The 56,467-nt window shown below is 74.9% G+C and carries 53 protein-coding genes (2 of these 53 cut by a window edge); 28 read left to right on the top strand and 25 right to left on the bottom strand.

What is annotated here, in order from left to right:
* From ACI8AG_RS14490 to ACI8AG_RS14480, 3 genes are all read left to right on the top strand, one after another.
* Window positions 1-2,146, top strand: partial view of an NAD-glutamate dehydrogenase gene (locus ACI8AG_RS14490; protein WP_456597609.1) — the final stretch only. Its footprint begins 2,870 nt before the window's first position; only the last 2,146 of its 5,016 coding nucleotides appear in the window; its start codon lies beyond the left edge, outside the window; the stop codon is at window positions 2,144-2,146.
* A 71-nt stretch (window positions 2,147-2,217) separates the two neighbouring features.
* Window positions 2,218-4,077: a glycoside hydrolase family 15 protein gene (locus ACI8AG_RS14485; protein WP_456597608.1), complete on the top strand. Its 1,860-nt coding sequence runs from the start codon at window positions 2,218-2,220 to the stop codon at window positions 4,075-4,077.
* Window positions 4,074-5,432 (top strand): glucose-6-phosphate dehydrogenase, encoded by a 1,359-nt coding sequence (locus tag ACI8AG_RS14480; protein ID WP_456597607.1) that lies wholly within the window; start codon window positions 4,074-4,076, stop codon window positions 5,430-5,432. The genes ACI8AG_RS14485 and ACI8AG_RS14480 overlap by 4 nt, the downstream gene beginning before the upstream one ends.
* 110 nt (window positions 5,433-5,542) lie before the next feature.
* Here ACI8AG_RS14480 and ACI8AG_RS14475 read toward each other — a convergent pair whose 3' ends face one another.
* Window positions 5,543-6,961, bottom strand: a complete 1,419-nt coding sequence (locus ACI8AG_RS14475; RefSeq protein ID WP_456590171.1) for an amidase — start codon at window positions 6,959-6,961, stop codon at window positions 5,543-5,545.
* 63 nt (window positions 6,962-7,024) lie between these two features.
* Here ACI8AG_RS14475 and ACI8AG_RS14470 point away from each other — a divergent pair, with 63 nt between their 5' ends.
* Window positions 7,025-8,767, top strand: coding sequence for a DEAD/DEAH box helicase (locus tag ACI8AG_RS14470; protein ID WP_456590172.1), 1,743 nt, complete (start codon window positions 7,025-7,027; stop codon window positions 8,765-8,767).
* Window positions 8,768-8,779: 12 nt separating this feature from the next.
* Here ACI8AG_RS14470 and ACI8AG_RS14465 read toward each other — a convergent pair whose 3' ends face one another.
* The 3 genes from ACI8AG_RS14465 to ACI8AG_RS14455 form a co-directional block, all read right to left on the bottom strand.
* The gene (locus ACI8AG_RS14465) at window positions 8,780-11,380 is read right to left on the bottom strand and encodes a SpoIIE family protein phosphatase (RefSeq protein ID WP_456597606.1); all 2,601 of its coding nucleotides are present in this window, start codon (window positions 11,378-11,380) and stop codon (window positions 8,780-8,782) included.
* Between the two features lie 140 nt (window positions 11,381-11,520).
* Window positions 11,521-12,267, bottom strand: coding sequence for a peroxide stress protein YaaA (yaaA, locus tag ACI8AG_RS14460; protein ID WP_456597605.1), 747 nt, complete (start codon window positions 12,265-12,267; stop codon window positions 11,521-11,523).
* A gap of 22 nt (window positions 12,268-12,289) precedes the next feature.
* Window positions 12,290-13,078 (bottom strand): exodeoxyribonuclease III, encoded by a 789-nt coding sequence (locus ACI8AG_RS14455; protein WP_456597604.1) that lies wholly within the window; start codon window positions 13,076-13,078, stop codon window positions 12,290-12,292.
* Between the two features lie 164 nt (window positions 13,079-13,242).
* Between ACI8AG_RS14455 and ACI8AG_RS14450 the strand changes: the two genes are divergently transcribed.
* A complete protein-coding gene (locus ACI8AG_RS14450; RefSeq protein WP_456597603.1) occupies window positions 13,243-14,802 on the top strand; it encodes an LCP family protein in 1,560 nt (519 codons plus the stop codon).
* Window positions 14,803-14,841: 39 nt separating this feature from the next.
* Here the strand turns inward: ACI8AG_RS14450 and ACI8AG_RS14445 are convergent, their stop codons facing one another.
* Entirely contained in the window at window positions 14,842-16,446 is a 1,605-nt protein-coding gene (locus ACI8AG_RS14445; protein ID WP_456597602.1) for an ABC transporter permease, read from the bottom strand.
* Complete coding sequence (locus tag ACI8AG_RS14440) at window positions 16,443-17,372, bottom strand: ABC transporter ATP-binding protein (protein WP_456597601.1); 930 nt, start codon at window positions 17,370-17,372, stop codon at window positions 16,443-16,445. The genes ACI8AG_RS14445 and ACI8AG_RS14440 overlap by 4 nt, the downstream gene beginning before the upstream one ends.
* A 75-nt stretch (window positions 17,373-17,447) precedes the next feature.
* Here ACI8AG_RS14440 and ACI8AG_RS14435 point away from each other — a divergent pair, with 75 nt between their 5' ends.
* Both ACI8AG_RS14435 and ACI8AG_RS14430 read left to right on the top strand, forming a co-directional pair.
* On the top strand, window positions 17,448-17,957 hold the full coding sequence (locus ACI8AG_RS14435) for a GbsR/MarR family transcriptional regulator (RefSeq protein ID WP_456597600.1): 510 nt from the start codon (window positions 17,448-17,450) through the stop codon (window positions 17,955-17,957).
* Between the two features lie 77 nt (window positions 17,958-18,034).
* Complete coding sequence (locus tag ACI8AG_RS14430) at window positions 18,035-18,553, top strand: N-acetyltransferase family protein (protein ID WP_456597599.1); 519 nt, start codon at window positions 18,035-18,037, stop codon at window positions 18,551-18,553.
* Window positions 18,554-18,651: 98 nt separating this feature from the next.
* On the opposite strand, the gene ACI8AG_RS14425 is transcribed toward ACI8AG_RS14430, so the two are convergent.
* Window positions 18,652-19,602: an acyl-ACP desaturase gene (locus tag ACI8AG_RS14425; RefSeq protein WP_456590181.1), complete on the bottom strand. Its 951-nt coding sequence runs from the start codon at window positions 19,600-19,602 to the stop codon at window positions 18,652-18,654.
* Between the two features lie 208 nt (window positions 19,603-19,810).
* On the opposite strand from ACI8AG_RS14425, the gene ACI8AG_RS14420 reads away from it, so the two are divergent.
* Window positions 19,811-20,026: a hypothetical protein gene (locus ACI8AG_RS14420; RefSeq protein WP_456597598.1), complete on the top strand. Its 216-nt coding sequence runs from the start codon at window positions 19,811-19,813 to the stop codon at window positions 20,024-20,026.
* Between the two features lie 85 nt (window positions 20,027-20,111).
* On the opposite strand, the gene ACI8AG_RS14415 is transcribed toward ACI8AG_RS14420, so the two are convergent.
* The gene (locus ACI8AG_RS14415) at window positions 20,112-21,506 is read right to left on the bottom strand and encodes a hypothetical protein (protein ID WP_456597597.1); all 1,395 of its coding nucleotides are present in this window, start codon (window positions 21,504-21,506) and stop codon (window positions 20,112-20,114) included.
* Between the two features lies 1 nt (window position 21,507).
* A complete protein-coding gene (locus ACI8AG_RS14410; protein ID WP_456590184.1) occupies window positions 21,508-22,017 on the bottom strand; it encodes a SigE family RNA polymerase sigma factor in 510 nt (169 codons plus the stop codon).
* Window positions 22,018-22,129: 112 nt separating this feature from the next.
* On the opposite strand from ACI8AG_RS14410, the gene ACI8AG_RS14405 reads away from it, so the two are divergent.
* Window positions 22,130-22,384 carry a hypothetical protein gene (locus tag ACI8AG_RS14405; protein WP_456590185.1) on the top strand — a complete coding sequence of 85 codons (255 nt, stop codon included), beginning with the start codon at window positions 22,130-22,132 and terminating at the stop codon, window positions 22,382-22,384.
* Between the two features lie 63 nt (window positions 22,385-22,447).
* On the opposite strand, the gene ACI8AG_RS14400 is transcribed toward ACI8AG_RS14405, so the two are convergent.
* From ACI8AG_RS14400 to ACI8AG_RS14390, 3 genes are all read right to left on the bottom strand, one after another.
* Entirely contained in the window at window positions 22,448-23,659 is a 1,212-nt protein-coding gene (locus ACI8AG_RS14400) for an acyl-CoA dehydrogenase family protein (protein WP_456590186.1), read from the bottom strand.
* A gap of 120 nt (window positions 23,660-23,779) precedes the next feature.
* A complete protein-coding gene (locus ACI8AG_RS14395) occupies window positions 23,780-24,226 on the bottom strand; it encodes a DUF4383 domain-containing protein (RefSeq protein WP_456590187.1) in 447 nt (148 codons plus the stop codon).
* Window positions 24,227-24,441: 215 nt separating this feature from the next.
* The gene (locus tag ACI8AG_RS14390; RefSeq protein ID WP_456597596.1) at window positions 24,442-26,097 is read right to left on the bottom strand and encodes a carbamoyltransferase family protein; all 1,656 of its coding nucleotides are present in this window, start codon (window positions 26,095-26,097) and stop codon (window positions 24,442-24,444) included.
* Between the two features lie 139 nt (window positions 26,098-26,236).
* Here ACI8AG_RS14390 and ACI8AG_RS14385 point away from each other — a divergent pair, with 139 nt between their 5' ends.
* A complete protein-coding gene (locus tag ACI8AG_RS14385) occupies window positions 26,237-27,082 on the top strand; it encodes an alpha/beta fold hydrolase (protein ID WP_456597595.1) in 846 nt (281 codons plus the stop codon).
* Here ACI8AG_RS14385 and ACI8AG_RS14380 read toward each other — a convergent pair.
* Complete coding sequence (locus ACI8AG_RS14380) at window positions 27,060-28,778, bottom strand: RecQ family ATP-dependent DNA helicase (protein ID WP_456597594.1); 1,719 nt, start codon at window positions 28,776-28,778, stop codon at window positions 27,060-27,062. The two genes, ACI8AG_RS14385 and ACI8AG_RS14380, sit on opposite strands and share 23 nt — an antisense overlap.
* A gap of 420 nt (window positions 28,779-29,198) precedes the next feature.
* Between ACI8AG_RS14380 and ACI8AG_RS14375 the strand changes: the two genes are divergently transcribed.
* Complete coding sequence (locus ACI8AG_RS14375) at window positions 29,199-30,443, top strand: glycosyltransferase family 87 protein (protein WP_456597593.1); 1,245 nt, start codon at window positions 29,199-29,201, stop codon at window positions 30,441-30,443.
* Here the strand turns inward: ACI8AG_RS14375 and ACI8AG_RS14370 are convergent.
* Both ACI8AG_RS14370 and ACI8AG_RS14365 read right to left on the bottom strand, forming a co-directional pair.
* The gene (locus tag ACI8AG_RS14370) at window positions 30,381-31,805 is read right to left on the bottom strand and encodes a phospholipid carrier-dependent glycosyltransferase (protein ID WP_456597592.1); all 1,425 of its coding nucleotides are present in this window, start codon (window positions 31,803-31,805) and stop codon (window positions 30,381-30,383) included. The genes ACI8AG_RS14375 and ACI8AG_RS14370 overlap by 63 nt on opposite strands.
* 4 nt (window positions 31,806-31,809) lie before the next feature.
* Window positions 31,810-32,067 (bottom strand): hypothetical protein, encoded by a 258-nt coding sequence (locus tag ACI8AG_RS14365; protein WP_456597591.1) that lies wholly within the window; start codon window positions 32,065-32,067, stop codon window positions 31,810-31,812.
* Window positions 32,068-32,232: 165 nt separating this feature from the next.
* Here ACI8AG_RS14365 and ACI8AG_RS14360 point away from each other — a divergent pair, with 165 nt between their 5' ends.
* The gene (locus ACI8AG_RS14360) at window positions 32,233-33,009 is read left to right on the top strand and encodes a polyprenol monophosphomannose synthase (protein ID WP_456597590.1); all 777 of its coding nucleotides are present in this window, start codon (window positions 32,233-32,235) and stop codon (window positions 33,007-33,009) included.
* Between the two features lie 38 nt (window positions 33,010-33,047).
* Here ACI8AG_RS14360 and ACI8AG_RS14355 read toward each other — a convergent pair whose 3' ends face one another.
* On the bottom strand, window positions 33,048-34,268 hold the full coding sequence (locus tag ACI8AG_RS14355; protein WP_456597589.1) for a DUF2786 domain-containing protein: 1,221 nt from the start codon (window positions 34,266-34,268) through the stop codon (window positions 33,048-33,050).
* Between the two features lie 88 nt (window positions 34,269-34,356).
* Between ACI8AG_RS14355 and ACI8AG_RS14350 the strand changes: the two genes are divergently transcribed.
* The 6 genes from ACI8AG_RS14350 to ACI8AG_RS14325 all read left to right on the top strand — a co-directional run bounded on the left by ACI8AG_RS14350 (window position 34,357) and on the right by ACI8AG_RS14325 (window position 38,457).
* Window positions 34,357-34,749: a TOBE domain-containing protein gene (locus ACI8AG_RS14350; protein ID WP_456597588.1), complete on the top strand. Its 393-nt coding sequence runs from the start codon at window positions 34,357-34,359 to the stop codon at window positions 34,747-34,749.
* A gap of 105 nt (window positions 34,750-34,854) precedes the next feature.
* A complete protein-coding gene (gene modA / locus ACI8AG_RS14345; protein ID WP_456597587.1) occupies window positions 34,855-35,613 on the top strand; it encodes a molybdate ABC transporter substrate-binding protein in 759 nt (252 codons plus the stop codon).
* Window positions 35,610-36,407: an ABC transporter permease gene (locus tag ACI8AG_RS14340; RefSeq protein ID WP_456590198.1), complete on the top strand. Its 798-nt coding sequence runs from the start codon at window positions 35,610-35,612 to the stop codon at window positions 36,405-36,407. Before modA ends, ACI8AG_RS14340 begins: the two co-directional genes overlap by 4 nt.
* The gene (locus ACI8AG_RS14335; protein WP_456590199.1) at window positions 36,404-37,450 is read left to right on the top strand and encodes an ABC transporter ATP-binding protein; all 1,047 of its coding nucleotides are present in this window, start codon (window positions 36,404-36,406) and stop codon (window positions 37,448-37,450) included. Before ACI8AG_RS14340 ends, ACI8AG_RS14335 begins: the two co-directional genes overlap by 4 nt.
* A gap of 21 nt (window positions 37,451-37,471) precedes the next feature.
* Window positions 37,472-38,050, top strand: a complete 579-nt coding sequence (locus ACI8AG_RS14330; protein WP_456597586.1) for a nucleotidyltransferase family protein — start codon at window positions 37,472-37,474, stop codon at window positions 38,048-38,050.
* Complete coding sequence (locus tag ACI8AG_RS14325; RefSeq protein WP_456590201.1) at window positions 38,047-38,457, top strand: molybdenum cofactor biosynthesis protein MoaE; 411 nt, start codon at window positions 38,047-38,049, stop codon at window positions 38,455-38,457. The genes ACI8AG_RS14330 and ACI8AG_RS14325 overlap by 4 nt, the downstream gene beginning before the upstream one ends.
* Here the strand turns inward: ACI8AG_RS14325 and ACI8AG_RS14320 are convergent.
* The 5 genes from ACI8AG_RS14320 to moaA are packed head-to-tail and all read right to left on the bottom strand — an operon-like array spanning window position 38,420 to window position 41,529.
* Window positions 38,420-39,163, bottom strand: coding sequence for a CPBP family intramembrane glutamic endopeptidase (locus ACI8AG_RS14320; RefSeq protein ID WP_456597585.1), 744 nt, complete (start codon window positions 39,161-39,163; stop codon window positions 38,420-38,422). The genes ACI8AG_RS14325 and ACI8AG_RS14320 overlap by 38 nt on opposite strands.
* Window positions 39,160-39,999 (bottom strand): SMP-30/gluconolactonase/LRE family protein, encoded by an 840-nt coding sequence (locus ACI8AG_RS14315; protein WP_456597584.1) that lies wholly within the window; start codon window positions 39,997-39,999, stop codon window positions 39,160-39,162. Before ACI8AG_RS14315 ends, ACI8AG_RS14320 begins: the two co-directional genes overlap by 4 nt.
* Window positions 40,000-40,001: 2 nt before the next feature.
* Window positions 40,002-40,196, bottom strand: a complete 195-nt coding sequence (locus ACI8AG_RS14310; protein WP_456590204.1) for a hypothetical protein — start codon at window positions 40,194-40,196, stop codon at window positions 40,002-40,004.
* Window positions 40,197-40,217: 21 nt separating this feature from the next.
* Window positions 40,218-40,472: a MoaD/ThiS family protein gene (locus tag ACI8AG_RS14305; RefSeq protein ID WP_456597583.1), complete on the bottom strand. Its 255-nt coding sequence runs from the start codon at window positions 40,470-40,472 to the stop codon at window positions 40,218-40,220.
* A gap of 1 nt (window position 40,473) precedes the next feature.
* Window positions 40,474-41,529, bottom strand: a complete 1,056-nt coding sequence (gene moaA, locus ACI8AG_RS14300) for a GTP 3',8-cyclase MoaA (protein WP_456590206.1) — start codon at window positions 41,527-41,529, stop codon at window positions 40,474-40,476.
* Window positions 41,530-41,678: 149 nt separating this feature from the next.
* Between moaA and ACI8AG_RS14295 the strand changes: the two genes are divergently transcribed.
* On the top strand, window positions 41,679-42,917 hold the full coding sequence (locus ACI8AG_RS14295) for an MFS transporter (protein WP_456597582.1): 1,239 nt from the start codon (window positions 41,679-41,681) through the stop codon (window positions 42,915-42,917).
* 73 nt (window positions 42,918-42,990) lie between these two features.
* A complete protein-coding gene (locus ACI8AG_RS14290; protein ID WP_456597581.1) occupies window positions 42,991-43,830 on the top strand; it encodes an aldo/keto reductase in 840 nt (279 codons plus the stop codon).
* Window positions 43,831-43,926: 96 nt separating this feature from the next.
* On the opposite strand, the gene ACI8AG_RS14285 is transcribed toward ACI8AG_RS14290, so the two are convergent.
* A complete protein-coding gene (locus ACI8AG_RS14285; protein ID WP_456597580.1) occupies window positions 43,927-44,316 on the bottom strand; it encodes a GntR family transcriptional regulator in 390 nt (129 codons plus the stop codon).
* A complete protein-coding gene (locus ACI8AG_RS14280; protein ID WP_456597579.1) occupies window positions 44,313-45,194 on the bottom strand; it encodes a hypothetical protein in 882 nt (293 codons plus the stop codon). Before ACI8AG_RS14280 ends, ACI8AG_RS14285 begins: the two co-directional genes overlap by 4 nt.
* Window positions 45,195-45,314: 120 nt before the next feature.
* Between ACI8AG_RS14280 and ACI8AG_RS14275 the strand changes: the two genes are divergently transcribed.
* The 3 genes from ACI8AG_RS14275 to ACI8AG_RS14265 are packed head-to-tail and all read left to right on the top strand — an operon-like array spanning window position 45,315 to window position 49,188.
* On the top strand, window positions 45,315-45,911 hold the full coding sequence (locus tag ACI8AG_RS14275; RefSeq protein WP_456597578.1) for a PadR family transcriptional regulator: 597 nt from the start codon (window positions 45,315-45,317) through the stop codon (window positions 45,909-45,911).
* The gene (locus tag ACI8AG_RS14270) at window positions 45,908-46,636 is read left to right on the top strand and encodes an ABC transporter ATP-binding protein (protein ID WP_456597577.1); all 729 of its coding nucleotides are present in this window, start codon (window positions 45,908-45,910) and stop codon (window positions 46,634-46,636) included. Before ACI8AG_RS14275 ends, ACI8AG_RS14270 begins: the two co-directional genes overlap by 4 nt.
* Window positions 46,633-49,188: an FtsX-like permease family protein gene (locus tag ACI8AG_RS14265; RefSeq protein ID WP_456597576.1), complete on the top strand. Its 2,556-nt coding sequence runs from the start codon at window positions 46,633-46,635 to the stop codon at window positions 49,186-49,188. The genes ACI8AG_RS14270 and ACI8AG_RS14265 overlap by 4 nt, the downstream gene beginning before the upstream one ends.
* A gap of 88 nt (window positions 49,189-49,276) precedes the next feature.
* Here the strand turns inward: ACI8AG_RS14265 and ACI8AG_RS14260 are convergent, their stop codons facing one another.
* A complete protein-coding gene (locus ACI8AG_RS14260; RefSeq protein ID WP_456597575.1) occupies window positions 49,277-50,086 on the bottom strand; it encodes a DUF3097 domain-containing protein in 810 nt (269 codons plus the stop codon).
* 349 nt (window positions 50,087-50,435) lie between these two features.
* On the opposite strand from ACI8AG_RS14260, the gene ACI8AG_RS14255 reads away from it, so the two are divergent.
* The 5 genes from ACI8AG_RS14255 to ACI8AG_RS14235 all read left to right on the top strand — a co-directional run bounded on the left by ACI8AG_RS14255 (window position 50,436) and on the right by ACI8AG_RS14235 (window position 55,757).
* Entirely contained in the window at window positions 50,436-51,260 is an 825-nt protein-coding gene (locus ACI8AG_RS14255) for a DUF2382 domain-containing protein (RefSeq protein ID WP_456597574.1), read from the top strand.
* 180 nt (window positions 51,261-51,440) lie between these two features.
* Window positions 51,441-52,070 (top strand): TetR/AcrR family transcriptional regulator, encoded by a 630-nt coding sequence (locus ACI8AG_RS14250; protein WP_456597573.1) that lies wholly within the window; start codon window positions 51,441-51,443, stop codon window positions 52,068-52,070.
* Complete coding sequence (locus ACI8AG_RS14245; protein WP_456597572.1) at window positions 52,067-53,692, top strand: acyl-CoA dehydrogenase family protein; 1,626 nt, start codon at window positions 52,067-52,069, stop codon at window positions 53,690-53,692. Before ACI8AG_RS14250 ends, ACI8AG_RS14245 begins: the two co-directional genes overlap by 4 nt.
* Window positions 53,685-54,194 (top strand): PaaI family thioesterase, encoded by a 510-nt coding sequence (locus tag ACI8AG_RS14240; protein WP_456597571.1) that lies wholly within the window; start codon window positions 53,685-53,687, stop codon window positions 54,192-54,194. Before ACI8AG_RS14245 ends, ACI8AG_RS14240 begins: the two co-directional genes overlap by 8 nt.
* 21 nt (window positions 54,195-54,215) lie before the next feature.
* Window positions 54,216-55,757 (top strand): class I adenylate-forming enzyme family protein, encoded by a 1,542-nt coding sequence (locus ACI8AG_RS14235; RefSeq protein WP_456597570.1) that lies wholly within the window; start codon window positions 54,216-54,218, stop codon window positions 55,755-55,757.
* Between the two features lie 38 nt (window positions 55,758-55,795).
* Here the strand turns inward: ACI8AG_RS14235 and ACI8AG_RS14230 are convergent, their stop codons facing one another.
* Window positions 55,796-56,467, bottom strand: partial view of a M18 family aminopeptidase gene (locus ACI8AG_RS14230; protein WP_456597569.1) — the 3' portion only. 624 nt of this gene lie beyond the right edge of the window; 672 of the gene's 1,296 nt are visible here — the last part of the coding sequence; its start codon lies beyond the right edge, outside the window — the gene reads right to left on this strand; it ends in the stop codon at window positions 55,796-55,798.

Below are 56,467 nucleotides of genomic sequence, written 5' to 3'. Positions count from 1 at the left end.
GGGGACGGCGACCTTCTCCGACCTGGCCAACGAGGTGGCGCTGGAGCGCGGCTACTGGCTGGGCGACGCCTTCGCCTCGGGCGGCTCGGTCGGCTACGACCACAAGGCCATGGGCATCACCGCCCGCGGGGCCTGGGAGTCGGTCACCCGCTACTTCCGCGAGCTCCACCTCGACGTCCAGCGCGACGACTTCACCGTCGTCGGCATCGGCGACATGTCCGGGGACGTGTTCGGCAACGGCATGCTGCTCTCCGAGCACATCCGGCTGGTGGCGGCGTTCGACCACCGGCACGTGTTCGTCGACCCCACGCCCGACGCCGCGACGTCGTTCGCCGAGCGCCGGCGGCTGTTCGCGCTGCCCCGGTCGTCGTGGGCGGACTACGACACCTCGCTGATCAGCGAGGGCGGTGGCGTCTGGCCGCGCACGGCCAAGACCGTGCCGGTGTCCGAGCAGATGCGGGTCGCCCTCGGGCTGCCCGGGAACGTGACGGCGCTGAGCCCCGTCGAGCTGATCCGCGCGGTGCTGCTCGCGCCGGTGGACCTGCTGTTCAACGGCGGGATCGGCACGTACGTGAAGGCCGCGACCGAGAGCCACCTCGAGGTGGGGGACAAGGCCAACGACGCGGTGCGCGTGGACGGCGGGCAGCTGCGGGTGCGGGTGGTGGGGGAGGGCGGCAACCTCGGCCTCACCCAGCGGGGCCGGGTCGAGTACGCGCTGGCCGGTGGCCGGGTGAACACCGATGCCATCGACAACTCGGCCGGCGTCGACACCTCCGACCACGAGGTGAACATCAAGATCGCGCTGAACCGGGTGGTCGACGAGGGGCGGATCGACGCCGAGGGCCGGGCGGCGCTGCTCGGCGAGATGGCCGACGACGTCGCCGCCGCCGTCCTCACCGACAACCACGCGCAGAACGCGACCCTCGCCGGGGAGGCCGCGGCGGCGCGCAGCCTGCTGGACTCCCACGAGCGGTTCATCCGGTCGCTGGAGCGGTCGGGGCGGCTCAACCGCTCGGTGGAGGCGCTGCCCGACGCCCGCGGTCTGGCCGAGCGCCGTCGCGACGGGCAGGGGCTGACCAGCCCGGAGCTGTCGGTGCTGCTGGCCTACGCCAAGCTGCAGACCGGTGACGCCGTACTGGCCTCCCCGCTGCCGGACGACCCGGCCCTGGAGGAGCTGCTGATCGGCTACTTCCCCGCCCCGCTGCGCAACCGGTTCCCCGCCGCGGTCACCAGCCACCCGCTCCGCCGCGAGATCATCGCCACCGCGCTGACCAACCGGGCGGTCAACATCGCCGGCGTCACCGGCCTGTTCCGGCTGGGGGAGGAGACCGGCGTGCCGCTGCCGGCGGTCGTCCGGGCGCATGCGGTGGCGCGGGCGGTGTTCGGCATCGATGGCCTGTGGGACGCCGTCCGCCCCCTCGACAACCAGGTCTCCGCCGCCACCCAGGTCGAGGTGCGCACCGAGGCCACCCGGCTGGCCGAGCGGGCGACCCGCTGGCTGCTCCGCCAGCCCGACCTCACCGCGGAGACCGCGGCTCCCCTGGCGGAGGTCACCGCCCGGTTCGGCCCCGCGGTGGCGCAGGTGGCCGGCGGGCTGCCCGGTTGGCTGCTGGGCAGGGAGGCGGAGGCGTACGCGTCCCGGGCCGCCCGGCTGCAGGAGGCCGGCCTGCCCGCGGAGCTCGCGGCCCGCGTCGCGGCCGCACCGCTGATGCCCGCCGCGCTCGACCTCGCGGTGGTCGCCGAGCGCACCGGGGCACCCGTGGCCCTGGTCGGCCGGGTCATGCAGCGACTGGCCGAGCGGCTCGGCCTGGTCGCCCTGCGCGAGCAGGTGACCGCCCTGCCCCGCGACCGCCGCTGGCCCGCGATGGCCCGGGCCTCGCTGCGCGACGACCTCGCCATGGAGCAGTCCTCGCTGACCGAGGACGTGCTGAGCCTGCGCACCGCGGACACCGACGACGCCGACGAGCTGGTGTCGAGGTGGGAGGAGGGCTGGGCCACCGCGCAGCACCGCGCGGCCGCCCAGCTGGCCGACATCACCGCCGGGGAGCGGCAGGAGCTCGCGGAGCTGCTGGTCGCCGTCCGCACGCTGCGCGGGCTGCGCCGACGCCGCCAGGCCCGGCGCCTGCCGCGCCCCGAGGAGAAGTAGCCGCCGCCGAATGACTCCGCGCCCTGGCGGGCAGGGTCGGGGCGTCCGCCGTCCCGACCTGAGGAGCCGCTGTGCCGCTGCGCCCGCTCGACCGCACCGACGGGTACCTGCCCATCGAGGACCACGGCCTGATCGGTGACGGCCTCACCTGCGCGCTGGTGGCCCGTGACGGCAGCATCCCCTGGCTGTGCCTGCCGAACTTCGACAGCCGGCCCTTCCTGGCCGGCATCCTCGACGCCGAGCGCGGCGGCAGCTTCGGCATCGCTCCGGCGGGGCTGCGGGAGTCGGCCCAGCGCTACCTGCCCGACACGGGGATCCTGGTGACCGAACTGCAGGGCGCCGACGGGCGGCTGGAGCTCACCGACTGCATGACCCTGCGCTCGGGGTCCGACCTGGGCGAGCAGGTGCCGCCGGGGCGCGGGGAACTGCTGCGCCTGGCCCGGGCGCTCGGGGGGCGGGTGACGGTCGAGGTCCGCCTCACCCCGCTCGACGGCGTCCAGGTGCGGCGCGAGCTCGGCGCGTGGCGCATCCTCTGGCCGGCCCACCCGGAGCTCGAGCTCTCCCTGTGGTGCTCGCACGAGCTGTCCGTCGACCGGACCGGCGCCCTGAGCGCCCGCGTGGAGCTCGACGACGGGGAGCTGCTCACCTGCACGCTGCACTGGTCGGGGCAGACGCACACCCGGTCGCGCACCGCGCCTCAGCGGCTGGTCGACCAGACCGCCGCCGCCTGGCGGGACTGGGCCGGGCGCATCCAGTACGACGGCCCGCAGCGGGAGCTCGTGCGCCGCTCCGCGCTCACGCTGAAGCTGCTCGACCACGCCTCCACCGGCGCGATCATGGCCGCGGCGACCTCCTCGCTGCCGGAGGCGATCGGCGGCGTGCGCAACTGGGACTACCGCTACACCTGGGTGCGCGACGCCGCCTTCACCACCTACGCCCTGCGCCGGATCAGGATGCACGAGGAGGCCGACTCGTTCCTGGCCTGGACGCTGCGCAACATCGAGCGCGACGACCGGGCGAGCATCGTCTACACCCTCGACGGCCGGCGCCCCGGCCTGGAGTGGCAGGACCTCACGCTCTCGGGGTACCGGGGATCGGGGCCGGTCCGGTGGGGCAACGGGGCGGCGCGGCAGGTGCAGCACGACGTCTACGGCGAACTGCTCGACGTCGCCTACCAGTGGGCGCGCGCCGGCGGCGAGGTGTCCCCGCCGCTCTGGCGCGCCCTGTGCGAGCTGACCGGCCAGGCGATCGCCAACTGGCGGACGCCGGACAACGGCATCTGGGAGATCCGCGCCGCGGGCCGGCCCTTCACCTACTCCGTCGCCCTGTGCCACGTCGCCGTCGACCGGGCGTTGCGCATCGCGGACCTCTGCGGGCTGCCGCACCCCCGGCGGGAGTGGCAGCGGGAGGCCGACCTGATCCGGGCGACGCTGCTCGAGCAGGCCTGGGACGACGAGCGGGGGACCTTCACCGAGCACCTGGCGCCGCCGGGGGAGGCGCAGCGGGGCGGGCTGGACGGCTCGCTGCTCACCCTGCCGCTGCGCCGGGTCGTCGCCGCGGACGACCCGCGCATGGTGGCCACCACCGAGGCGGTCCGCCGGCACCTCGACGCCGGCGACGGGCTGCTCTACCGGTACCTGCACGACGAGTCGCCCGACGGGTTGCCCGGGGGTGAGGGCGCCTTCCTGCTCTGCAGCTTCTGGCTGGTCGACAACCTGGCCGGTCAGGGCCGGCTCGACGAGGCGCACTCGCTGTACGACTCGCTGTGCGGGCGGGCCAACGAGGTCGGTCTGCTGGCCGAGGAGGTCGACCCCTCGACGGGTGCCTTCCTCGGCAACTTCCCGCAGGCGTTCAGCCACGTCGGGGTGATCACGAGCGGGTGGAACCTGGCTCGTGCCGAGTCGGCGCGGGCGGGGGAGGAGCGGGCATGAAGCGGTCGTTCGTCGTCCTCGGTGGGAGCGGTGACCTCACCGGCCGGTTGCTGCTGCCCGGGCTGGCCGAGCTCGTCGAGGCGGGAGTGCTCGACGAGGAGGTCGACGTCCTCGCGGTGAGCCGGGAGGAGTGGAGCGACGAGGACTACCGGGGGTGGGCGCGCCGCCGGCTGGACGCCCACGCCGCCCACGTCCCCGAGGGCACCCGGGACCGGGTCGTCGGTCGTCTCCGCCACGTCCGCGGGGACGTCACCGTGGGCGAGGACCTGCGCCGGGCGCTCGACCGGGTCGAGCACGTGCCGGTGGTCTACCTGGCGCTGCCGAACACCGTCTTCCGGCCGACCCTGGAAGCGCTGGTGGAGGTGGGGCTGCCTGACGGGGCGATCGTCGCCGTGGAGAAGCCGTTCGGCCGGGACGGGGCCGACGCGCGCGAGCTCAACCGCCTCCTCCACCAGCTGGCGCCGGAGGACGCCGTCTTCCGCATCGACCACTTCCTCGCCAAGCAGACGGTGCTCAACGTCCTGGGGCTGCGGTTCGCCAACCGGTTGTTCGAACCGGTGTGGAACGCCGCGCACATCGAGCGTGTGGACATCGTCTTCGACGAGACGCTGGGGCTGGAGGGCCGGGCCGGCTACTACGACACCGCCGGCGCCCTGCGCGACATGCTGCAGAACCACCTGCTGCAGCTGCTGGCCCTGGTGGCGATGGAGCCACCGCTGACCGTCGACGCGGCGGGGCTCGCGGCCCGCAAGGGCGACGTGCTGCGCGCCGTCCGGCCGCCGGAGGACGTGCGCCGGGACACCGTGCGCGCCCGGTACACCGCCGGCACCGTCGGCGAGCGGGCGCTGCCCGACTACGCCGTCGAGGAGGGCGTGGACCCGGACCGGGGGACCGAGACCTACGCCGAGTTCACCGTGACCATCGACAACTGGCGGTGGTCGGGCGTCCCGTTCCGCCTGCGGAGCGGGAAGGCACTGGGCGCCCAGCGGCGGGAGATCGTGATCCGCTTCCGGCCGGTCCCGCACCTCGCCTTCACCGACGAGGATCCCGAGCCCGACGTCCTGCGCATGCAGCTGGACCCCGACGGCATCGCGCTGGAGGTCAACCTCAACGGCGCCGGCGACCCGTTCGACCTCGAGCGGCGGACCCTGGACATCGCCCTGCCCCCGGCCGGGCTGTCGGCCTACGGGTTGCTGCTCCGGGAGATGCTGGCGGGCGACGCCGCGCTGTCGATCAGCGACGTCGAGGCCGAGGAGTCGTGGCGGATCGTGGAGCCGGTCCTCGCCGCGTGGGCGGCCGGCGAGGCGCCGTTGCTGGAGTACCCCGCCGGCTCCGACGGCCCCACCCCCGCCTGACGTGCGAGATCTGCACACTCGCCCCCATCAGGGACCTGATGCGGGCGAGTGTGCAGATCTCGCCCCGTCTAAGGAGATCTAGCTGAAGCGCTAGAACCAAGTAGACGAGCTCAGAGGGCTGGCCGGCGCTCGCCGAACCGGGTCGCCTGCTCGAAGGCGTGCCCCACCTCGAGCACCCGCCGGTCGGCCCGGGCCGGGCCGATCACCTGCAGGCCGACCGGCAGCCCGTCCGCGGTGAAGCCGCCGGGCACCGACAGCGCCGGGCAGCCGGTGGCCGAGATGACCGTGCAGGAGCGCATCCACTCCAGGTAGTTGTCCTGGTGGACGCCGGCGATCTCGGTCGGGTACTCGATCTCCACCGGGAAGGGCAGCACCTGCGTCGTCGGGGCGAGCAGCACGTCGTACCGCTCGAAGAACGCGACCATCCGCTCGTGCAGCTTCGTGTGCAGCTGCTCCGCGCGGGCCAGGTCGGCGCCGGTGAGCTCCGCGCCCCGCGCCGCGTTCCAGCGGATCGACTCCTTGACCTGGTCCGGGTGGCGGCGGATCAGCTCGCCGAACGACGCGTCGAACAGCCACGCCCGCAGCGTGCCGAACACCTCGTCGGCGCCGGAGAGGTCGGGGCAGGCCTCCTCCACCGTCGCTCCCAGCGACTCGAACACCGCGATCGACGGCGCGAGCCCGGCGGTGATCGCGGGGTCGACGGTCACCTGCCCGCCGAGGTCGGGCGCCCAGGCCACCCGCAGCCCGTCCAGCCGCTCGGGCAGGGGTGCGGCGAACCCGGCGCCGGGCTCCTCCAGCGCGATCGGCACCCGGGGGTCCGGCCCGGCCAGCACCGACAACTGCAGGGCGACGTCGGCCACGGTCCGCCCCATGGGCCCCTGCACCGAGAGGGTCGACCAGCCCATCGGCGCCGGCCAGGTGGGCACGCGGCCGGGGGTGGGCCGCAGCCCGACGACGTTGCAGAACGCGGCCGGGTTGCGCAGCGAGCCGCCCATGTCGCTGCCCTCGGCCAGGGGCACCAGCCCGGCCGCCAGCGCCGCCGCGGCCCCGCCGCTGGAGCCGCCGGCGGAGAGCCCGTGCCGGTAGGGGTTGTGGGTGGCGCCGAACACCGGGTTGAAGGTGTGCGAGCCCGCCGCGAACTCCGGCACGTTGGTCTTGCCCACGCGGATCGCCCCGGCGCCCACCAGGCGGGCCACCACCAGCTCGTCGGCGTCCGGCACGGTGTCGGCGTGCACCGGAGAGCCCCAGGTCGTGCGCATGCCCCCGGTGGCGTGGGTGTCCTTGTGCGCGACCGGGAGCCCGTGCAGCGGGCCGAGCGGCTCGCCGGCGGCCTGCGCGGCGTCGGCGGCGTCGGCGGCGGCCCGGGCGGCCTCGGCGTCCAGCGTCACGATCGCATTGACCCGCGGGTTCACCCGCTCGATGCGCCGCAGGTGCGCCTCGAGCAGCTCCCGGGCGGACACCTCCCGGCGGCGCACGAGTGCGGCCAGCTCGGTGGCGGGGCGGGTGCAGAGCTCGTCGTCGGCGGTCACCCCGGCAGCCTGCCAGAAGCCCGCGTGCGTGCGGGTGCGGGCTCCGGGGAACGATGACCGGTGATGACCGACGAACGCACCACTGCCGACGACGCGGGCTCCGCGGACACCACGAACGAGGGCACCACCTTCGAGGGCACCACCTTCGAGGACCTGGGCCTGCGCCCCGAACTGCTGAAGGCGCTCGGTGCCCTCGGCTACGAGGAGCCGACCCCCATCCAGCGCGAGGCCGTCCCGCCGCTGGCGGAGGGCCGGGACCTGCTGGGCCAGGCGGCCACGGGTACCGGCAAGACCGCCGCCTTCTCGCTGCCCGTGCTCCAGCGGATGCCGGCCCACCGCACCGACCGGGACCCGGTCGCGCTGGTGCTGCTGCCCACGCGGGAGCTCGCCGTCCAGGTGTCGGAGGCGCTGCACCGCTACGGCCGTGACCTGGGCGCCCGCGTGCTGCCCGTCTACGGCGGGGCACCGATCGTGCGGCAGCTGCGCTCGCTGGAGTCGGGCGTCGACGTCGTCGTCGCGACCCCCGGCCGCGCCCTCGACCTGCTCAACCGCGGCGCGCTGCACCTCGGCGAGATCGCGACCGTCGTGCTGGACGAGGCCGACGAGATGCTCGACATGGGCTTCGCCGAGGACCTCGAGGCGATCCTCGACGCCACCCCGGAGGAGCGGCAGACGGTGCTCTTCTCGGCCACGATGCCCCGCCGCCTGGATGCGCTCGCGCGCCGCCACCTCACCGACCCGGTGCGGATCACCATCGCCCGGGAGCGGGCGGCGCCCGGTACGGCGCCCCGCATCCGGCAGACCGCCTACGTCGTCCCCCGCGGTGCCAAGCCGGCCGCGCTGGGCCGGATCCTGGACGTCGAGGCGCCGACGGCGGCGATCGTCTTCTGCCGCACCCGCGAGGAGGTCGACTCCCTCACCGAGACCCTGAACGGCCGCGGGTACCGGGCCGAGGCCCTGCACGGCGGGATGAGCCAGGAGCAGCGCGACCGGGTGATGGGCCGGCTGCGCGGGGGGACCGCGGAGCTGCTGGTGGCCACCGACGTCGCGGCGCGCGGGCTGGACGTCGAGCAGCTCACCCACGTCGTCAACTACGACGTCCCGTCGGCGCCGGAGTCCTACGTGCACCGGATCGGCCGGGTCGGCCGGGCCGGCCGCGAGGGGGTGGCGATCACGCTCGCCGAGCCCCGGGAGCACCGGATGCTCAAGACCATCGAGCGGGTCGCGGGCGCGCCGATCGCCGTCGAGAAGGTGCCCACGGTCGCCGACCTGCGGGCCCGCCGGCTCGACCTCACCCGGGGCGCGCTGCGGGAGAGCCTGCTCACCGACGACCTGGACCGCTTCCGGGTGGTCGTCGAGACCCTCACCGACGAGTTCGACCTCATGGAGGTGGCGCTCGCGGCGGTGAAGCTCGCGCACGAGGCGGCCGGGCCGGTGGACGACGACGAGGAGATCCCCCAGGTCTCCTTCCGCCCGGAGCGGGACGGCGGGCGCGCGGGGGGCGGCCGGGACGGCGGGCGCCGGGACGAGCGCGGCGGCCGTCCGGCCGGGCGCTCCGGCGGCGCTCCGGGCGCGCGCCTGTTCGTGGGGGTGGGCCGGGACGCCGGCATCCGGCCGGGCGACCTGGTCGGCGCCATCACCGGGGAGACCGGGCTGACCGGGCGCGACGTCGGGTCGATCGAGATCCACCAGCGGTTCGCCCTGGTGGAGGTGCCCGAGTCCGCGGCCGACGAGGTCGTGCAGGCGCTGCGCGCCACGATGATCAAGGGGCGCAAGGCGCAGGTGCGGCGCGACCGCGGCCGCTGACCCACCGGCGGGCTAGGCCCCGGCCGGATCCTGGGGCACGGTGGGCGGCACCCGGACCGGTCCGGCCTCGGCCGGCCGGGGGCGGTCCTGGGGGTGCAGCCGGACCGCGACCAGCGCGACGTCGTCCTCGGGCCGGCCGTGCACCAGCCGGTCGAGCAGTTCGTCCAGCAGGTGCTGCAGCGGCAGGTCGGCCAGCTCGACCACCGCCTCGCGCAGCCGCTGGATCCCCTCGTCGAGGTCGGAGTCGCGGCGCTCGACGAGCCCGTCGGTGTAGAGCAGGACCGTCGAGCCGCGCTCGAGCGTGGCCACCGTCTCCCGCCGCTGGGTGCTGGGGTCGACGCCGAGCAGCAGGTCGCCGGTCCACTCGCCGAGCTCCGCCACCTTGCCGTCCGGGGTGAGGACCAGCGGCGGCAGGTGCCCGGCGTTCGCCCAGCGCATCCTGGTGACGCCCTGGCCCAGCTCCTCGGGGGTCTGCTCGAACCGGGCCACGGCCGCGGTGGCCAGCGTCGGGATCTGCAGCGTCGTCATCGAGGCGTCGAGCCCGCGCAGCACCTCGCCGGGGCCGGCGTCGCTGTAGGTGGCGACCCCGCGCAGCAGCCCGCGCAGCTGCCCCATGGCGGCCGCGGCCTCGGTGTCGTGCCCGACGACGTCGCCGATGACCAGCATCGTCGAACCACCTGGCTGCAGAAAGGCGTCGTACCAGTCGCCGCCGACCCGGGCGGCCTCCGCGGCGGGGAGGTAGCGCACCGCGATCTCGGCGTGGTCGGGCTCGGGGGGCTCGGTGAGCAGGCTGCGCTGCAGCCCCTCGGCGAGTTGCTGCTGGGCGGTGTACAGCCGGCCGTTGTCCAGGGCCAGGCCGGCGCGGTCGGCGGCCTCCTGGGCGGTGGCCAGGTTCTCCGCCTGGGTCGGGGTCGCACGGGTGTAGTAGACGGTGAGCAGGCCCAGCGTGCGGTTGCGCCCGCGCATGGGCAGGACGACGGCCTCGCGGGGGCCGAGCCGGGCCAGCAGGTCCCTGGCCTCGCCCGGGGCCATGAGCTCCAGCACCGCGGCGCCGTCGCTGCGCTGCTGCTCCCCGGTGCGCAGCGCGACGGCGGCCGGCGAGTCCGGCGGCATCGAGTCCATCCGCACGCTCCGGTACCGCTCCAGCACCGGGCACATCGCGGGGTCGGCGTGCCAGCCGCCGACGTCCCGCGGGCGGCCGTCCTCGTCCACGATCGTGACGATGCAGAAGTCGGCGAGCGCCGGCACGACCAGCTGGGGCAGGTGTGCCATCGCTGCCTGCTGGTCCAGGGCGCCGGCCAGGTCGGCGCTGACGCGTGCCAGCAGCGCCAGCCGCTGGGCCGACCGCTCCGCCTGCTCCTGCATCCGGCGGCGCTCGGTGACCTCGAGGAAGTACACCGACAGCCCGTCGGGGCTCGGCCAGGCGCGCAGCTCGTACCAGCCGTCCAGCGGGGCCGGGTAGTAGGCGTCGAACGACACCGGCTCGCCGGTGCGGACCGCCTGGTTGAAGCTGTCCTCGAAGACGCTGTTGAGCGCGTCCGGGAAGGCCTCCCACAGCACTCGGCCGAGCAGCTCGTCGCGGGTCACCTGCAGCAGCCGCTCGGCCTCGGCGTTCACGTGGGTGAACCGCCAGTCGCGGTCGAGGCTGTAGAAGCCGGCGGGCATCGCCTCGAGCACCCGGGTGACCAGGGTGGCCGCCTCCCGCTCGCCGGTGATGTCGAAGGCGGCGCCGAGCAGGCGGACGGCGGAGCCGTGGCGGTCGGGCAGCGCCCGGCCGCGGGCGTGCACCCACCGGGTCTCGCCGTCGGGTCGGACCACGCGGTAGGTCGCGTCGAAGTCGCCGCACTCGTCGATGGCGTTCTGCAGTGCCTCCCCGACCGGCTCCAGGTCGTCCGGGTGCAGCCGCGCGTTGAACGCCTCGATCGTCTGGTCGAAGCCCTCGGCGTCGTAGCCGAACAGCGTGATCAGCTGCTCGTCCCAGATCAGCTGCCCGGTCGCCAGGTCCCAGTCGAACGTGCCGACCTCGCCGGCCTCGGTCGCCAGCTCCCAGCGCACCCGGTCGTTCTCGGACCGCCGCAGCAGCGCCGAGAGCTCGAGCTCGGTCATCACCGAGCCGGCCAGCTCGCGGAGCGTGTCGATCTCCGACGCGGCCCACGGCCGCGGCTCGGGGTCGAAGACGCAGAGCGCGCCGACGACGGCACCCGAGGCGTCGGTGAGCGCGATGCCCAGGTAGGAACCGACGGCGCCGGCCCGGACGGGCGGGAGGTCGCGGACGCGCTCGTCCGACCGGGCGTCGGGAACGACGAGCGCCTCCCCCGCGGGCAGCGCGGCGGTCACCGTGCAGAGGGATTCCTCGAGCGGTCCGGTGGTGCCCACGGCGGCGGCGCCGGTGCCGGCGGCGACGTGCTGGATGTCCACCAGCAGAGAGACCTGGCTCCCGCTGGTGCCCAGGAGCCGGGCGGCGAGCGCCGCGAGGCGGTCCAGGCCGGTGAGGTCCCCGTACGGGAGGACGGCGCGGGCAGCCGCCACCCGGGCGGGATCCTGCCGCAGCTGGGCCGCCGACCAGGCGCCGAGGGTCGCTGCCGCGCCGACCGTGCGGTCCGATCCGTCCACCGAAGCCCTTCTGCCCCGGCGGTCGCCGGATCCGTGACACCGGGCGCCGCACTGTTCGGGCGCACCGGATCACCGCAGTTATGCCACGACTAGCCGGTTGCGTGCAACCAACTGCTCGGTATGGGCGGGAGAGATGGGCCTCACCGGGCGGGCACGACCAGGGTCAACGCCGCGCCGCCGTCATGTTCCACGTGCAACCCCGCCCGCCTCAGCAGTCCCCCGAGCCGCACGACGTCGTCCGGCTCGGCCGTCGTGCTGGCGAGCAACCGGGCCACCCGGCCCTTGTGCGCCTTGTTGAAGTGGCTCACCACCGCGCGGGTGCCGTCGGGCCGTTCGCTCAGCACGGTGACCGTGACCGCGCCGGGCGCGGGGGCCAGCGCCGCGTAGGAACCGCTGCGCAGATCGACGACGAGCCCCTCGACGCCGTCGAGCACCGGCCCGAGCGCCGGCCGCCACAGGGCGCGCAGGGTGGGCCGACCGGGCAGCGCGGAGCCCGCCGACAGGCGGTAGGCCGGGATCCGGTCCCCGCCGGCGACCAGGCCGAACAGCGCCGACCCCACCGCCAGCCGGCGGTCGGCGCGTGCCCGTTGCGCCCGGGAGAGGGAGCCGATGTCCAGGGCGTCGTAGAGGACGCCCGTGTAGCGCTGCAGGGCCGGGAGCGTGCCGGCGGAGAAGAGGGCCGCGTTGCGGGCGATCTCCTCGTCCTGCTTCGGGGAGAGCCCGAGCGCCGCCCGGGAGGCCGGGACGTCGCCGGCGAGCTCCACCAGCGCCTCGGTGAGCTGGGTCCGCACCGGGGTGAGCTGCGGCGCGGTGAGCGCGGCGAGGTCGAGCGGAGGGCCGTCACCGCCGGGGGCCTTGGTCTCCGACGGGGGCAGCAGGACGAGCACGAGGCGCCAGCCTAAGCGCCCGTCAGCTCAGGTCGACCACCACCGGGGCGTGGTCGCTCGCGCCCTTCCCCTTGCGCTCCTCGCGGTCGATGAACGCCCCACCGACCCGCGCGGCCAGCGCCGGGGATCCCAGGACGAAGTCGATGCGCATGCCCTCGCGGCGGGGGAAGCGCAGCTGCGTGTAGTCCCAGTAGGTGTAGACGCCCGGGCCGGGGGCGTGGGGGCGGACCACGTCGGCGTACCCGGCGTCGACCACCGCCTGGAAGGCCGCCCGCTCCGGGGCGGAGACGTGCGTCGACTGGCTGAACACCGACATGTCCCAGACGTCGTCGTCCTGCGGGGCGATGTTCCAGTCGCCGACGAGGGCGACCTGTGCGGCGGGGTCCTCGGCCAGCCAGCCCGCCGCCGTGTCCCGCAGGGCGGCCAGCCACTCCAGCTTGTAGGTGTAGTGCGGGTCGGCCAGCGTGCGCCCGTTGGGCACGTAGAGGCTCCACACCCGGACGCCGGCGCAGGTGGCGGCCAGCGCCCGCGCCTCGCAGGTGGTCTCCTCGCCCCAGCACGGCTGACCGGGGAAGCCGACGGTGACGTCCTCCAGTCCCACGCGGGACAGGATCGACACCCCGTTCCACTGCGAGTGGCCGACGTGCGCGACCTCGTAGCCGAGCGCCGTGAACCGGTCCAGCGGGAACTGGTCGTCCCGGCACTTGGTCTCCTGCATGGCCAGGACGTCGACGTCGTGCCGCTCCAGGAAGGCCGCGACGCGGTCGGCGCGGGTGCGGATCGAGTTCACGTTCCAGGTGGCCAGGCGCACGACCCGGAGCTTACGGAGAGCCACCGACGGAGCGGCCCGGCCGCCCCGGGTGCCGGTGTCGCCGGATCGGGCGGACCTGCCCGGAGAGCCGGCCGCGGGCGTACCGACCTGGCCGAACGGTGGGAGCATGGCCGCGTGAGCTGGGCTGGCGCGGAGGGCGTGGGATGACCGTCGGGACGACACCTCCCGCCCCGCAGCGTGGAGCGCGGGCGTCGGGGGCCGTTCCGCGGCGCGGGTTCGGCGCCGCCCTCGGCTGGACCGTCCTCGGCGCGCTGGTGCCCGGCGTCGCGCTGCTCGCCGCCGGCCGCCGACGGCTCGGCGCGGTCGTCCTCACCGTCTTTCTCCTCCTGGCCGCCGCCGCCGGGTGGCTGGCCACCGGGGGACAGCGGTTCGCCGCCCGCACCCTCGTCGACACCGACGTCCTGCTCTGGACCACCATCGGCATCGGCGTGCTGGCCGCGCTGTGGATCGCCGTCGTCGTGGCCGGCTACCGGATGCTCGTGCCGGCCGGCACGTCGCGCGGGCGGCGCGTCGCCGGCGGGCTGGTCGTGGCGGTGCTCGTCGTGGCGATCGTCGTCCCGGCCGTCTTCGTGGGGCGCCTGGCGACGACGTCGCGGGACCTCATCGCCGGTGTGTTCGACGACGACCGGAGGTCGGCCACCGTCGACGAGGAGCCGGACGACGGCACCGCCGAGCTCTTCGGCGGGCGCGAGCGGGTGAACGTGCTGCTGCTGGGGGGCGACGGCGGGGAGGGGCGTGAGGGCGTCCGCACCGACACGGTCATCGTGGCCAGCACCGACACCGCCACCGGCGAGACCCTCCTGTTCAGCCTGCCCCGCAACCTCCAGGACCTGCCGTTCCCCGAGGACAGCCCGCTGGCCGAGCTCTACCCCGAGGGCTTCGACGCCGGCAGCGAGAGTGAGAGCCTCCTCAACGCCGTCTACCGCAACGGCCCGGCTTGGTACCCCGACGCCCTAGGCCCCACCGACGACCCGGGCGCCGACTTCCTGAAGCTGGGCGTCGGGGAGGCCCTCGGCCTGCGGATCGACTACTTCGTGCTGGTCAACCTCGAGGGGTTCAGCCGGCTGGTCGACGCGCTCGGTGGGATCACGGTCAACGTGAACTACTACGTGCCCATCAACGGCGACCCGGGCACCGGCGAGCTGCCCGACGACTACATCGAGCCAGGGCCGGACCGCCGCATGGACGGGTACACCGCGCTGCAGTTCGCCCGGGGCCGGTTCGGGTTGAGCGACTACGACCGCATGGCGCGGCAGCGCTGCACCATCTCCGCGATCGTCGACGCCGCCGACCCGGTGACGCTCCTGCAGCGCTACCAGCAGCTGGCCGCGACCACCGAGGACATCGTCAGCACCGACATCCCGCGCTCGCGGCTCGACGACTTCGTCGACCTGGCCTTCCTCGTGAAGGACGCCGAGATCCGCAGCGTCGTGTTCGACCCCTCGGTGATCGATCCCGCGTATCCGGACTACGACCGGATCCGGCAGCTCGTGCAGGAGGCGATCGACCCGCCGCCGGCGCCTGCGCCTGCGCCGCCGGGGGACGGGGCGCCGGGGGACGGGGCGCCGGAGGCGGAAGCCCCTGGACCGCCGGAGGCCCCCGAGCCGGAGGACGGCCCGGTCACCGACGTCGCCGACGCCTGCGCCTACGACCCGGCCCGTGCGGCCGAGGCGCGCGCGGAGGGCGAGCCGCCGACCAAGTGAGCACCCGGGCGGGTGCCGGACGGCCCAGGGCGGTGCCGCTCAGCCCAGGGCGATGTCCCGCCGGCGGAAGCCGGTGAAACCGGCCGCCAGGAGGACGCCGGCGACACCGGCCAGCCCGACGAGTGGCGCGAGTCGCCACTCCTCGAGCGGCAGCGTCGGGATCCAGGCGATCGGCGACAGGTCGCTCACCCAGCCCGACCAGTCGAACGACTCGGCGAACATGGTGATCACGAGGAAGAGCCCGACCGCGGCCCACGCCACGGCCGCGGCCAGGCGGGGCAGCAGCCCGAAGAGCGCGACGGCGACGCCGGCGACGACCCAGATGGCCGGGACGTAGGAGACCGCAGCGCCCACCATCCGGCCGAGCGCCGCCGCGTCCCCCGTCTGCGCCACCCGCACCAGCCCGGTGGTCACCCCCGCGGCGGTCATCGCCAGCGCCGAGCCCAGCAGCGCGACCAGCACGTGGCTGCCCAGCCAGGCCGGGCGGCTGGTCGCCGTGGCGAGCAGCACCTCGGCCCGGTCGTCCGACTCCTCGGTGCGGGCCCGGAGGACCGCCGACACCGCGTAGGCCGAGGCCAGCAGTGCCGTGACGGCGAACGTCGTGCCGAGGTAGGCGTCGACGAGTCGGCCGAGGTCGGGGTCGCCGAAGACGGCCAGTGCCTGCTCGTTCCCCGCGATCAGCGTCTCGACCGACTCCGCCAGGGCGCCGTAGACCACGCCGAGCAAGCCGAGCCCGACCGTCCAGGCGATGAGCGCACCGCGGTGCAGCCGGAGCGCCAGCCCGAGCGGGGAGAGGAGTGCCCGCCGCGCGGTGGGCCGGCCGGGCCGGGGCTGCACGAGCCCGGAGCCGAGGTCCCGGCGGTCGAGCAGGGCGAAGCCGGCGACGACGAGGACGGCGGCGACGACGAGGCACAGTGCCAGGGGGGCGAGGGCGTCGTCGGTGAACGGGTGCGTGGCCTGCGCCCAGCCGATCGGCGAGGTCCACACCACCCAGTTGCCCTCGATGTCGCCGATGGCGCGCAGCACGAACGCGACGGCGAACAGCCCACCGACCAGGCCGTAGACGCCGCGGGTGGAACCGGTGGCCTGGGCGGCGACCGCGGTGATCCCGGTGAAGACCAGCCCGCACGCGCCCACCGACGCGCCGAGCACGAACGAGCCGACCGCCGGCAGCCCCGAGGCCGTCGTGGCCGCGCCGATGGTCAGCGCCAGCACGACGCACGCCAGCGAGGAGAGCAGCACGGCGGCCAGCAGCGGCGCGTGCCGGCCGACGCGCGCCGACCGAAGCAGCTCGGTGCGGCCGGCCTCCTCGTCGGCGCGGGTGTGCCGGGTGACGGTGAACATCGCCATCAGCGCGGCGATCAGCATCAGCGTCGCGGAGATCTCGAACGCGACCGCGCCGGCGACGGTGTCCAGCCCGACCGGGGGGCCGGCCAGTGCGATGGTCGCCGCGTTGCTGCCGACCGAGGCCTGGTACGCGGCCAGGTCGGCGGGGGTGTCGTAGAGGGCCTGGCTGGAGACGGACTGCGTGAGCACCATGAAGGTGCCGGCGGCGATCCAGATCGGCAGCCGCAGCCGGTCCCGGCGCAGGGCGAAGCGGAACAGGGCGCCGGTGCCGGCGAGCGTGCTCGATGCGTTGCTCACGACCGCCCCGCCTCCTGGGGAACGGGCACGCCGTCGGCGGCGAGCTCGTCGCCGTAGTGCCGGAGGAACAGCTCCTCGAGGGTGGGCGGGGTGCTCGTCAGGCCGCGCACGCCCAGGGGGGCGAGGTGGCGCAGCACCCCGTCGAGCGCGTCGGTGTCGACGTCGAAGTGCACCCGGCCGTCCTCGTGCCGCAGGTCGTGCACCCCGGGCAGGGAGCTCAGCCCATCGGCGGGACGCTCGGTCTCCACCGCCACGGACATCCGGGTGAGGTGGCGCAGCTCGGCCAGCGTGCCGCTCTGCACGGTCCGGCCGAGCCGGATGATGCTCACCCGGTCGCAGAGGGCCTCGGCCTCGGCGAGGATGTGGCTGGACAGGAGCACCGTCCGGCCCTCGGCGCGCAGTTCGCGGATGCACTCCTGGAACACGGCCTCCATGAGCGGGTCCAGGCCCGAGGTCGGCTCGTCCAGGATGAACAGCTCCGCGTCGGAGGCGAGCGCCGCGACGAGGGCGACCTTCTGCCGGTTGCCCTTCGAGTAGGTGCGCGCCTTCTTCCGAGGGTCGAGGTCGAAGCGCTCCAGCAACTCCGTGCGGCGCCGCGGATCGAGGCCGCCGCGCAGTGCGCCGATGAGGTCGATCGCCTCGCCACCGCTGATGGTCGGCCACAGCGTCACGTCCCCCGGGACGTAGGCGAGCCGGCGGTGCAGCGCGACGGCGTCGCGCCACGGATCACCGCCCAGCAGCTCGGTCCGGCCCGCGTCGGGGCGGAGCAGGCCCAGCAGCACGCGGATGGTCGTGGACTTCCCGGACCCGTTCGGGCCGAGGAAGCCGTGCACCTCGCCGGAGGCGACCTCGAGGTCGAGGCCGTCGAGGGCGCGGGTGGCGCCGAAGGTTTTCACCAGGCCGGAGACGGAGATGGCTGTGGTCACGGCGGCAGAACCTACACTTCTTTCACAAAGTTGCGAAGTTCATTGCGTGCCCGACGGGTCCGGTACCGTGAGGGAGTGACCAGCGTGGATGCGACGGACGAGGAGCGGGCCACCCTGCTCCGCTTCGTCGAGCGGTTCGCCCTGGTCCTGCGGGAGTCGGGCATGCCGCCGATGCCGGCCCGGGTCTTCGCCTACGCCCTCGCCGACGACGCCGACCGCTACACCGCCGCCGAGCTGGCCGAGGGCCTGCAGGTCAGCCCGGCCGCGATCAGTGGCGCGGTCCGCCAGCTGGTGCAGGTCGGGTTCCTCGTCCGCGAACGGGAGCCGGGGACGCGCAGCGACCTCTACGTCCTCGACGACGAGAACCTGTGGACGCGGTTCGCCGGGGCGGAGCTGGCCGCGTTGCAGCGGTTCGAGGACGTCGTCGCGGGGGGCATCGACCTGATCGGCGTCGACCGCCCGGGCGGGCGCCGGCTGGCCGAGACCCGGGAGTTCCTCGCCTTCCTGCACGAGGTGCTCGCCGAGGCGGTCGCCCGCTGGCCCGCGGAGCGGGTCCGTCGCGTCGTACCCGGCCGCGCCGGCTGACCCGGGGCGCGGGCATCCGCCCGCTGCGCGCCGAGGGGCGCCGCAGGCCGCCGAGCGCCGCCACGGAGAATGGCCGGGTGCCCGCTCCCTCCGTCCGGCCCGTTGCCACCGTCGACGCGGTGCTGCGCGCCGAGCTGCTCGCCTGCTGGACCGACGTCACCAACGCCGGCGGCGCCGTTGGGTTCGTGCCGCCGGTGACGCAGGACGACGTCGTCCCGCTGCTCGACAAGCTCCTGGAGGGGGTCCACTCCGGCCGGGACGTGCTCGCCCTGCTCGAGGTGGACGGCGAGACGGCGGGCTTCGCGAGCGTCGTCGGGTCGCTGAGCCCGCTGCGCCGCCACTGGGGGACGGTGCTGCGGGTGCAGGTGCACCCCTCGCGCCAGGGCCAGGGCCTCGGTCGGGTCCTCATGGACGGGGTGCACCGGATCGCCCGGGACCGGGGCTGGGAGTTCCTGCACCTGACCGTTCGCGGGGGCACCGGCGTGGACGGGTTCTACCGGGGGCTCGGCTACCAGGAGGTCGGGCGGCTGCCCGGCGCGATCCGGGTCGCACCGGGCGACGACCGCGACGAGATCGTCATGGCCTGTCCGCTCTGAGCGCCGGGCGGACGGTTCGAGTCGCCGCCCATCGCCCTCGCGTCAGACCCCTCGCGTCAGACCTCTTGCGTCAGGCCTCTTGCGTCAGGCCTCTTGCGTCAGACCTGGACCGGGACCTCGCCCTTGGCCGCCATGCGGGCCCGCATCCGCTCGCGGCTCTCCACGAACTTCGTCGCCTGGGCGTCGAGGCCGGCGAGGAACTCGGCCAGTTGCTCGCGGGCCTGCTCGCCCTCGGGGCCGAGGTCGCTGCGCTCGAAGACCTTCCAGGTGCGCAGGATCGGGCTGACCACCTCGTCGTGGTGCAGCCGCAGGTCGTAGATGCCGGCCTTGGCGATGATCGTGGAGTTCTTCCGGAAGTTGGCCATGTTCGCGCCGGGCATCTCGAACGTCATGACCTCCTTGGCGACGGCCTTCATCATCTCGTCGGGGTCGATGTCGAACGCCGCCGTCACCAGGTTGCGGTAGAAGATCATGTGCAGGTTCTCGTCGGTTGCGATGCGGGCCAGCAGCTTGTCCGCGATCGGGTCGCCGGTGGCCTTGCCGGTGTTGCGGTGCGACACCCGGGTGGCGAGCTCCTGGAACGAGACGTAGGCGACGGCCTCGAGCGGGGTCTTGTCCCCGGAGTCGTAGCCGGTGGTCATGTAGTCCATCCGGGCCCGCTCCAGCTCCACCGGGTCGACGCCGCGGGTGACGACCAGGTAGTCGCGCAGCGCGACACCGTGCCGCCCCTCCTCCGCGGTCCAGCGGCCCACCCACTGCCCCCAGGCGCCGTCCCGGCCGAAGCGGGTGGCGATCTCGCGGTGGTAGCTGGGCAGGTTGTCCTCGGTCAGCAGGTTCACGAACATCGCGGCCTTGGCCGTCGCGTCCAGCCGGGACTGCTCGGGGGACCAGTCCTCGCCGCCGAGGAAGGCGAAGTTGCGCCCCTCGTCCCAGGGCACGTAGTCGTGCGGATGCCATTCCTTGGCCATCCTGATGTGCCGGTCGAGGTTCTCCGCGACCACCGGTTCGAGCTCGGTGAGCACGGCTGCCTGCGGGGATGTCTGGGGCATGGGGACCTCCGGGTCGGCTCGACCTGCGTCGTCGCAACCTACGCCGACGTGGCTCCGGTCGTGCTCGTACGGGTTCCCCCGACGCCCTGTCGCTACCCCTCGATCGGGCATCCGGGAGAGGGAGCGTCCGCCCGGCCCCGCCGTCCGACCCGAACGGGCCGGCTGCCGTCTCCGGTCGGCGCGCGGGCCGGTTTGGCAGGGTGGGGGCATGACCGACCCGTCCCCCGGCGCTCCCGTCTCACGCAACGCCCGCCGCGAACGCCTGATCGGACTGCTCGTCCTGGGGGTCGCCTTCGTGCTCCTGGTGTCCTCGCCGACCTGGTTCGCCGCCGACCAGGCGGGCGTGGGCATCGGCCAGCTGGCCGTGGCGGTGGTGCTCGCGGTCGTCGGCGGTCTCCTCGTCCGTCGCGCCACCCGGGGCTGAGTGCTCGAACCGTCGCGCGACGGCCGTTCCGCGCCGCCGGCCTCCTCGGCCAGCTGCCGCATGGCGGTCACCGACGCCGGCTCGCTCATCCGTCGGGCTCCGAGACCGGCGCCTCGGCGACGACCGCACCCCTGGCGTCCAGGATCCGCACCCGGTCGGGCGTCGGTGACCCCAGCGGACCCACCCCGGCGCCGTCCACCAGCGGCACCGTGGCGTGCAGCCTGCCGTCGGCGAGATAGATCTCGGCCAGGGCGCCGGACTCCGGCCCGCTGATCGTGACCGAGTTCGACGTCGGCACGGCGAACACCTGCTCCAGGAGCGGGGTGCCGGCCGGGGCCAGCGCGACGCGGAACGAGTCCTCCTGCGCCATGTCGAACTGGTCCGTCCAGTAGTCGACGAACGCGGCCCCCGTCGCGCCCGAGGGGAAGGTCACGCCCAGGAGCAGGGTCCGGGTCCCCGGGTCACCGTCCACGGCGCCGGCGGCGAGCAGGGTCGGGCGGAGGTCGCGGAGCGGCAACCCGTACCGCCCGGCGAGCTGTATCGCGGCCTGCTGTAGCACCTCCTCGTGGGCGAGCCCGCGCAGCCCGCGGGGGTCGGCGATCTCCACCGGCTCGTTCCAGGCCCTGGTCAGGTCCTCCTCGGTGGTGTTGGCGCGGTTGAGGGGCCGGCTCTGGCCGGGCCGGGACAGCTCCACGGAGAGGCCTGTCGGCCAGTCGGAGGACCCGCCGAGCGCCAGCGCGCCGGCGCCCTCCTCCATCGGCACCGGTTCCCACTGGTCGACGACGTCGGCCGACGCGGTCACCGTCCGGCCGGTCAGCACCCGGGCCTCGTCGCCGGGCGCGCCGACGACCACCACCATGCGCTGCTCGGGCGCCCCGTACGGGGCGGCGAACAGCTCCGCGGACTCCAGGCCGGGGGCCGGCGCGAGAACGCCGACCGGGACCATCTCGTCCGGTGCGGCGTCGCGGGGACCGGTGAACCAGGCCTGGACCACGCCCTCCTGTTCGGTCCGGCCGAGGACGAGCGTCACCCGGCTGCCGGCCACCTCGCCCGCCCACGCGACCCGGCGGGTCTCGACCGGTGGATCGGGCAGCTCGGCGCCCGGCGGCAGCTGGGCGTCGAGCTCCGGAGGGACCCAGTCCAGCTCGCGGACCCCGGCCAGCCACTCCTCGTCCCCGGCGAGCGAGCCGCGCGTCGGCAGGTCGTAGAGGGAGGGCGCCGGGTTCCGGGTCGGGCTGCCCGGCACCGCGACCTCGCCGCCCCGCTCGCCGCTCAGCAGGCCGGAGGTCGTGACCGGCACCCCGACGACGACCGCCAAGGCCACCAGGCCGCCGACGGCCATGGCCGTCCGGGACCGCCGCTGGGCGCGGTACCGCGCGCGGGTGCGCTCGGCCAGGTCGGCCGGGGGAGGCGCGGTGACGTCGGCGCGGTAGCGCAGGTCTCGCAGGCCGGCTTCCAGATCGCCGTCGGAGATCGTCACGTCAGCACTCCTCGAAGGCGTTGGCGGGGACGGTGGCAGCGAGGGCGGTGCGGAGGCGGGCGAGGCCTCGGACGGTCTGGCTCCGCACGGTGTGCACCGAGCAGCCGAGCAGCTCGGCGGTGGCCGCCTCGCTGAGGTCCTCCGTGTAGCGGAGGACGAGCACTGCCCGCATGCGCGGCGGGAGGGTGCCGAGCGCCTGGGCCATCCGCTCCCGCTCGGCGAGGGCGTCGGTCGCGTCGGGGGTGGCGGGGTCGTGCGCGGGCAGCGACACGATCTCCTGGGTGCTGCGCAACCGCCACCAGCTCGCGGCGCTGGTGACCAGCACCCGGCGCACGTACGGGAAGGGGTCGCCGGAGATCCGTCCCCAGCGGCGGTAGGCCTTCACCAGCGCCGTCTGCAGCAGGTCCTCGGCGTGACCGCGGTCCCTCGTCAGCAGCACGGCGGTCCGGAGCAGCTCACCGGACCGTGCCGCGACGAACGCCTCGAAGGCGTCGTCGTCCGTTCGTCCCACCGGGCCCCCCTCCGTCGTCACTGACTAGGACGGCCGAGGGGTGGGTGGACGAACGCCGCTGTGACCGGATCGTGACCTGAACGGTTCCGCTCGAGCGCCGTTGCGACCCGCGGTGACCCGCACCACACTCACGACGACGCCCGACGGGCGGCGGACGGAGGACCGGGTGAAGCTGGACAAGAAGGAGCTGGTGCGCGTGCTGCGCACCGAGGGGGACAACGGCACGGCCGACCAGGTCGAGGCGCGCCTCCCCGACGAGATCGACACCGACCGGGACGGCGACGCGCTGGCCGCGGTGGGGCTGGACCGGACGCAGCTGATGAGCAAGCTCGCGGGTGGGGGCTTCGGGACGACGCTCACCCCCTGAGCCGGGGACGGCGGTGGCCCGGAACCGCGAGCGGTTCCGGGCCACCGGTCGTGCGGGCCTCGTTCAGCCGGTGAAGGGGCGCTCCCGCGCCAGTTCCTCCTTGGCCACGCCGCGGATGTGCACCGCGTCCGGGCCGTCGACGATGCGCAGCGTCCGCGCGCTGGCGTAGAAGCGGGCGAGCACGGTGTCGTTGCTGACGCCGGCGCCGCCGTGCACCTGGATCGCGCGGTCGATGACGTCGAGGGCGACCTTGGGTGCGGCGACCTTGATCGCGGAGATCTCGGTCCGGGCGCCCTTCGCGCCGTACTTGTCGATCAGGTCGGCGGTCTTCAGCACGTACAGGCGGGCCTGGTCGATCTCGATGCGCGAGAGCGCGATGGCCTCCCGCACGGTGCCCTGCTCGGACAGCGGCCGGCCGAACGCGACCCGGTTCTGGGTCCGCTCCACCATGAGCGCCAGCGCCCGCTCGGCCATGCCGATGGCGCGCATGCAGTGGTGGATGCGGCCGGGGCCCAGCCGCGCCTGGGCGATCATGAAGCCGTCGCCCTCGCCGGCGAGGATGTTCGTGGCCGGGACCCGGACGTCGGTGAACCGCAGCTCGGAGTGGCCGTGCTGGTCCTGGTACCCGAAGACCGGCAGGTGGCGGATGATCTCCAGCCCCGGGGTGTCGCGGGGGACGAGGACCATCGACTGCTGCCGGTGCGGCGGCCCGTCCGGGTCGGTCTTGCCCATGACGATGAAGATCTGGCAGCGCGGGTCCGCGGCGCCGGAGGTCCACCACTTGCGGCCGTTGATGACGTACTCGTCGCCGTCGCGGACGATCGAGGTCTGGATGTTGCGGGCGTCGGAGCTGGCGACGTCGGGCTCGGTCATCGCGAAGCCGGAGCGGATCTCCCCCTCCAGCAGTGGGTTGAGCCAGCGCTCCTTCTGCTCGGGCGTGCCGAACAGCATGAGCGTCTCCATGTTGCCGGTGTCCGGCGCGCCGACGTTCATCGACTCGGGCGCGATGACCGGCGACCAGCCGGTGATCTCGGCGACCGAGGCGTACTCGAGGTTGGAGAGGCCGCCCAGCTCGTGGTGGAAGAGGTTCCACAGGCCGCGCTTGCGCGCCTCGGCCTTGAGCTCCTCGAGGATCGGCGGGTGCTCGTGGTTGTCGTGGCCGCGCTCGGCGCGCCAGGCGTCGTAGACGGGCTCGGCGGGGAACACGTGCTCGCGCATGAAGTCCCACGCGCGGGCGCAGACGTCCTCGGCCTTGGGCGAGAGAGCGAAGTCCATGCTCGGCAACGTAGCGCTGGACGTGATCGCCGTCGCATCGGGGGTGTCCCGGCCCCGGACGCGGCAGAGCCGGGCCCACCGCTGGATGGCGGCAGGCCCGGCTCCCCCGGACGGGTCCTCTCAGGCGCGCGTACGGCGGCCTTCGACGGCGTCGCGCACCGGGCCCAGCGCGATCGCCAGACCGGCCAGGGCGCTGACCAGGTGCAGCCAGTTGTCCGCCCAGTTCAGGCTCAGGAAGTCCCACTCGGCGTTCACGGCGAAGAGGCCGTAGATGAACGCCGCACCGTAGCCGATGGCGAGCAGCCAGCCATACGTGCGAGCCCCGCTCAGGGTCCGGAACAGGGCCAGGCCCGCCGCGCCGATGACGATGTGCACGATGTTGTGGAACGGGTTGACCTCGAAGCCCAGGATCGTCTCGTTCGTGTCGTGGGCGAAGAAGTCGTCGAAGCCGGTGACGAAGAAGCCGATGATGCCGACCAGCAGATAGATCGCACCGATGGCCAGTGCCAGCATCTGCGGCCAGGTCATGCCCCGCCGGTCCGCTCCGGTGTTGCCTGTTGCAGACATCGTGTCCTCCCATGGGTCGTGAGACCTGCCAGGTTCTGACAGGTGGCTGCCAGGAGCCGGGTACCCGTGGCTGAGCAGGACTAACGAGGGCCACCGGTCCGGGGGACGGCCGTTGCCGGATCGTCACCTGGCGGCGGCCCGCCCGTGGAGCGCGCGACCCGTGCCGGTCACGGGGGGCGGGCCGCGTCGCCGGCGGGGCGTGCGGCGTCGCGGGTTCAGCCGCGCTCGGGGCGGGGGGTGGCCTTAGGCCGGCGGACGACGAACGGGCCGATGGCCAGCAGGTCGACCGGTGCCGAGCCGAAGCACTCCAGGGCGTCCCGCGGGTCGTCGACCATCGGGCGCCCGGCGGTGTTCAGGCTGGTGTTCACGACCACGGGCAGGCCGGTGCGCCGCTCGAAGGCCGAGATCATGCGGTGCACCAGCGGCTCGGTCTTCCGGTCGATGGTCTGGATCCGCGCCGTCCCGTCCACGTGGGTGACCGTGGGGATGCGCTCCCGCCACTCCTCGGCGACGTCGTGCACGAACAGCATGTACGGCGAGGGGATCGGGCCACGGCTGAAGATCTCCGGCGCCCGCTCCAGCAGGACCATCGGCGCCACCGGGCGGAACTGCTCACGGCCCTTGACATCGTTCATCCGCTCGAGGTTGGCCTCGAAGCCCGGGTGGGCGAGCAGCGAGCGGTGCCCCAGCGCGCGCGGGCCGTACTCGCTGCGGCCCTGGAACCAGGCGACGATCCCGTTGTCGGCGAGCACCTCGGCGACGGCCTCGGCGACGTCGTCGGGCCGCTCGTAGTCGATGGCCGCCGTCTGCAGGAACTGCTCGATCTCGTCGTCGCTCCACCCGCGGCCGAGCGCCGCCCCGGCCATCGGCTCGGTGCGCTCGCCGAGCTCCGCGGCGACGTGGAGCGCCGCACCCAGCGCGGTGCCGGCGTCGCCGGCGGCCGGCTGCACCCAGACCTGCTCGAACGGGCTCTCGGCGAGGACGCGGGTGTTGGCCACGCAGTTGAGCGCGGTGCCGCCGGCCATGGTGAGGGTCTTCTCGCCGGTCTGCTCGTGCACCCAGCGGGCGAGGTCGACCAGCACCTCCTCGAGGCGGGTCTGCACGCTGGCGGCGAGGTCGGCGTGGGCCTCGGTCCAGTCCTCGCCCTTGGCCAGGCGGGGCGCGAACTCGGCGAAGTCGATCTTCTCGGTGCGGAAGCCGCCGTCGTCGGTTGCGCGGATGAGCTCGGAGAGCTCGCCGAGGAAGCGCGGCTTGCCGTAGGAGGCCATCGCCATGACCTTGAACTCGTCGGAGCTCCGCAGGAAGCCGAGGTGGTCGGTGAGCTCCTCGTACATCAGCCCGAGGGAGTGGGGCAGCGCCTGGCCGGCGAGCACCTCCAGGTGGCCGTCCACGTAGCGGCCGGCCAGGTGGCTGTGCGCCTCCCCGCGACCGTCGAGCACGAGGACGGCGTTGTCCCGCTGCGGCGCGGCCTTGCCCGCGGAGGCGGCGTGGGCCACGTGGTGCTTGACGAAGCGGACCTTCGCCGGGTCCAGCCCGGGCAGGGCGTGGGCCAGGAAGTCCGGCGCCATCTCGGCGTACTTCTTGCGCATGGTGTCGCCGTCGTCGAAGAGCCCGGACTCCTCCGGCGTCCCCATGAGGGACGGGTCGAAGGAGTAGGCGACGGCGTCGAGCTCCTCGGGCCGGATGCCGGCCTCCTTCAGGCACCAGGCCGCCGCGAGCTCCGGCAGTTCCCACGCGCTCCACGGCAGGGGGCGCTTGCCGTGCTTGCGCCGGCTGAACCGTTCCTCCTCCGCGGCGGCCACGATCCGGCCGTCGACGACCAGCGCCGCGGCGGGGTCGTGGTAGATGGCGTTGATGCCCAGGACCTTCACGCGCGCACTCCTCCTGGCCGGGCTGACGCCTCCCGGTCCGGTCTCATGATCACGCCGGTCCGCCGACCCCGCACGGCGAGCCAGGCGACGTCCCTCGGATGGGCAGCGCGGCCGCGGGCCCGTCTGGCAGGGTGCCGGTGTGGATTCCGGGACGCTGGAATGGCGCGGCCGGCGGGTGCGGCACTGGCACGTCGGCGCGGGCCCCGACGTGGTGATGTGCCACGGCACCCCCTGGTCCGCGGAGCTCTGGCGGCCCTACGCCGAAGCGCTCGCCGCCGACTTCACCGTGCACCTGTGGGACATGCCCGGCTACGGCGCCTCCTCCAAGAACGCCGGGCACGCGGTCTCCCTGGACGTGCAGGGCGAGTTGCTGGCGGAGCTGGTGGAGCGGTGGGGCCTGCGCTCCCCGCACGTCGTCGCCCACGACTACGGAGGCGCGGTCGCCCTGCGGGCCCATCTGCTGCACGGGGCGCCCTACGCATCCCTGGCCCTGGTCGACGTCGTGGCGCTGGCATCGTGGGGATCGGACTTCTTCCGGTTGGTGCGCGCCCACGCCGACGTCTTCGCGGCCCTGCCCCCGGCGGTGCACGAGGGGGCGCTGCGCGCCTACATCGCCGGGGCCAGCCATCGCGGGCTGACCGCCGGCCAGGTCGACGAGCTGGTGGCGCCGTGGACCGGCCCCGAGGGGCAGGCCGCCTTCTACCGGCAGATCGCCCAGGCCGACGAGGCGTACACCGACGTGCTGGAGCCTCGTTACCCGGACCTGGACCTGCCGGTGCTCGTGGTGTGGGGCAGCGAGGACACCTGGATTCCCGCTGATCGGGCGCACCGCCTCGCCGCACTGATCCCCGGTGCCCGCCTGGAGCTCCTCCCGGGCGCCGGCCACCTGGTCCAGCTCGACCAGCCGGTGCGGCTCGCGACGACCCTGCAGCGGTGGCTGGCGGGGCAGGTCGCCCGTGGCATCAGTCCCGGGGTCGAGCGGTGAGCAGGTCGTTGTCGAGGACGGCGGCCAGCCCGAGGGTCTTGTAGCCCACCTCGTCGAACAGCACGGTGAGCCGGTCGTCCTCGACCCGCATCACGACGCCGTTCCCCCACTCGCTGTGCTCGACCGGCGTCTCCACCGGGAACGGCGTGTCCTCGGGTTCGGTGGCGACGTGCTCGTGCGCGGTGCCGGCCGAGCAGTTGTCGCAGTTGCCGCACGGCTCGTGGAGCTGCTCGCCGAAGTAGCCCAGCAGGAACTGGCGGCGGCACTCGGTGGTCTCGGCGTACCCGCGCATCATCTCCACGCGCGACTGGTCGACCTTCTCGTGGTGCTCGGCGAGCTCCCGGGCCTGCTCGGCCGCCTCGCCGGGTGGCGGGGCGCCGTCGGCGGGGTGGGCGGCGCCGTCCTCGTCGAGCACGACGGCCGAGACCTGCTCCAGCAGGTTGAGGTCGCGCACCAGGGGGGTGGCGGCCCGGCCGGTCTCCTCGCGGAGCGCCTTGACGTCGACGCCGTCGTCGATGCCCGCGGCGGCGGCGGCCTGGACGAGGCCGGCGACCTGCTGCAGCTCGTCCTCGGCCGGCGCGCCGGCGGCGAAGAACCGGCGCAGCCCGAGGTCCTCTTGCCGGTAGACCAGGACGGCGAGCGCCGGTTCGCCGTCGCGACCGGCCCGGCCGATCTCCTGGTAGTAGCTGTCGAGGGAGTCGGCGGGCTCGGCGTGCACCACGAAGCGGGTGTCGGGCTTGTCGATGCCCATGCCGAACGCGGTGGTGGCGACGACGACGTCCAGCTCGTCGTCCATCCAGGCCCGCTGCGCCTCCTCGCGCTCGGACTTCTTCATCCCGGCGTGGTAGGCCAGCGTGCGGAGCCCGCGCCCGGCCAGCTCGGCGGCGATCTCCTGGGTGCCCTTCCGCGTGGCGCTGTAGACGATGCCGGGGCCACGCCCCTCGCCGACCTCGGCGACCACCCGGTCCAGCACGCCCTGCTCCTTGGCGTGGGCGTCGGCGTAGTGGTCGACCTCCAGCCGGATCTCCGGGCGGTCGAAGCCGGCGACGACGACCTCGGGCTCGCGCATGCCGAGCTGCTCGACGATCTCCGCGCGCACCGGAGGCGCGGCGGTGGCGGTGAGCGCCAGCACCGTCGGGTGGCCCAGCTGCTCGATGACCCCGCCCAGCCGCAGGTAGTCCGGGCGGAAGTCGTGGCCCCAGGCGGAGACGCAGTGCGCCTCGTCGACGACGAACAGCGCGGGCCGGGCCTTCGCGATCACGTCGACGACCTCGGGCTTGGTCAGCTGCTCCGGGGCGAGGAAGAGGAAGCGGACCGTTCCGTCCGCCAGCCCGTCGAGCGCCTCCTGCTGGTCGCCGGCCGACAGCGTGGAGTTCAGCTGCGCGGCCCGCCCGGCGCGGTCCGCGAGCTCGGTGAGCCGGTCGACCTGGTCGCGCTGGAGGGCGATGAGCGGGGAGACGACGAGCACCGGGCCGTCGAGCAGCTGGCCGGCGACCTGGTAGATCGCGGTCTTCCCGGCGCCCGACGGCAGCACGGCGAGGGTGTCCTGCCCGCCGACGACGGCCTGCATCGCCGCCTCCTGCCCCGGGCGGAAGTCGTCGTACCCGAGCACCTCGCGGGCGAACTCGCGGATGCGGCGGGTGCGGACGGAGGCGGTGGCACCGGCGGGGTTGTCGCGCTCGGGGGAGGGAGGCACCGGCTGCCTCTCCCCGCTGCCGTGGCGCGGCAAACGGTGCGCTGGCCCACCCCGCGTTCCCGCGGGAACGCGCGCTCCTCGCGACCGCCCATCGCCTCGAGCGTCCCGCCGCCTTCCGGGGGCCGGCAGAGCCGCTCGCCTGCGCCGGCCGGACGTTCTCGCGGGTCGGCGGGCATCCGCGAGGGGCGAGCGGCGGGGCATGCGGCCCACAATGGGCGCGACCCGCCCCGGCGCGAGCCCGCGCGGCGTCGACGAGAGGAGCACGAGCGGTGTGACGTGGCGGTCGATGGTCAGCCGATCGAGGGTGAGCGCGTCGTCGCACCGCTGCCCCGCCGGGTCGGCTGCCTCCCCCACTCGCGCAGCTCTGGTGGGGGCGGTGGCCCGGGAACGCGGGGACCTGCAGCCGGGGGGGACGGTTCGATGACTGGCGGCGGACGGCTGCGTGTCCGCGACCGGCGGGTCGGTCACGGTGCGGTGATCGCCGTCGCGCTGCTCGTGCTCGCCGGGGGCTGGTGGGCGAGGGCGCGGTGCCTGGGCGGTGGCTGGGTCGACGGCGAGCAGTACTACGGCTACTGCTACACCGACGTCGCTCCGCTGTGGTACGTGCGGGGGCTGGCCGACGGGGCCGGCCCCTACGGGTCCGACCCCCTGGAGTACCCCCCGGTGCTCGCCGTGCGCATCTGGCTTGCCGCCGTCCTCGCCCACGCCCTCCCGGGTGATGCCACGGTCAGCACCTTCTTCGCCACCAACGGCCTGTTCGTGGTGGTCGAGGTGCTGGTCTCCCTGATGCTGCTCCGGCGATTGGGCCTGTCGCCGCGCAGGTTGCTCTGGTGGGCCGCCGCCCCGGCGCTGTTCTTGTACGCCTTCTACAACTGGGACACCCTGCCGGTGGCCCTGCTGCTGGGGGCGGTCCTGCTGCACCAGCGCGGTCGGCACACGGCCTCCGGGGTCGTCGCCGGCCTCGGTGCGGCCGCGAAGGTGTTCCCCGGGTTCCTGGTACCGCTGGTCGTCCTGGCGCTGCTCGCCCGTCGCCGTCCACGCGCCGCCCTGTTGCACGGCGGTGCCGCGGCGCTGGCGTTCGCCGCGGTGCACGTGCCCGGCTACCTGCTGGCCCCCGAAGGCTGGGATCGCTTCTACGAGTTGAGCCGCCGACGGGCCATGCACGTCGACAGCCTCTGGTACCTGCTCGCGCAGCTGGGTGGCCCGCAGCCCGGACCGGCGGCGCTCGGCGTCGCCAGTCTGCTGGTGTTCGCGGCCGGCGCGGTCGTGGTCGTCGTCCTCGGGATCCGGCGGCGTCCGCCCGAGGAGTGGTGGCAGGTGCTGCTGCCGGTGCTGGTCTGCTTCATCCTCGCCAACAAGGTCTACTCCCCGCAGTACACCTTGTGGCTGGTGCCGCTGATGGCTCTCGTCCTCCCCCGCGCGGCCCCGTTCATCGCCGTGGTGGCCGCCGACGTCCTGGTGCACGCGGTCGAGTTCCCCTTCCTCGCCGGGCGCGCGGGCCACGGGGACGAGCTCCCCTATCCGGTGATGGGTGCGGCCGTCGCTCTGCGGGCCACCGCCCTGGTGTGGGTGCTCGTCGAGGCGGTGCGCCGCCCGGCAGGGTCACCGCCAGGACGACAGCCAGTACCGGAGGTCGAGGGCGTCCCGAGCCAGCGGGATGCCTAGCCAGATCGGGGCGAAGAAGGCGAAGCAGGCCACCGCCAGGACGAGCAGCGCAGTCCCGACGAGGCGGGGCCTGGGGCCGACCTGGATGGCCCGGACCAGGCCGAGGGCGATGAACGGCACCGCCGGGACAAGGTAGAAGAAGTAGCCCGGCTTGCCCGCGGCCAGCCAGGGGAGCCAGAGCAGGGCCAACGGGACGAGGATCGTGGCCGCGACGCCGTCCCGACGTACCGCGGCCCGCCAGAGCAGCACCGGGTAGGCGAGCAGCGCCGGCCACCACAACGCGGGACTGCCGACCAAGGTGATGCGGGCGACCGTCTGGGGCGGGACCTCGCACTCGGCCGCCTCCTGCTGCCGCGTCGTGCAGCTCTCGGCGTAGGCGAGCACCGGCCGTTCCAGCCACACCCAGCCCAGCGGGTCCGAGCGGTACGGGTGGGTCGCCTCCAGGTTCCGGTGGTAGCTGACGAGATCGACCTGGGTGTCCCACCACGTCGACAGCCGCTCCCCGGCGTCGGCGGAGCAGGCGCCGGGGCCGCAGGCGCGCGAGCCGGCGTAGCTGTCCTCGTAGTTGGCGAACCAGCCCGCGAAGCTCGCGACGTAGACGGCCGCGGGGACGACCAGCAGGCTGAGCACGGCTCCAGCGGTGACGGCGACCGCTCGCTGCGCCGCCCGGCGCACGCCTTCTCCGCGCCCGGCCAGTTCGGTTCCCAGGACGAGCAGCCCGGCCGCGCCGACGGCCAGCAGGCCGGACCACTTGGTGGCCACCGCCAGGCCCAGCGCCACGCCGGCCAGCCAGCGGTAGGGGGAACCGAGCAGGGACCGGTGGAACGGTTCGCCGGCTCCCCGTGCGGAGCGGCGGGCATCCCGGTCGAGCAGGAGGAGCCAGAACGCCGCGATGACGCACAGTGCGAGCGTGGCGTCGAGCATCGCCATGCGACTGGTCGTCACCGCCAGCCCGTCGAGCGCGACGAGCGCAGCGGCGAGGGCCGCCGGCGCCACCCGCCGGAAGAGGCGCAACCCGCTGAGGTAGACCAGCAGCACCGAGGCGGTCCCGGCCACGGCGACGCCGATCCGCCAGCCGAAGGGCGTGAAGCCGAAGAGCTGGATGCCCAGGGCGATGACCCACTTGCCCAGCGGTGGATGCGCCGGGCGCTCCTCCTCCACCCCCCGGGTCACGTATTCGTACCCGTCCGAGCCGTAGTACTTCTCGTCGAAGAACAGCCGGCCGGGGTCGCCCAGGTCCCACAGCCGGATGGCGGCCGCGAGGACGACCAGGGCCACCGGGACCCACCGCGACGACAGCGGACGGCGCCCGGAGGCGCCGCCCGCTGCCGGCTGGTCCGCCTGGACGGCGGCAGTGCTCACCCGGTCACTCGGTGCCGAACTCGGTCTCGGTCTCGGTGTCGACCTCGGTCTCGGTCTCGACGGTCTCGGTCTCGGTCTCGGTCTCGGTCTCGGTCGGCTCGAGGGTCTCGGTGACCTCCGTCTCCTCCTCCTCGGTCTCGGTGACCTGCTCGGTCTCGGTCTCGGTGACCGTTCCGGGCTCGTCCTCCCCGCAGGCCGCGAGGCCCAGCGCCAGGAAGCCGGAGAACGAGGCGGCGGCGACGCCTCGGGTGAGTCGATTCATGTCGCTCTCCTGTCACGTGCGTTCGGCGTGCGTGCGAGCCCGTTCCATGTCCGCTGAGTCCCCGGGTACACGCGATGCCGTGGTAACGAATGCATCACGGTGGATGTCTCGGCGCGAGGTCGCAGGAAGTGTGTCGGCTCGGCCTGAACGGGGAAATGCCGCGGGATGATCGCTCCCAGCGTGTGCGTCTGCATTCCCACGTACGAGGAGCGGGAGAGCCTGCCGCGCACGCTGGCGGCCGTCCGGCGTGCGGTGCCCGGGGCGCACGTCCTGGTCATCGACGACAACAGCCCCGACGGCACCGGGGCGGTGGCCGAGGAGATCGCCGGCCGCGACCCGCAGGTCCGGGTCCTCCACCGGCCGGGGAAAGCGGGTCTGGGCCCGGCCTACGTGGCCGGCTTCCGCTGGGCCCTGGCCCAGGGGTTCGACGTCGTCGCCCAGATGGACGCCGACGGATCGCACCGCCCCGAGGACCTCCCGCGGCTGCTGACGGCCCTCACGGAGGCCGACGCGGTCCTCGGGTCCCGGTGGGTGCCGGGCGGCGCCGTCCGGAACTGGCCGCGCAGCCGGGAACTGCTGAGCCGGACCGCCAACCGGTACGTGCGCTCGGCCCTGCGGCTCCCCCTGCGCGACGCGACCGGCGGCTTCCGGGCCTTCCGCCGCCATGCCCTCGAGCGGGTGGAGCTGGACTCCCTGCAGTGCGAGGGGTACTGCTTCCAGGTCGACATCGCCCGGCGGCTCGTCGCCGCGGGGCTGCGCGTGACGGAGGTGCCGATCCTCTTCCTCGACCGCGAGCTGGGCGCGAGCAAGATGAGCGGGCGCATCGTGCGGGAGGCGCTCCTGCGGGTGACGGCGTGGTCGCTGGAACCCGTGTTCGCGTGGGGGAGGCGCCACGGCGCCGTGGAGGCCGCCGGCAACGCGGTGCCCGCACCGACGAGGTGACCATGCCCCTGCGGCGGTGGTGTCGGTAGCTGGCGGCGTCAGCGCAGGGGCGAGCGCCGGGGCGCGACGTCGGCGCGCTCGGCCGCGGCCCGGCCGGCGTACCAGCCGCCCGCGTCCACCGAGGAGCGGCTGCGGCCGGCCCGGACCCGCGGGAACAGCTCGGCGGTGCGGGCCGCCACGGCCTCCTGCCGCGAGCGCAGCACCGGGAGCAGGTCCGCGCCCCGCTCCGCGGCCGCCTCGGCGGTCGCCCGCCGGCGCGCCGCGGCGAGCCGCTCCCCGATGCGGTGGGCGTAGCCCAGCAGGAACGCGCGGCGGAACGACCGCGAGGTCGGGCGGCGGCCGTCCTGCCGCTCGGCGGTGGCCAGCGCCTGGGCGACCTGGAGCAGCAGCGAGGTGAACAGCAGCTCCACCGCGTCCAGATCGGCCCGGATGCCCACCAGGGTGGCGATGCCCAGGCCCTGGTACCAGACCAGCCGCACGTCGTTGGCCTCCGCGACGGCGCCCAGCAGCTGCGTCTTGGCCCGCGCGTACGGGTCGGCGAGGTGCACCCGGCGGGTGTCGACGTCGGCGCCGGACGGTGGGCCGCCGTCGAGCAGGGCCGCATCCACCGCGTGCCGGGTCATGAGCTCCTGCGCCTTGGCCGTCAGCGCCTCGGCCTCGTCGGGGAACCCGGTCGACTCCGCCTTGGCCAGCAGTGCGCGGATGCGCCGCAACGCCCGGTCGTCGTCGCTCGCGGAGCGCCGCTCGGCGCGCGGCCGGGCGGCGCCCCACCGTGACGGCGGCGGCACGAGGAGCTCGATCCGGGCGGTGGTGCGCAGCATCCCGGTCAGCTGCAGCGCGATGCGCCACGCCTCGGCCGGCGCCCGCCGCTCGGACCGGTGCCAGGCGGTGACCGTGGCGACCCCCGTGGCGCCCCCGGCGTCCAGCGCCCCCAGCTCGCGCAGCTGGTCGACCCAGCCCTCCGGCGCCCGGGACACCGCATCGGTGCGGCGCGCGTGCTCGGCGACCAGCGCGACGAGCAGCGGCACCGACGCCGCACCCACCTGGCGCCGGGCGGCGTGGGCGACGTCGGCCGGCTGCCAGCCGCGCTCCCAGGTCTCGTCGAGCGCGTCGAGCAGGGCCCGCGTGACCAGGCCGTCGTCGTCGAGGCCGACCCCGCGCGTGCTCAGCGTGGCCGCCAGCTCCGCGGCGACCCCGGCGTCGGCGAGCAGCGGGGCCCGGTGCTGGAGCAGGTCCGCGAGCGAGGCGTCGTCGATCACGACCGGCATGCTGCCCGCCCGCGCCGACGCTCGCCCGGACCGGCTGTGGACGACACCAGCCGTCCACAGCCGCGGCTAGGGTCTGGCCGTGGCCGCCACCTACCGCATCGCCGAGGCGGCGACGCTGCTCGGCGTCAGCGACGACACGGTGCGGCGCTGGGTCGACGGGGGTCGCCTGCCGGCGCGCCGGGAGGGCGGGGGGCCGGCCGTCGTCGACGGCGCCGACCTCGCCCGGCTGGCCACGCAGCTGCGCGAGGCGCCCGAGCCCGGGACCACGCCGTCCTCGGCGCGCAACCGGCTCGCCGGCATCGTCACCAACGTCGTCCGCGACGGCGTCATGGCCCAGGTGGAGATCCAGGCGGGCCCCTTCCGCATCGTGTCCCTCATGTCCCGCGAGGCGGCCGACGAGCTGGGGCTGGTGGTCGGCGTCCGGGCGGTCGCCACCGTCAAGGCCACCCAGGTCAGCGTCGACGTGCCGTAGTCCGCATCTGCGGACCTCTCATCCCACTGCCTTGCGCAGATGCGGGGATCGCTGCTCTGATGTTCCGCAGGCGCGGCCATCGGAGCCGTCGCCCGGGAGGGGTTCATGCGTTCGCGTCCGCTGCTCGCGCTGCTCGCGGCGGCGCCCCTCCTCGCCGGCTGTGCGGGGGAGGGGCCGGACGGCGACCGGTCCGGCGGCACGCTCACGGTGTACGCCGCCGCGTCGCTCGTGGACGTCTTCGACCGGCTGGAGGCCGAGTACCGCGAGCGCCACCCGGACGTGGAGGTGGACATCGGCTACCTCAGCAGCGCGGCTGCCGCAGCGGCGATCAGGCAGGGCGCGCCGATCGACGTCTTCGCCTCCGCCGACGAGCGGCAGATGCAGCTGGTCGTCGACGCGGGCCTGGCCGAGGAGCCGCAGGTCTTCGCCGCGAACGTGCTGACCCTCGCCGTGCCCGAGGGGAACCCGGCCGGCGTCACCGGGCCGGCCGACCTGGCCCGCGAGGAGCTGGCCGTCGCCCTCTGCGCGCCCCAGGCGCCCTGCGGTGCGGCCGCGGAACGGCTCCTCGCCGCCGTCGGCGTGACCGCCCGCCCGGACACCTACGAGGAGGACTCCCGCGCCACCCTGCAGAAGGTCGAGCTCGGCGAGGTCGACGCGGCGCTGGTCTACGTCACCGACGCGGCCGCCCGGCACCACGCGGTCGACGCGATCGAGGTGCCGGAGGCCGGGGCGGCGGTCAACCGGTACCCGATCAGCGTGCTGGCGGAGGCCCGGAACCCGGAGGCGGCGCGCGCCTTCGTCGACCTGGTGCTGTCTGCCGAGGGCCGCGAGGTGCTGCGGGACGCGGGGTTCCGGACGCCGTGACCCGCGAGACTGCCCGCGTCCCGGCGCCGCTGCTGCTGCCCGCCGCGCTCGGCGTCGCCTTCCTGGTGCTGCCCCTGGTGGGTCTGGTGGTGCGGACGCCGTGGTCCCAGCTCGGTGCCCAGCTCGCCGCCCCGGGGGTGGGGGAGGCGCTGCGGCTGTCGCTGGTGTCGGCGACGCTCGCCACGGCGCTGTCGCTGCTGCTCGGCGTCCCCCTGGCCTGGGTGCTGGCCCGCTCCCGGGCGCGCGGCCGCTCGGTGCTGCGCGCGCTGGTGACGGTGCCGCTGGTCCTGCCGCCGGTCGTGGGTGGCGTCGCGCTGTTCCTCGTGCTGGGCCGGCAGGGGATCGTCGGCTCCTGGCTGCACGACGCCTTCGGGATCACCATCCCGTTCACGACGGCGGCGGTCGTCATCTCCCAGACGTTCGTCGCGATGCCGTTCCTCGTGATCAGCGTGGAGGGGGCCCTGCGCGCCGCCGACGCCCGGTTCGAGGACGTCGCCGCCACCCTGGGCGCCGGCCGCTGGACGACGTTCCGCCGGGTCACCCTGCCGCTGGTCGCGCCCGGGGTCGCGGCCGGTGCGGTGCTCTGCTGGGCCCGGGCGCTGGGCGAGTTCGGCGCCACCATCACCTTCGCCGGCAACTTCCCCGGCACCACGCAGACGATGCCGCTGGCGGTGTACCTGGCGCTGCAGCGCGACCCGGACGCGGCGATCGTGCTCTCGATCGTGCTGCTGGCCGTCTCGCTGGCCACGCTGCTGCTGCTCCGGGACCGCTGGCTCGGCCGGGGGGCGGCGTGAGCCTGGCCGCGACGGTCGCCACCCGCCGGGGAGCCCTCGACCTGCGGGTGGACGTCGAGGTGGCCGACGGCGAGGTGCTGGCGGTGCTGGGCCCGAACGGGGCGGGGAAGAGCACCTTCCTGCGCGTCCTGGCCGGGCTGGTGCGGCCCGATGCCGGCCGGGTCGTGGTCGACGGCGAGATCTGGGACGACGCGGGCACGTCGCGCCCGGCGCACGAGCGGGCGCTGGGCATGGTGTTCCAGGACGCCCTGCTCTTCCCGCACCTGAGCGTGGCCGACAACGTCGCCTTCGGCCTGCGGGCGCGCGGGGCCGGCCGGGCGGCAGCCCGGACGGCCGCGGCGGGGTGGCTGGCCCGGGTCGGGCTCGACGGGCTGGGCCCGCGGCGGCCGGCAGAGCTCTCCGGGGGGCAGGCCCAGCGGGCGGCGCTGGCCCGCGCCCTGGTCGGAGACCCGGCCCTGCTGCTGCTCGACGAGCCGCTGTCGGCGCTGGACGCGCGCACCCGGCTGGCGGTCCGGGCCGAGCTGCGCCGGCACCTGGCCGGCTTCCGCGGCAGCACGGTGCTGGTCACGCACGACCCGGTGGACGCGATGGCGCTGGCCGACCACGTCGTCGTCCTCGAGGAGGGACGCGTCGTGCAGGCCGGCACCCCCGCGGAGGTGGCCCGCCGGCCGCGCACCGACTACGTGGCCCGGTTGGTCGGGCTCTCGCTGCTGCCCGGCGCCGGCGAGGGCCGGCTGGTGCGCCTCGACGGCGGGGCGGTGGTGGCGGTGGCCGAGGAGGCGCGCGGCCCGGTGTTCGCGGCGGTGCGCCCCGAGTCGGTGGCGCTGTATGCGTCGCGGCCCGACGGCAGCACCCGCAACCTGTGGCGGGAGCGGGTGGTGGGGGCGACCCCGCACGGCGCCACGGTGCGCTGCGAGCTCGCCGGCGAGGTGCCGCTGGTCGCCGACGTCACCGCCACCTCGTTCGCCGAGATGGGGCTCGCCCCCGGCGTGGAGGTCTGGGCGGGCGTGAAGGCGTCGGAGGTCGCCGTCTACGCCCGCTGAGCACGCTGGGAGGCTGGGGGCATGAGCACCGCCGCCGTCGTCCTGGCCGCCGGGGGCGGCCGCCGCTACGGGATGCCCAAGGCGCTGGTCGAGTACGAGGGCAGCCTGCTGGTGGAACGGGCGGTACGGACGGCGCGGGTCACCTGCGAGGTCGTGCTTGTCGTCCTCGGCGCGCGGGCGGTCGACGTCTGGCGCAGCGCCGACCTCACCGGGGCCACCGTGCTGGCCAACAAGGAGTGGGAGACCGGGATGGCCTCCTCGCTGCGCGCCGGGCTGGAGGGGCTGCGCGGCTTCCCGGGAACCGTCGACGCCGCGCTCGTCACGCTGGTGGACATGCCGGGCATGACGCCCGCGGCGCTGGCCTCCGTCGCCGCGCACGCCGCCCCGGACGCGCTCGCCGTCGCCACCTACGACGGCGTCCGCGGCCACCCGGTGCTGCTCGGGCGCGACCACTGGGCCGGGATCGTGGAGACGGCGACCGGGGACGAGGGCGCCCGCGGCTACCTCGCCGCGCACGACGTCGTCGAGGTCGACTGCACCGGGTTGGCCGATCCGGTCGACCTCGACGTGCCCCCGCCAGGGGTAGCGTCGGGCCCGTGATCGCCCGGGTCGTCGATGCGCCGCTGTCCGTTCCCGAGCACGAGGACGCCGTCGCCGACAAGGCGGCCGGCGCGGTGGTCTCCTTCGCCGGGGTCGTGCGGGACCACGACGGCGGCCGCTCGGTGACGGAGCTGGAGTACGTCGGGCACCCGAGCGCGGCCGAGGTCATCACGGAGCTGGCCGAGGAGTTCGCGGCGCGCCCGGAGGTGCACGCCGTCGCGGTCAGCCACCGCATCGGCCTGCTGGGGATCGGTGACGTCGCCCTGGCCTGCGCGGTGAGCGCCTCGCACCGTGGCCAGGCGTTCGCCGCCTGCGCCGAGCTCGTCGACGAGGTGAAGAAGCGGCTGCCGATCTGGAAGCGGCAGGTCTTCACCGACGGCGAGGAGGAGTGGGTCGCCTGCCCGTGACGACGGCCCGGGGACCGCTGGACGACGGCCGACACCGAGCGTGCGCGGAGAGTCCTCCTCGACTGAGCGCCCGCGCGGTCACCGCCGCCAGCAGCCCGGCGCCGTTGGCGCCCAGGTGCAGGCCCGCGGGGGCGAGCAGGCTCCCGCTCCGCAGCCGCAGCCAGCCCAGCACGCCGCCGCCGAGCCCGGTCGCCGTCAGGGTCGCCGCGACGGGACCACCCGCGTCGACGGCACCGCGGAGGTGCCACAGCGCGAAGACGAGCGCGGTGGCGGCGGTGGCCCCGTGGTCGCCGAGCCGCCGGCGGGCGACCGCCAGGAGGACGCCGCGGAAGGCGACCTCCTCGGCGAACACGGTGCCCAGCGGGATGTGGACGAGCAGGCGCGCCGCCACCTCGCGGGGCGGCGCCGCGCCGGCGGGCGAGCGGGCCAGGGCTTCCCGTGCCGCAGGCACCCCCAGGGCGAGGAGGTAGCCCGCCGCGGCACCGGCGAGCCCCGCGCCGCCCCAGCGCGCGCCCGCCCGCCGTGCGCAGCGGTGCACCCCGAGCTCCCGGGTCGTGAACCCCGCCGAGCGGGCGCCCCGCCAGAGGGCGGCGGCAGCCCCCGCGTTCGCCGCCGTGCGCACCGCAGCGGCAGGCAGGAGCGCCGGGACGACCAGGGTGCGCCACGCCAGGTACCCGGACGACGCGACGACCAGCGGCAGCGTCAACCGGCGAACAGGCGCGCCGGCTGTCCGCGGACGCCCACGTCCACCCGGAACAGCGACCCGGCCACGCCGTCGTCGAGCCCGCCCTCGGCGGACGTGGTGATGAAGAGCTGGTCCAGCCCCGGCCCGCCGAGCGTGCAGGCGGTCACCTGGGGCGTCGGGAGCTCGACCACCGCGTCGAGCCGCCCGTCGGGGGAGTACCGGTGCACCGTTCCGCTGCCGTACAGCGCGACCCACACCCCGCCGGTGCTGTCGACGGTCAGCCCGTCGGGGTTCCCGTCGTCCGGGAAGGTCACGAACGGACGGCGCCCGGTCAGGCCCGCGCCCGGGTCGTAGTCGAAGACGTCGATGCGGTGGGTCGCCGTGTCGTTGTAGAACGCCCGCGACCCGTCGGGGCTCCAGTCCAGCCCGTTGGAGACGGTGACGCCGGTCAGCGCCCGGTGGACGGCGCCGTCGGGGTCGAGCCGGTAGAGGGCGGCGGCGCCCGGCCGCTGGTCGTAGGCCATCGACCCGCACCAGAACCGGCCGTCGGGGTCGCAGCCGCCGTCGTTCATGCGCACCGACGGGTCGTCCCACACGGCGCCGAGGGGGGTGAGCGTGCCGTCGGCGTCCTGCAGGGTGAAGCCGCGCTCGACGCCGATCACCGCGCCGCCGCCCCGGCGCGGCCGCAGTGCCGCCGCCACCTCCCCCACGTGCTCGCGGCGGACCGTTCCGTCCGCCGCCAGCGAGAGGACGTCGCCGGCCTGCATGTCGACCCAGCGCAGCCCGCCCCACACCGCCGACCAGACCGGCCCCTCCGCGTGGTGGGCGACCGGCCCGGTGATCTGCTCGGCGCGCACGGTCAGCGCGTGCCCGCGGGCCCGTCCTCGCCGGCCGCGTCCTCGCGCTCCAGCTCGGCCTCCTCGGCCTCGGCCTCCAGCCGGTGCGCCTCGCCGTCGATCTTGGCGGCGGGGTCGCCGTGCGACTCGCCGTACAGCTCTTCGGCCCGGCCGTACAGTTCCTCGGCCTTCGCCTTGGCCTTGTCGAAGATGCTCATGCGCCCATCCTGGCGCGCTGATCAGCCTCCGGCAAAGGGCGGGAGCACGTCGACCACCGCGCCGGCGGGCAGCCGCGCGGCCCGGTCGCGGGCCTGCGCGCCGTCGACGAGGAACGAGCAGGCGGTGAGCACACGCTCCAGCCGCTCGCCGTGGTCGGCGACGATCTGCCCGACCAGCTCGTCGAGGCTGCCGGCCTCGCGGGCCTCGGTCTCGACGCCGGCGGCCGCGCGGGCTCCGGCGAAGTAGCGGACGGTGACGCGCGCCTGGTCGTCCACGTCAGCCGCCGATCGCGGACATGGGGCGGGTGGGCTGCAGGAAGCTGGGGTCGTCGATGCCGTGGCCGGGCAGCTTGCCCAGGGTGGCGATCCGCCACCGGTCGGCGAGCTCGGTGTCGGTGGCGCCGTCGCGCATCGCGGTGCGCAGGTCGGATTCCTCGCGGGCGAACAGGCAGTTGCGGATCTGCCCGTCGGCGGTGAGCCGGGTGCGGTCGCAGGCGCCGCAGAACGAGCGGGTCACCGAGGCGATCACCCCGACGGTGGCCGGGCCGCCGTCGACCAGCCACCGCTCGGCCGGCGCGGAGCCGCGTTCCTCGCTGTCGGGTGTGAGGGTGTGCGCCGCCGAGAGCCGTTCCAGGATGTCCTCGGCGGTGACCATCCGCCCGCGGGTCCAGGCGTGGTGGGCGTCCAGCGGCATCTGCTCGATGAACCGCAGCTGGTAGCCCTGCTCCAGGCAGTAGTCCAGCAGCGGGACGGCGTCGACGTCGTTGATCCCGTGCAGCAGCACGGCGTTGACCTTGACCGGGGTCAGCCCGGCGTCGCGCGCGGCGGCCAGCCCGGCCAGCACGTCGTCGAGGCGGTCGCGGTGGGTCAGCTGCTTGAACCGGTCGCGGTCGATGGTGTCGAGGCTGACGTTGATCCGGTCCAGCCCCGCTGCGGCCAGCGCCGGCGCGGTCCGGGACAGCCCGATGGCGTTGGTGGTGAGGCTGACCTCGGGGCGGGGGTGCAGCGCGGTCACCGCGTCGACGATGCCCACCAGGCCCGGGCGCAGCAGCGGCTCGCCGCCGGTGAAGCGCACCTCGCGGATGCCGAGCTGCTCCACCCCGATGCGCACCAGCCGGACGATCTCCTCGTCGGTGAGCACCTCCACCTTGGGCAGCCAGTCCAGCCCCTCGGGCGGCATGCAGTAGGTGCAGCGCAGGTTGCACCGGTCGGTGAGCGAGACCCGCAGATCCGTGGCGGTGCGGCCGTACCGGTCGACCAGACCGCCGGAGCCCGCGGGCACCGCGCCCACGGCGGGGCGCACCGCGGGGTCGGGGAGCGAGGCGCTGGTCATGGCCCGAATGTAGCCGCGACCGGTGACGCGTGCGGAGCAGGAAATGCGCGGCCGGCGGCGGGGCCGTGTTGCTAGCCTGCCCCTCGCCACCCGAGAGACCGGCGGAGGACGTCCTGCACTCGCCCGTGGCCAGGAAGCGCGAGAGAACAGTGTCGGTCAGCACCGTCTTCAGCCCCTACCGTCGCCTCTTCGCCGTCCCCGGGTCGGTGGCCTTCTCCCTGGCCGGGTGGGTGGGGCGGCTGCCCGCCCCCATGCTCGGCCTGGGGGCGGTGCTCCTGGTCTCGCAGGAGACGGGCAGCTACGGCCTCGCCGGGGCCGTCTCGGGCGCCCTCGCCCTCAGCTACGGCATCGCCGGCCCCCAGTGGGCGCGGGCCATGGACCGCCGCGGCCAGAGCCCGGTGCTGCGCCTGGCGATGGCCTGCTTCGCCCTCTCCGGCGTCGGGTTCGTCGCGGCGGTGGTCGCGGGCGGGCCCCGCTGGAGCTGGTTCCTGCTCGCGGCGGCGGTGGGGGGCAGCAGCCCCAACGTGGGTTCGCTGGTGCGCGCCCGGTGGGCCGCGGTGCTCGACCCCGCGGGCCGGCAGACGGCGTTCGCCTTCGAGGCCGTCGCCGACGAGGTGGTCTTCGTCGTCGGGCCGCCGCTGGTGACTCTCCTGGCCACCCTCGTCGCCCCGCCCGTCGGGTTCCTCGCCGGCGTCGTCCTGGGCACCGTCGGAGGCCTCTGGCTGGCCGCTCTGCGCGACACCGACCCGCCGGCGCACCCCGTCGCCGGGCCGTCCCCGGTCCGGTGGTGGGCCGTGCTGACGCCCACGCTGCTGGTCGTCGTCGTCACCTACCTCGCGGTGGGCACGGTGTTCGGCGCCATCGACGTGGTGGTCGTGGGCTTCGCCGAGGCCGAGGGGGCGCCTGCGCTGTCCGGGGTGGCCCTGGCCGTCTTCGCCGCGGGCAGCCTGCTGGCCGGGCTGGTCTACGGGCTGGCTCGGCTGCCCGGCACGCTGGCCACCCGGTTCGTGGCGACGGCCGTCGCCTTCGCCCTCGCCGCGCAGCTGTTGTGGGGGGTCGGCTCGCTGGCCGTGCTGATCGGTGGCGGCTTCCTGGCGGGGCTGACCATCGCCCCGGTGCTCGTGTCGGGCACCTCGCTCGTGGAGTCCCGGGTCGTCCCCGGCATGCTCACCGAGTCGCTGGCGTGGACGATCTCCGGTCTCACCCTCGGCGTGACCGTGGGCTCGGCGCTCGCGGGTGCCGCGGTGGACGCCTGGGGCGCCGAGGCCGCGTTCGCCGTGCCGGCGGTCGCCGCCGCCCTCGCGGGTCTGCTCGCGCTGGGCGGGGTGGCGCTGGTCGGGGACCGCCCGGCCCCCGCGGAGCTGGTTGAGGACCGCATCACCGGGTAGGCGGGGTCGGGGCCGATCGCGCACGACCGACCGTGCGGCTCGCGGCCTTTCCCCGAACCGGAAGGATCAGCCTGTGGCCACCGTGCCCACCCTCGCACTCAACAACGGCGTCCAGATCCCGCAGCTGGGGTTCGGCGTCTACCAGGTGCCGCCCGAGAAGACCGCCGACACCGTGGCGACCGCGCTCGAGGTCGGCTACCGGCACATCGACACCGCCGAGATGTACGGCAACGAGAAGGGGGTCGGCGAGGCCGTCGCCCGCTCCGGCATCGACCGCGGCGAGATCTTCGTGACGAGCAAGCTGAACAACGGCTTCCACCGCCGCGACGACGCGCTGCGCGCCTTCGACCGGACGCTGGCCGATCTCGGCTTCGAGTACCTCGACCTGTTCCTCATCCACTGGCCGCTGCCGGGCATCGACGTCGACTACATCGAGACCTGGAAGGCGCTGGAGGAGATCTACCGCGACGGCCGCTGCCGCGCCATCGGCGTCTCCAACTTCCAGGAGCACCACCTGCGCCGGCTGTTCTCGGACACCGAGATCACCCCGGCCGTGAACCAGATCGAGGTGCACCCCTACCTGGCGCAGGACGCGCTGCGCGCCTTCGACGCCGAGCACGAGATCGTCACCGAGGCCTGGTCGCCGATCGCGCAGGGCAAGGTGCTCGGCGACCCCGCCATCACCGCGATCGCCGAGCGGCTCGGCCGCACCCCGGCCCAGGTCGTCCTGCGGTGGCACATCCAGCGCGGCGACGTCGTCTTCCCGAAGTCGTCCTCCCGTGAGCGCATGGCGGAGAACTTCGCGCTGTTCGACTTCGAGCTCAGCCGCGAGGACATGTCCGCGCTGACCGGCCTGGACCGCGGCGAGCGCACCGGCCCCGACCCGGACACGTTCAACTACATCCCCGGCTGACCCGACCGTCCTGGCTCACCGTTCGGGGTCCTGGCTCAGCACCGACCGTGAGCCAGGACCCCGAATGATCAGGTCACCTGATCATCAAGGGCAGCCTCAGCCGGTGGCAGCACGCGCGAGGGCGGCGCGGACGACGGCCAGCACGGTCGCGTCGTCCACGCCGTCCTCGCGTGCCGTCCGGGCCAGCGCATCGGCAGCGCTGCGGATCCGCTCCTGGACGCGCGGCGGGGGCGCCGCGCCGGTGACGACCGTGCCGGTGCGCCGCCGGCTGGCGACCAGGCCGGCCGCCTCCAGCTCCGAGTAGGCCCGGGCGACCGTGCCGACGGCCACGCCCAGGTCGGCGGCGAGGGCGCGCATCGTCGGCAACCGGCTGCCGGAGGGGAGCAGGCCGCCGTGCACCGCCGCGGCGATCTGGCTGCGGATCTGCTCGTAGGGCGGGACCGGGCTGCCGACGTCGACGGTGAGGGCCGGTGGCGGGGAGCTCATGCCGCGGCCGGCACGCGGTCCGCCGGCACCGCGGGGGCGCGCCAGCAGGCGACGCCCACGCCGCCGAGCATCGCCGCGACGCCCGCGAGCGCGATCACGGGGCTCGCACCGTCCCACGGACCCGCGCCGGTGGAGCCGGTGCCCAGCCCGTGCAGCGCCGTCCCGGCGACGAAGAGGAGCCCCCCGGCCACGACCAGCGGGACGCCGGCGGCGATGCGCAGCACCCGGTGCGCGGAGGCGCGGCGGAGGGCGTCCTCGATCCGCTCGTCCTCGGTGGCCACCGCCGGCCGGGCGGCGACGACCCAGAGGGCCACCGCGGTGGCGACCGCGACCGCGAGCAGGCCTGCCGCCGCAGGCCCGCCGTAGAAGAAGCCCGGGAAGGGGCTCGCGGCGGCCGACGAGAAGGCGTCGGGTGAGTAGGTGACGCTGCGGCCGTCGGGCGCGGCGAGCAGAGCCCCACCGACGACCGTGAGCGCGGCGAGAGCGAAGGCGGCCGCGGTGGTGCGCAGCAGCCACCGCGGCGCCGCGTCGAGCGGGCCCCGGCGAACCAGCCGGGCCCGGCGCACGTCCCCGGCCGGCCGCGGCCAGGTCAGCTCGCCGAGCGCCAGGACGACGACGTGCACGACCCCGCACGCCACGGGCGTGAGCAGCACGGTGACGCCGAAGCCGCCCGGGGAGGTGTTGCCCACCTCGGCCGCCAGGAAGGCGAACGCGGCAGCCGCCCCCAGGGCGTAGGCGGCCGCCGCGGTTCGGGTGGCATGCCGGCGCGCGGCGGCGACGGCGTGCTCGCGGCTGGGTGGCGACCGGCGCGCCAGGCCCGCGCCGACGACCACGGTGACGACCGCCGTGAGCAGCAGGAGGAACGAGAGGCCTGCCACGTCGACCTCCACACAGTCAATAACTCAAGGGATTGAGACAATGACGTGGCGGGGGCGGCCTGTCAAGCCGATCGGCGGGTCCCTTGCTACATGGATACCGAGTATGCATACTCCGTATCCATGTCCATCCGACACGGCCTGCTCGCGCTCCTGGAGCGCGGCCCCAGTCACGGCTACCAGCTCCGCGCGGAGTTCGACGCGGCCACCGGCGCCACCTGGCCCTTGAACGTCGGGCAGGTCTACTCGACGCTCGACCGGCTCGAGCGCGACGGGCTGGTGGCCCAGGACGGGCCGCCGGACGCCGATGGCCGGATCGCCTACCGGATCACCGACGTCGGCCAGGCGGAGCTGCGCGGCTGGTTCGCCTCCCCGGTCAGCCCGAAGGGCGCCCCGCGCGACGAGCTGGCGATCAAGCTGGCGCTGGCGGTCACGACGCCGGGGGTCGACGTCCTGGACGTGGTGCAGACCCAGCGCACCGCCACCATGACCGGCCTGCAGGAGATCACCCGGCTGAAGACACGCGTCACCGGCGACCAGGAGCTCGCGTGGTCCCTGGTGCTGGACTCCCTGGTCTTCCGCGCGGAGGCCGAGATCCGCTGGCTGGATCACTGCGAGGCCCGGGTCGCCCGCGCGGCGGCCGGACGGCGCGGCGCGGCGTCCACCCCACCGGCTCCGGCGACCGACGTCGTCCCGGCCGGGAAGCGGGGCCGGCGATGAGCGAGGCGGTGCTGCGGCTGTCCGGGGTGACCCGCGACCACGGGCAGGGCGACGTCGTCGTCCAGGCGTTGCGCGGGGTGGACCTCGCCGTCCACCCGGGGGAGCTGGTCGCCGTCATGGGGCCGTCGGGCTCGGGCAAGTCGACCCTGCTGCACCTCTCCGGCGGGCTGGACAGCCCGACGTCGGGCGCGGTCGTCGTCGAGGGCCGCGACCTGGCCGGCCTGTCGGCGGCACAGCTGGCCGCCGTCCGGCGCCGCAGCGTCGGCTACGTCTTCCAGGACCTCAACCTCCTGCCGTCCCTGTCGGCCGTCGAGAACGTCGCGCTGCCGCTGGAGCTGGACGGCGTCCGGGGCGGGGTGGCGCGGCGCGCGGCTCGGGAGGCGCTGGACGAGGTGGGGGTGGGCGCGCTGGCCGGGCGCTTCCCGGACGAGATGTCCGGCGGGCAGCAGCAGCGGGTGGCCATCGCCCGCGCGCTCGTCGGCCCGCGCCGGCTGCTGCTCGCCGACGAGCCCACCGGCGCCCTGGACTCCACCACGGGCGAGGAGGTGCTGCGGGTGCTGCGCGCCCGGTGCGAGGCCGGCGCCGCCGGCGTGCTGGTGACCCACGAGGCCCGGCACGCCGCCTGGGCCGACCGGGTGGTCTTCCTGCGGGACGGCGTCGTCGTCGACCAGAGCGGGCCGGCCGCCGCGGCGGAGTCGCTGCTGCCCGCCGGCGGCGTCGGGTGAGCGCCTGGCTGACCCGCTGGCGGATGGCGCTGCGCATCGCCCGCCGCGACGCGCTCCGCCACCGCGGCCGCACCGCGCTCGTGCTGGTGATGGTTGGGCTGCCCGTCCTCGTCGTCGTCGGCGCCGACACGCTGCTGCGCACCTGGCAGCTCGACCCCGTCGAGCCGCTGGTCTACGAGCCGGACGAGGACGCGCCACCGTGGTCCGCCGCAGAGGTCCGTGGCCTGCTGCCGGACGGCGCGGAGGTCGTCGAGCGCACCGTCGGACGGCTCGCCTACCGGACCGGGGTGGGCTACGCCGACGTGACCGCCTACGCCGACGACCTCGGCCTGCCGATCCGGAACGGCGCCGTCGAGGTGGTGGAGGGGCGGGTGCCGGCCACGACCGAGGAGGTCGCGGTGAGCGGCGGGGTGGCCGAGCGCGCCCGCGTCGCGCTCGGGGACACCCTCGAGGTGACTCCGGAGGACGTCCCACTGACGGTCGTCGGGATCGTCGCGCCGGGTGCCGGTGAGCGGGACGACCTCGTCGTGGTGGCACCGGGCTCGGCCGACCTGCTGCGCTCGCGCAGCAGCGAGTTCTACGTCTCGGTGCCCGGCGAGCTGGACTGGCCTGCCGTGCGGGAACTCAACGCCGAGGGCCTCGCCGTCGTCTCGCGGGCGGTGGTGGAGGATCCGCCCGCCGAGGAGGAGTACCGGTCGGACATCGCGGTGAGCGGCCCGAACGCCGCCGAGATGGCCGTGCTCGCGCTGATCGTGGTCGGCATCCTGCTCGAGGTGGTCCTGCTGGCAGGCCCGGCGTTCGCCGTGGGGCTGCGGCGGCAGCGGCGCGACCTGGCCCTGCTGGCCGCGACCGGCGGGAGCCCTGCGGACCTGCGGCGGACCGTGCTGGCGTCGGGCGTGGTGCTGGGCGGTGGGGCGGCGGCCGGCGGCGCGCTGCTGGGCATCGGCCTGGCCTGGCTGGCGCTGCCCCTGGTCGGCGACCGGGCCGACGTGCGGTTCGGCCCGTTCGACGTCGCGCCGCTCGACGTCGTGGCCGTCGTCGCCACCGGGCTGCTCGCGGGCCTCGCCGCCGCCGCCGTCCCGGCACGGCAGGCGGCCCGGACCGAGGTCGTCCCCGCACTCGCCGGCCGCCGGGGGCAGGTGCGCACCTCCTGGCGGCTGCCGGTCCTCGGGCTGTGCGCCGTCGCGGCCGGCGCGGTGCTCACCGTGCTCGGCACGCAGGGGAACGAGTTCGGCGTGGCCGCCGGAGCGGCGCTGCTCGTCCTCGGCGCGGTCGTCGCGACGCCGTGGCTGGTCGGGCTGCTCGCCCCGCTGGCCCGGTGGCTGCCTGCCCCGGGGCTGATCGCGGTCCGGGACGCGACCCGCAACCGGACCCGCACCGCCTCGGCCGTCGCCGCCGTCATGGCCACCGTCGCCGCGGTGACGGCGATGGCCATCGGCAGCCAGAGCGACAGCACGCAGGACCGCCGCGACTACGTCCCGCAGGCGCCGATGGGCGCGGCCGTGGTGACCCTCTTCCAGGCAGGCGAGGAGGGCTGGGCCGCCGTCGAGGGGATCGTCGCCGACCAGCTGCCCGCGCATCCGGTCGGCCGGATCGGGTCCGTCGCCTACGCCGAGGACGAGCCCCGCTCGCTGACGCCGGTCCGTGCCGGGTGCACCGGCGGGCCGGGCGAGTGCCACTGGTTCTCCGAGGACGTGGCCTGGCTGCGACCCACCTTCGGTGGCGAGGTGGTGGTGGCGGACGCCGGAATGGCTGCCGCGGCGACCCCCGACCGGTGGCGCGAGGAGGTGACCGCGGCCCTCCGGGTGGGACGGGCGGTGGTGTTCGGCGGGGGTGCCGTGGACCCGGCGGGGGAGGTCACCCTGCTGGGTTCCACGTGGAACGGCAGCTCGGACGAGATCCTCGGCCGGGTGGCGCTGCCCGCCACCGAGATCGCGGTGCCGTCGGGTGCTGCGCTCCAGGTGCCGTCGCTGGTCGTCGTGCCTCCCGTGCTGGCCGACCGGCTCCCGGTCCCGGTGACGACGACCTCGTTGGTGATCGGCGGCCCGGAGGCGCCGGTCACGCCCGCCGCGGAGGAGCGGCTGGCCGAGGCGGTACGCGGTGTGACGGCGCAGGCGTACGTCTACGTGGAGCGGGGCTGGACCGACGGGTTGGCGATCGGCCGGCTGCTGCTGTTCGCCGTGGGCGGCGTGCTGGTGCTCGTGGCCACGCTGACCGCCACCGGGCTGGCGCTGGCTGACGCGCGACCCGACCTGGCCACGCTCGCAGCGATCGGGGCCGCGCCGCGGACCCGCCGGTCCATCGCCATGGGCTCGGCGGCGGTCATCGGCGTCGGTGGTGCGCTGCTCGGCCTGTTGGTGGGCGCCGGCCCGGGCATCGCCGTGGCCGTCCCGCTGACCAGCACGGACTTCGGGACGGGCGCGCGGCCGCTGATCGACGTCCCCTGGTTGCTGCTCGCCGGCGTGGCCGTGGCGGTGCCGCTGCTCGCCGTCGTCGTCACCGGCCTGGCGGTCCGCTCCCGGCTGCCGATGGTGTCCCGCCTGGACGGGTGAGGCCGGCCGGCGTCCTGGCTCAGCATTCGGGGTCCTGGCTCACTGTCGACGGTGAGCCAGGACCCCGAATGATCAGGTCACCTGATCATCAATCGGTGGTCACGAAGTCGATGAGCTCCTCGACCCGGCCGATCAGGGTGGGCTCGAGGTCGGTCCAGACCTTCACCCGGGCGAGGATGCGCTGCGCCCAGACGTAGCCGGTGTCGTCCTCCCAGCCCAGCCGGCGGCAGACACCGGTCTTCCAGTCCTCGCCCTTCGGCACGGTCGGCCAGGCCTTGATCCCGACGACGGACGGCTTGACCGCCTGCCAGATGTCGATGAACGGGTGGCCGACCACCAGCGCGTGGTCGCCGGTGATCTGCGCGGCGATCCGGGACTCCTTGGAGCCGGTCACCAGGTGGTCGACGAGCACCCCGAGCCGCCGCCCGGACGAGGGCTTGAAGTCGCGCACGATCCCGGGCAGGTCGTCGACGCCGTGCAGCGGCTCGACGACGACGCCCTCGATGCGAAGGTCGTGGCCCCAGACCTTCTCCACCAGCTCGGCGTCGTGCTTGCCCTCGACGTAGATGCGCCCCTCGCGGGCCACGCGGGCCCGCGCGCCGACCACGTAGGTCGAGCCCGACGCGCTGCGCTGCGGGCCCGAGGGCGCGTTCTGCTTCGGGCGCACGAGCCGGACCGGCCGGCCGTCGACCCAGAAACCCGGCCCCAGCGGGTAGGCGCGGACCTTCCCGAACCGGTCCTCGAGGTGGACCACGTCCTTCTCGCAGCGCACCACGGCGCCGACGAACCCGCTGCTGGGGTCCTCGACGACGACGTCCTTGAGCGCCTCGACCTCGGGGGTGGGCTTCTTGACCGTGCGGGGGTGGACCAGGTTGTCGTACGGCGAACGGGGAGGCACGCCGACGACGCTAGGCATGCTGTCGGCACGGTCGTGGGCGACTCGCCGACCCGCGTGCCGGACCGATCCCGGACGACACGCCCGGGCAGATCCAAACCACGCAGAGTGAGCGTCGCTACGGGAGTGGCCGGGCGCAACGGGCGATCCGGTGGTGCGCCACAGATACGCGCGTGACCTGCGCCGATGGCCGTTCCGGAGCCCGTGGAGCGCTCCGGGACCGTGACGGGCGGAGCGCTCCGGGCCGGGTCGATCCGCCCGTCGGTCTCGATCGGTTCGTTTCGCTGCGACCGTGCCGGTCACCCATCGGAGGGACGAACATCCCCGAGCTCAGATAGGAGCGACAACGACGATGATCGGCACCGAGACCATCAGCCGAGTGATCGGCCAGGACGTCTACGACGAGACCGGCAGCAAGATCGGGTCGGCCTCCGAGGTCTACCTGGACGACGAGACCGGCCAGCCCGAGTGGGTCACCGTGAAGACCGGCATGTTCGGGACGAAGGAGTCCTTCGTCCCCATCCGTGACGCCGACCTGACCGACGACGGTCTCCGCGTACCGGTGAGCAAGGACCGCGTCAAGGACGCGCCCAAGATCGACACCGACGGTCACCTCTCCCCGCAGGAGGAGGAGGAGCTCTACCGGTACTACGGCATGGGCACGGGCACGACCGGGACGACCGGCCGCACCGACACCATGACCGAGACCACGGGCGTGGCGGGGACCACCGGCACGGCCGACACGGACCGCACCGACACCCGGGGCACCGTCGGCCGCGACACCTCCGGCCCGACCACGGACGACGCCATGACCCGCTCGGAGGAGCGGTTGGACGTCGGCACCCGCCGCGAGGAGACCGGCCGCGCCCGCCTGCGCAAGTACGTGGTGAGCGAGAACGTGACCGAGACCGTCCCCGTGTCCCACGAGGAGGTCCGGGTCGAGCGCGAGCCGATCACCGACGCCAACGCCGGCAAGGCGATGGACGGGCCGGCCATCAGCGAGGAGGAGCACGAGGTCACCCTCCACGCCGAGAAGCCCGTCGTCGCCAAGGAGGCGGTCCCGGTCGAGCGCGTCCGGATGGACAAGGAGACCGTCACCGACCAGGAGACGGTCAGCGCCGACGTGCGCAAGGAGCAGATCGAGGTCGACGGCGCGGACGACGCCCGTCGGCGGTGAGCCCACCCCGGCCGAGGGCCGGGGCACCTGACGAACGGCGGCCGGCCGGGGAGATCTCTCCTCGGCCGGCCGCCGTCAGCATGTCCGGGCACGGGCCCCTTGCGTGCCCGTTCTGAACCATGGTTCACTTCTTCCTGTCCGCGATTGAACCGCGGTTCACTTCTTGATCGGGAGGGCGCCGTGCCGTACCGCGCCACCGAGCTCACCCGGCGCACCGCCGAGCGCAGGCGCGAGACGCTCCTCGCTGCGGCCCGGCACCTGGTCGCCGGGCACGGGTTCGCCGCCGCGACCGTGGCCGCGATCGCCCAGGAGGCCGGCGTCAGCGTGGGTTCGGTCTACTCGCACTTCGACAGCCGCGAGTACCTGCTCGCCGAGGTGTTCCGCAGCGCGGCCGCCCACGAGCTCGCCGCCGTCCGCACCGCCGTCGCCGACGCCGGGCCCCGGCCCGCGGACCGGCTGGACGCGCTGGTGCGCACGTTCGCCGGGCGGGCGCTGCAGGGGCCGCGCATGGCCTGGGCCCTGCTCTTCGAGCCGGTCACGTCCGGGGTCGACGCCGAGCGCCTGGTCTTCCGCCGCTCCTACACCGAACTGGGCGAGCAGATCGTCCACGACGGCATCGCCGAGGGCGTCTTCGTCGAGCAGGACGTGGTACTCGCCGCGTCGGCCGTGATGGGGGCCATCTCCGAGGCGCTCGTCGACCGGCTCCGCCCCCTCGGCCCGGCGACGACCACCCCCACCACCGACCACGACGTGATCACCGGGATCCGGAGCTTCTGCTTCCGGGCCCTGGGTGCGGAGGAGCTCCAGTGACCAGCACGCACGAGGTGTTCAACCAGGCGCCACCGCGGGTGGACGTCGACGAGTACCGGACGAACGCGGTGCTGACCGAGGCGGTCAAGCGCTACGACGCGCAGTGGGCGGACGAGGCGCTCGGCGAGGTCGGCGTGCTGGTGGGGCGGGCGGACTTCCAGCGCGACGCCGAGCTGGCCAACACCCATCCCCCCGTCTTCGCCGGCCACGACCGGTGGGGCCACCGGGTCGACGCGGTGGAGTTCCACCCCGCCTACCACCGGATCATCGGCGCGGCGGTCGAGCACGGGGCGCACACCAGCTGCTGGTCCGCCCCGAGGCCGGGTGCGCACGTCGCCCGCGCGGCCACCTTCATGCTCTTCGCCCAGGTGGAGGCGGGCCACTCCTGCCCGCTGAGCATGACCCACGCCGTCGTGCCCTCCCTCCGGCACTCGCCCGAGCTCGCCGCGGAGTGGCTGCCCCGGGTGTACTCGCGCGACTACGACCCCGAGCTGCGCGACCCGGCCACCAAGCCCTCGGCGATCTTCGGCATGGCGATGACCGAGAAGCAGGGCGGCTCCGACGTGCGGGCCAACACCACCCGCGCCGTCGACGCCGGTGACGGCACCTGGCGGCTCACCGGGCACAAGTGGTTCTGCTCGGCGCCGCAGTCCGATGCGTTCCTCGTCCTCGCCCAGACCGGCAGCGGGCTGTCCTGCTTCCTCGTCCCCCGGGTGCTGCCCGGCGGCGAGCGCAACGTGTTCCGCATCCAGCGGCTCAAGGACAAGCTGGGGAACAAGTCCAACGCCTCCTCCGAGATCGAGCTGGACGGGACCGTCGGGTGGCTCCTCGGCGAGGAGGCGCGAGGCGTGCGCACCATCATCGAGATGGTCGGCCAGACCCGCCTGGACTGCGTCCTGGGCAGCGCCGCCGGCATGCGGCAGGCCGTCGCGGAGGCGGCCTGGCACGCCCGGCACCGCAGCGCGTTCGGTGCCACGCTGGTCGACCAGCCGGCGATGACCGCCGTCCTCGCCGACCTGCAGCTGGAGGCCGAGGCCGCCACCTGGACGGCACTGCGGCTGGCCGCCGCCTACGACAGCGAGGACGAGGAGTCGGTCGCCTTCCGCCGGCTGGCCACCGCGGTGGCCAAGTACTGGGTCTGCAAGCGCGGGCCGAACCACGCCTACGAGGCGATGGAGTGCCTGGGCGGCAACGGCTACACCGAGAGCTTCCCGCTGGCCCGCCGCTACCGGGAGCAGCCGGTGATGGCAATCTGGGAGGGCTCGGGCAACGTCATCGCCCTCGACGTGCTGCGAGCCATGGCGCGCGAGCCCCGGTCGGTCGAGGCCGTCGACCGGGAGATCTCCTCCGCGCTCGGGCAGCACCGGGAGTTCGACGCGCACGTCGCGACCACCCGGCGGCTCCTCGCCCGGGCGCAGGCGGACCCTGCGGCCGCGCCCGGCCTCGCGCGGCGGGTGGTGGAGTCGCTCGCGCTGGCCCTGCAGGGCGCCGTCGTGATCCGCGAGGCGCCCGGCGCCGTCGCCGACGCCTTCGTCGCCGCGCGGCTGGGTGAGGAGCGCGCCCTCGAGTACGGCGCCCTGGACCCCTCGCTGGACCTCGCCGCGATCGTCGCCCGTGCCTGATCCGGCAGTGGACGCGACGGCGCCGGTGACCCGGGCCGCCGATCCCCCGCTGTCACCGGCCATCGCCGAACGCGTGCTCGCGGACCAGCCGTTCAGCCGGCTCCTCGGTGCGCGGCTCACCGGCTTCGGCGACGGCGCGGCCGTCCTCGAGCTGGCGGTGCGCCCGGAGCTGACCCAGCAGAACGGCCACGTGCACGGCGGTGTGCTGGCCTACGCAGCCGACAACGCGGTCACCTTCGCCGGTGGCTCGGTGCTCGGACCGGCCGTGCTGACCGGGAGCCTCACCCTCGACTACCTGGCGCCGGCGCGGGGCCGCACCCTCCGGGCGCGCGCGTCCGTGGTCCACACGACCGGACGGAGGGCCGTGTGCCACTGCGAGGTCCTGTCCGTGGACGACGCCGGTGCCACGACCCCGGTCGCCATCGCCCAGGGCACCGTCGTCGCCGTGCGGCCGGCGCCTCCCCGACCCGGCGGCGCGGCCGACCGCGGCGCCACTCCCTGACCCGACCCGGAGGATCCATCCATGCACCTGACCGCTGTGCTCGAGCGTGCCGCCCGCCTCGTGCCCACCAAGGAGGCCCTGGTCACCGACGACGGGGCGATCACCTACGCCGAGCTGCTGGACCGGGCCCGCCGGGCGGCCCGGGTGCTCATCGACGCCGGCGTCCGGCCCGGCGACCGGGTCGCGGTGATGACGTACAACACCCCGGGCTTCGTCATCGGTGCCTTCGGCACCTGGTTCGCCGGCGGGGTGCTGGTGCCGGTGAACCACAAGCTCGCCGTCCCCGAGGTCAGGTACGCCGTCGAGCACAGCGGCGCGACCGTGGGCGTCGTCGCCGGCGCCCTCGCCGGTACGGCGACCGAGGCCAGCCCGGGCACGACCTGGCTGACCACGGAGACCGGCGCCGGGGGGCTCCCCCACCTCGACACGCTGGTCGACGCGGCGACCCCTGTGGCCGGCCCGGCCGTGGACGACGACGCCTCCCCGGCCGAGATCCTCTACACGTCCGGCACGACGAGCTCTCCCAAGGGCTGCGTGCACACCCACCGCACCATCTCGGCGGTCGCGCCGCTGATCGTCAGCACCCTGGGGTTCACCCGGGACGAGCGGTTCCTGCTCGCGATGCCCATCTGGCACGCCGCCCCGCTGAACGACTGGCTGCTGACCATGGTGTTCCTCGGGGCCACCACGGTCCTGCAGCGCGAGTACGACCCCGCCGGTTTCCTGCGGGCGGTCGAGCGGCACCGCGTCACCGCGTTCTTCGGAGCGCCGATCGCCTACCTGGCACCGGTGCAGCTGGCGCGTGCGGGGCGGCTGTCGCTGGCCGACGCCGACCTGTCGAGCGTGGACAAGTGGCTCTACGGCGGCGCCCCGCTGGGCGAGCAGGTGGCCCGGGCGCTGGTCGACGCCTACGGCACCGACCGCTTCTTCCAGGTGTACGGGATGAGCGAGATGGGCCCGGTCGGCACGGCGCTGTACCCGGCCGAGCAGCTGGCGAAGGCCGGATCGATCGGCCGGGGTGGCATGCCCGGTGTCGATCTGCGCGTGGTCGCCGCCGACGGCACGGACGTCGGCCCGGGCGGCGTGGGCGAGATCTGGCTGCGCGCCGACACCCGCATGGCCGGCTACCACGGCAACGAGCAGGCCACGGCCGACGTGTTCGTCGGCCCCTGGTTCCGCACCGGCGACGTCGCCCGGGTGGACGAGGACGGCTACCTCTTCATCGTCGACCGGCTCAAGGACGTGATCATCGTCGGCGGGGAGAACGTGCACTCGCAGGAGGTCGAGGAGGTCCTGCGCGGTCACGACCGGATCGCCGACGTCGCCGTCGTCGGCCGGCCGCACGAGGAGTGGGGCGAGACCGTCGTGGCCGTCTGCGTGAGCGCGGACGGCGAGGAGATCACCCTGGACGAGGTGCGGGACTTCCTCGGGGACAAGCTCGCGCGGTACAAGCTCCCGCGCGAGGTGGTGACCGCCGACGTGCTGCCGCGCAACCCGTCGGGCAAGCTCACCAAGCAGGTCATCCGCGACGGCCTGGCCGAGCGGGCGCCGGCAGCCACCTGAGCCGGTGGACCGCCGGGCGCGGCCCGGCGGTCCACCGGTCAGCCAGCCAGGCAGGCGGTGAGTGCCCCCACCATGAGCGGCACGTCGCGGGCCGAGGCCAGCTCCCGGCAGGAGTGCATGGCGAGCATGGGGGCGCCGATGTCGACCGTGGTGACTCCCAGCCGGGTCGCCGTCAGCGGGCCGATGGTGCTCCCGCACGGCAGGTCCGCCCGCGTGACGAACGTCTGCACCGGGACGCCGGCGTCGTCGCAGCGCTCGGTGAACCAGCCCCCGGAGGCCGCGTCGGTGGCGTAGGCCTGGTTGGCGTTCACCTTGAGCACCGGCCCGCCGCCGAGCTCGGGCCGGTGCGCCGGCTCGTGCCGCTCGGCGCGCGTCGGGTGCACGGCGTGGGCCATGTCGGCCGACACGAGCACCGACCGGGCCAGCGCCCGGTGCACCGCCTGCGCATCCGCAGGAGCGGTCGCCGCGGCCAGCCGCTGGACGACGTCCTCGAGGAAGCTGCCGCGGGCGCCGGACATGGAGCCGCTGCCCACCTCCTCGTGGTCGTTGCAGACCAGCAGCTGCGTGCGTGCCCCGGCCGGTGCGGCCAGCAGGGCCAGCAGCCCGGAGTGGCAGCAGGCCAGGTCGTCGAGCCGGGGGGCGGCCACCCAGGAGCCGTCCGCCCCGGCGCGCGACGCCGGCTGGGTGTCGGCCAGCACCAGGTCGGTGCC

The organism is Blastococcus sp. SYSU DS0552 (assembly GCF_054050815.1).
This window is presented reverse-complemented; position numbering and strand designations above follow the sequence as displayed.

Excerpts from the sequence above, each read along its gene's own strand:
- ACI8AG_RS14425 (WP_456590181.1), bottom strand. The coding sequence starts at position 19,602 with ATGCCCCAGACATCCCCGCAGGCAGCCGTGCTCACCGAGCTCGAACCG.
- ACI8AG_RS14420 (WP_456597598.1), top strand. The coding sequence starts at position 19,811 with ATGACCGACCCGTCCCCCGGCGCTCCCGTCTCACGCAACGCCCGCCGC.
- ACI8AG_RS14255 (WP_456597574.1), top strand. The coding sequence starts at position 50,436 with ATGATCGGCACCGAGACCATCAGCCGAGTGATCGGCCAGGACGTCTAC.
- ACI8AG_RS14480 (WP_456597607.1), top strand. The coding sequence starts at position 4,074 with ATGAAGCGGTCGTTCGTCGTCCTCGGTGGGAGCGGTGACCTCACCGGC.
- ACI8AG_RS14365 (WP_456597591.1), bottom strand. The coding sequence starts at position 32,067 with ATGAATCGACTCACCCGAGGCGTCGCCGCCGCCTCGTTCTCCGGCTTC.
- ACI8AG_RS14235 (WP_456597570.1), top strand. The coding sequence starts at position 54,216 with ATGCACCTGACCGCTGTGCTCGAGCGTGCCGCCCGCCTCGTGCCCACC.
- ACI8AG_RS14375 (WP_456597593.1), top strand. The coding sequence starts at position 29,199 with ATGACTGGCGGCGGACGGCTGCGTGTCCGCGACCGGCGGGTCGGTCAC.
- moaA (WP_456590206.1), bottom strand. The coding sequence starts at position 41,529 with ATGACCAGCGCCTCGCTCCCCGACCCCGCGGTGCGCCCCGCCGTGGGC.
- ACI8AG_RS14275 (WP_456597578.1), top strand. The coding sequence starts at position 45,315 with ATGTCCATCCGACACGGCCTGCTCGCGCTCCTGGAGCGCGGCCCCAGT.
- ACI8AG_RS14395 (WP_456590187.1), bottom strand. The coding sequence starts at position 24,226 with ATGTCTGCAACAGGCAACACCGGAGCGGACCGGCGGGGCATGACCTGG.
- ACI8AG_RS14400 (WP_456590186.1), bottom strand. The coding sequence starts at position 23,659 with ATGGACTTCGCTCTCTCGCCCAAGGCCGAGGACGTCTGCGCCCGCGCG.
- ACI8AG_RS14450 (WP_456597603.1), top strand. The coding sequence starts at position 13,243 with ATGACCGTCGGGACGACACCTCCCGCCCCGCAGCGTGGAGCGCGGGCG.
- ACI8AG_RS14360 (WP_456597590.1), top strand. The coding sequence starts at position 32,233 with ATGATCGCTCCCAGCGTGTGCGTCTGCATTCCCACGTACGAGGAGCGG.
- ACI8AG_RS14310 (WP_456590204.1), bottom strand. The coding sequence starts at position 40,196 with ATGAGCATCTTCGACAAGGCCAAGGCGAAGGCCGAGGAACTGTACGGC.
- ACI8AG_RS14330 (WP_456597586.1), top strand. The coding sequence starts at position 37,472 with ATGAGCACCGCCGCCGTCGTCCTGGCCGCCGGGGGCGGCCGCCGCTAC.
- ACI8AG_RS14285 (WP_456597580.1), bottom strand. The coding sequence starts at position 44,316 with ATGAGCTCCCCGCCACCGGCCCTCACCGTCGACGTCGGCAGCCCGGTC.
- modA (WP_456597587.1), top strand. The coding sequence starts at position 34,855 with ATGCGTTCGCGTCCGCTGCTCGCGCTGCTCGCGGCGGCGCCCCTCCTC.
- ACI8AG_RS14470 (WP_456590172.1), top strand. The coding sequence starts at position 7,025 with ATGACCGACGAACGCACCACTGCCGACGACGCGGGCTCCGCGGACACC.
- ACI8AG_RS14270 (WP_456597577.1), top strand. The coding sequence starts at position 45,908 with ATGAGCGAGGCGGTGCTGCGGCTGTCCGGGGTGACCCGCGACCACGGG.